Here is a 54862-nt window from a genome sequence, read left to right on the forward strand (position 1 = left end):
CACATGCGCGAGCACGCGGCGATCCTGGCGCCGAAGTTCGCCGCCGTGGACCGCATCCTGACCGAGGAGCTGGGCGACTCGGGCCTGGCGAGCTGGACCCGCCCGGCCGGCGGCTACTTCATCACGCTGACCGCGCCCGAGGGCACCGCCAAGGAGATCGTGCGGCTGGCCAAGGAAGCCGGCGTCGCGCTGACCCCGGCCGGCGCCACCCACCCGTACGGCGACGACCCGGCCGACGCGACGATCCGCATCGCGCCCTCGTTCCCCGAGGTCGCGGAGCTGGAAGAGGCCGTCCGCGGCCTGGTGGTCTGCCTGCGGCTCGCGGTCGCCGAGCGCGCCTGAGCAGGGAATCCGGGCCGCCGCCGTTTCGGTAGGGTCGGCGGCGGCACGGATTTCTCCTCGGGGGGTTGGGTTGATGCGGGTTCTCGTCGCCGGCGGCGGCATCTCGGGCACGGTCACGGCGATGGCCCTGCGCCGCGCGGGCCACGAGGCCGTGGTCTTCGAGGCCTACCCGTCCGGCGGAGCGGACGCGGGCGCGTTCCTCACCGTGATGCACAACGGCATGGACGCCCTGCGCGCGATCGAGGCCGACGGCCCGGTGGTCGACGCGTCGTTCGCCGCCCTGGGCGTCGAAATCGTCGGGCCCGACGGCACAACGGTGAGCACCCGCGACTTCGACGACGTCGGGCTGGCCGGCCCGCGCACGCTCACCCGCGCCACGTTCTACCGTGTGCTGCAAGAGGAAGCGAGCCGCCGCGGCATCTCCGTGACGCACGGGCGCCGGCTGGTCTCGGCCGAAGCCGGCCCGGACGGGGTGGTCGCCACCTTCGACGACGGCACCACCGAATCCGGTGACGTGCTGATCGGCGCGGACGGCCTGCACTCGGTGGTCCGCACCCAGATCGACCCGGACGCCGACCGGCCGCGCTTCACCGGCCTCACCGTCGTCTACGGCTACACCCGCGCCGGCGGTTTTCCCGCCGCCCCGGGCATTTACCGGATGATCCGCGGCAGCCGGGCCGGTTTCGGCTACACCACGGCGCCGGACGGAGCGACCTTCTGGTTCGCCCGCATCGACGACGCCGAGCGGCCCCGCGCCGAGATCACGGCGGTGACCCCGGCGCAGTGGCGCGAGTTCGCGCGCGAGAAGTTCGACGGCGATCCGTTGCCCTGCGCGGACATCATCGCGGCCACCGGCGACGAGGTCTTCGGCGGCCACTCCTACGACGTGCCCACCACCCGGCTCTGGTCCACCGGGCGGATGGTGCTGGTCGGCGACGCGGCCCACGCGGCGTCCCCCTCGGCCGGGCAGGGCGCCTCGATGGCGCTGGAGGACAGCGTGGTGCTCGCGCTCTGCCTGCGGGACCAGCCGGACGCGCCCTCGGCCTTCGCCTCGTACGAGCGATTGCGCCGCACCCGCGTGGAAAAGCTGGTGGCCGCGAGCGCGGGCGAGGACGTCGGCGAGGAGCCCGGCTGGCTGTACCACCACCACATCGACTGGAACGCGCGGATTACCTCGTGATTAGCCGGTGCGGCGGGCGCGCTCTGGCTACGATCCGTCCATGACACAACCCGCGCCCCCACAGCAGTTCCCGATCCTGCTGTCCACTATGAACGATCTGCCCGGCTACCGCGTGGTTCGCGTGTTCGGCGAGGTTTTCGGGCTGACCGTGCGCAGCCGCAACATGTTCTCCAACATCGGCGCCGGCTTCAAGTCGATGGCGGGCGGTGAGCTGAAGGGCCTTTCGAAGCTGCTTTCGGACTCGCGTTACGAGGCGCTGCACCGCCTTTCGCAGGAAGCCATGCAGCACGGCGCGAACGCGGTGCTCGCGCTGCGCTTCGACTGCAACGAGATCGCCCAGACGGCCAGCGAGATCGCCGCGTACGGCACCGCCGTGTACGTCGTCCCCGAAGGCGGGCAGCAGCCCCCGGCCGGCCAGCAGCAGGGTCAGCACCAGCCGGGCCAGCCGCCGCAGCAGCAGCCTCCGCAGCAGGGACAGCCGCAACAGCAGCAGCAGTTCCAGCCGCCGCAGAACTTCCAGCAGGGCTGAGCCCTTAGCGCCCCAATGTGGCGTTCGGTGCGTTCAACGCACCGAACGCCACATTGGGGTGCTTCAAGCGAACCAGGGGGCCATCGGCGTGAAACGGACTACTTCCGGTACAGCGCTTCGATGTCGCCGGCGTAGTTCTTGCTCACCACGTTGCGCTTGAGCTTCATGCTCGGCGTGATCTCGCCGCCCGCCTCGGTGAAGTCCTTGGCCAGCACGGTGAACTTCTTGATCGCCTCGGCGTGCGAGACCTGCCGGTTGGCCTCGTCGACCGCGGCCTGGATCTCCTTGAGCAGGTCCTCGTCCGTGGCCAGGTCGGCGACGGTGGCCTGCGCGGGCTTGCCGTGCTGGGTCTTCCAGGACGGGAAGTACTCCTCGTCCACGGTCACCAGCGCGCCGATGAACGGCCGCTGGTCGCCCACCACCATGGCCTGGCTGATCAGCGGCGAGGCCTTGATCGTGTCCTCCAGCCCGGACGGCGCCACGTTCTTGCCGCCGGCGGTGACGATGATCTCCTTCTTGCGTCCGGTGATCTTCAGGAAGCCGTCGGCGTCCAGCTCGCCGAGGTCGCCGGTGTGGAACCAGCCGTCGGTGAGCGATTCGGCGGAAGCCTCGGCGTTGTTGTGGTACGCGCCGAACACGACCCCGCCCTTGACCAGGATCTCGCCGTCGTCGGCGATGCGGACCGAGTTGCCGGCCACCGGCTTGCCGACGGTGCCGACGCGGAACGCGGTCTTGGTGTTCACGTTCGCCGCCGCCGAGGTCTCGGTCAGGCCGTAGCCCTCGAACACCGGCACGCCGATGCCGCGGAAGAAGTGCGCCAGCCGCGCGCCGAGCGGGGCGCCGCCGGACACCGCCGCGACGCAGCGGCCGCCGAGCGCCGCGCGGAGCTTGCTGTAGACCAGCTTGTCGAACACCAGGTGCTTGGCGCGCAGGCCGAACCCGGCGCCGGCACCGTCCAGGGCCTCGCTGTACGCGACCGCGACGGCCTCCGCCGCGTCGAAGATCTTGCCCTTGCCTTCGCTGTGCGCCTTCTGCTTCGCGGAGTTGTAGACCTTCTCGAACACCCGCGGCACGGCGACCACGAACGTCGGGCGGAAGGTGCCCAGGTCGGGGACCAGGTTCTTGACGTCCGGGGTGTGCCCCAGCGTGACCCGGGCCGAGAGCGCGGTGACGGCGATCGCGCGGGCCAGGATGTGCGCCAGCGGCAGGAAGCACAGCAGCGAGTTGCCCTGCTCCATCAGCTCCGGGAAGGCCTCGATGTCGGCCCGGATCTCGGTCAGCAGGTTGCGGTGCGTCAGCTCGACGCCCTTGGGCCGGCCGGTGGTGCCGGAGGTGTAGACGATCGTGGCCAGCTCGCCCGCGGACACCGCGCGCCGCCGGGAGTGCAGGTCCTCGTCGGAGATCTCGGCGCCCAGCGCGGTCAGCTCGTCGATCGCGGGCGAGCCGCCCTCGACCTGCCAGGTCAGCTCCAGCGCGGTCAGCCGGTCGCGGACCTGGTCGACGGCGCCGCGGTGCTCGTCGGTCTCCACGATCACGGCCTTCGCGGCCGAGTCCGAGAGGATCCACTGCACCTGCTCGGGCGAGGACGTCTCGTAGATCGGGACAGTGACCGCGCCGGCGGCCCAGATCGCGAAGTCGATCAGGGTCCACTCGTAGCGGGTCTTCGACATCAGGGCGACGCGGTCGCCGTGCCCGACGCCGGCCCCGGCGAGGCCCTTCGCGACCGCGGCGACCTGGTCGGCGAAGTCCTTCGCCGTCACGTCGAGCCAGCTGCCGTCGACCTGCCTGCGGAAGCTGACGACGTCGGAGAACCGCTCGGCGTTAGCCCAGACGACATCCGCCAGGTTCTCGTCGTCGGTCACCGGCTTCCCGGCGGGGGCGCTGTATTCGCGCACGTGGACCTCCGTGTTCGACGCGTGCGGTTACCCGCCGGTCAACTTAGCTTGCCGTAGACCTTAAGACCACGCCGCGGCGGCCCGCCGGACGAGGTCATGACATTCTGCGCCTGTGAACCCCGGACCACCTGCACTGGACCTCGTGGACGAGACCTTCATCGTGGTGCCGCCGAGCACCGTCGCCGCGGCGTTCGCCGACCCGGCCGCCTGGCGGCGGTACTGGCCGGACCTCTCGCTCGAGGTCTACACCGACCGCGGCGACAAGGGCCTGCGCTGGACCGTGACCGGCGCGCTCGTCGGTACGATGGAGGTCTGGCTGGAACCCGTGCTCGACGGCACCGTGCTGCACTACTTCCTGCGCGCGACGCCCACCGGCCCCGGCGGCGCGCCGCGCGAGCTGAGCCCGCGCGAGCTGCGCCGTGAGTTCGACCGCCGCGCCCGCGCGGCGAAGGAGCTCACGCTGGGGCTCAAGGACGTCCTCGAGGACGGGCGCGAGCCCGGGATCCCGCCACAGTGGCTGCAGCCCGAGGACTAGGAGGGTCTTGTGCGGGTTCACGTCGTTTCGGACGTGCACGGCAACGCCGACGCGCTGAAGCGGGCCGGTGAAGGGGCGGACGCGCTGGTCGTGCTGGGCGACCTGCTCGACTTCGTCGACTACCGCGAGCACGACAAGGGCATCATGGGCGCCCTGTTCGGCGCGGAGCGGGTCGGCGAGTTCGCGCGGCTGCGCCGGGAGGGCAGCCGGGACGAGACCGTGGCGTACTCCCGCACGCTCTGGGCCACCCTGGACGACCCGGCCGCGGCCGTCGACGAGGCGGTGCGCAGCCAGTACGCCACCCTGTTCGCCTCGATGACCGCGCCCACATACGCCACCCCTGGCAACGTTGACGCACCCGCGCTGTGGCCCGAGTTCACCGGCTCCGGCGTCGAGGTGCTCGACGGTGAGGTGACCACCATCGGCGGCCTGCGGTTCGGCTTCGTCGGCGGCGCGGTGCTGCCCGAGGGCGTGGTGCCGCGGCCCCGCAAGGGCGCGGCCTGGCGGCCCTACCTGCGGGCCCGCGAGGAGTTCGACGAGTCCGTGGCGAAGCTCGAGAACGTCGACGTGCTCTGCACGCACATCCCGCCGGCGGTGGCCGACCTGACCTACGACGTGGTCGCGCGCCGCGCCGAGCTGGGCTCGAAGGCGCTGCTGGAGCTGATCCGCGAGCAGCGGCCGCGGTGGTCGGTGTTCGGCCACGTGCACCAGCCGCTGGCCGCGCGGCGGCGGCTCGGGCACACCGAGTGCCGTAACGTCGGTCACTTCAAGGAGACCGGGCAGCCCTACGTGCTGCGCTGGTGAAGACGCTCTCCGGCTACGCTTCGTCCCATGGCCGAGCAGTCCACGCAGTCCATCGAGGTCGACGCCGAGCCCGCCCGGGTGCTGGCGGTGATCGCCGACTTCCCCGCCTACCCCGAGTGGGCGAAGGCCGTCCGTGAGACCGAGGTGCTGGGCACCGACGAAGCCGGGCGCGCGAAGCAGGTGAAGCTCACCCTGGACGCCGGCCCGATCAAGGACGTCTACACGCTCGAGTACGACTGGGACGCCACCGGCCTCGGCGTCAGCTGGCACCTGGTCAAGGGCCAGATGCAGAAGGCGCAGAACGGCCGGTACGCGCTGGAGGCCTTGGCCGGCGGGCGCACGAAGGTCACGTACACGCTCTCGGTGGAGCTGGCGCTGCCGATGATCGGGCTGCTGCGCCGCAAGGCGGAGAAGATGGTCATGGACACCGCGCTGAAGGAACTCAAGAAGCGGGCCGAAGGCGGGGAATAGGGCGAGCGCATGCGGATCCTGCTGTTCACCGGCAAGGGGGGTGTCGGGAAGACCACGCTCGCCGCGGCCACCGCCACCGCGCTGGCCGGCCGCGGCAGGAAGACGCTCGTCGTCTCCACCGACCCGGCGCACTCGCTCGGCGACGCGTTCGGCCGCCCGCTCGGCGCGGAGCCGTCCGAAGTGGACGTCGCGCCCGGCACCGCCGCGGTGGCGAACCGGCTGTCCGCGGTGCAGGTCGATTCCCGCTCGCTGGCCGACCGGACCTGGGACGACCTGCGCGGGCAGCTGCGCTCGACGCTGGCCGGCGTCGGCCTCGATGCGCTGGACGCCGAGGAGCTGACCGTGCTGCCGGGCGTCGACGAGCTGCTCGCGCTCACTGAGGTGCAGCGGCTCGCCGAGCACGGCCCGTGGGACACGGTGGTGGTCGACTGCGGCCCGACCGCCGAAACGCTGCGGCTGCTCGCGTTGCCCGAAGCCGTTTCGGGGTACCTGAAGCGGATGTACGGCTGGAAGGCGGGCCGGCGCGGCCGCGTGGTGGACTCGGTGGGCCGGCTCGGCGCCCACCTGGAGTCGCTGCGCGCGCTGCTCACCGACCCGGCCGTGACCACGGTGCGGCTGGTGCTCACGCCCGAGCGGGTGGTGGTCGCCGAGGCGCGCCGCACGCTCAGCGCGCTGGCGCTGCGCGGCATCGCCGTGGACGGCCTGATCGCGAACCGGCTGATGCCCGCGCCCGGCTTCTGGCGCGGTTCGGCGGCCGCCTGGCTGCGCACCCGGCGGACCCAGCAGGACGCGGTGCTGGCCGAGCTGGCGGCCGCGGGCTTCGGGCCGCGCGAGCTGGCGCGCGTCGAGCACCGGGCGAGCGAGCCGGTGGGCGCGCGGGCGCTGGCGGAGCTGGCCGAGGAGCTGTACCACGGGCAGGACCCGTTGGCGGGCAACGGAAAGCCCGTCACCCCGTTGCTCCAGGTGAGCCCGTCCGAGGACGGCTTCCGCCTGCGCGTCGCGATCCCGCTGGAGCGGGACGCGGACGTGGACCTCGCCCGCGTCGACGACGACCTGGCGATCACCGTGGACGGCTTCCGCAGGCTGATCGCCCTGCCCGGGCCGCTGCGGCCGTGCCGGATCACCGGCGCGGAATCCGACGCCGACGGCCTGGTGGTCAGCCTGGCCGGGAACCGGGGACCCGGGTGAGCGACGAGGACGAGCACGGCGCCGAAGGCCTGCGGCTGGCCGAGGAGATCCGCCTGCTGACCGAGATGCTGGTGGAGCGGGCCGCGCCGTGGCTGGACGGGGTGATCTCGGCCGGGCACGGCGGTGACGAGTCCCACGAAGCGGGGGCCGAGGGCGGTTCGACGTGCGGCTGGTGCCCGCTGTGTGCCATCGTCGCCGTCGTGCAAGGTGAGCGGCCGGAGTTCGCCGCCCGGGTGCTGGAACAGCTGGCCCAGCTGGTGGCGTTGCTGCGGGCGGTGCTCGCCGACCGGTGGGAGCCGGACGAGGGCGTGCACATGCCGGGCTTCCGGCCCGCGCCGCGGCCGGCGGCGGCGTCCGAGGCGCCCGCGGAGGGATCGCGGGTGCAGCACATCGCCGTCCTCAAGCGGGAAGACTGGCGGCCGGAGCAGGAGAGCTGAGTGCTGACGATAGGGGTGGACGTCGGGGGCACGAGTGTGCGCGCCGGCGTCGTGGACGAGCGGGGTTCGCTGCTGGACACCGCCCGCGTCGGGACGCCGAGCGAGGAGAACGCGCTCGAGGACGCCATCGCGGGCGTCGTCGAGGACCTGCGCAACCGGCACGACGTCGCGGCCGTCGGGCTGGCCGTGGCCGGGTTCGTGACGCGGGACCGCCGTTCGGTGATGTTCGCGCCGCACCTGGCCTGGCGCGACGCGCCGGTGGCCGACCGGATCTCCAAGCGCGTGGGCCTGCCGGTGACGCTGGAGCACGACGTGAACTCGGCCGTCGTCGGCGAGCACCGGTTCGGCGCCGCGCGCGGCGCGCAGGTGGCGGCGCTGGTCGCGCTGGGCACCGGCATCGGCGCCGGCCTGCTGCTCAACGGCGAGATCTACCGCGGCGCGTACGGCGTCGCGCCCGAACTGGGCCACCTGACCATGGTGCCCGGCGGGCGGGCCTGCCCGTGCGGCAAGTACGGCTGCTGGGAGCGCTACTGCAGCGGCACGGCGCTGGCCGCCACGGCCGTCGAGCTGCTCGCGCGCTACCCCGGCCGCTCGACGGTGCTGTCCCGCGAGATCGCCGGCGACCCGGGCTCGGTCACCGGCCGCCGGGTGGCCGGCGCCGCGCGCGACGGCGACCCGATCGCGCTGCGGGCGATGGCCGAGCTGGCCAAGTGGCTCGGCGAGGGCCTGGCGCTGGTGGCGGACGTGTTCGACCCGGAGATCATCGTGATCGGCGGCGGGGTGTCGGAGTCCGCGCCGCTGTTCCTCGACGAGGCCCGCGAGCATTACGCCGGGGCGATCACCGGCGCCCGCTACCGTCCGCTGGCCCGCATCCGCACCGCGCACCTCGGTGACGACACGGCGATCGTCGGCGCCGCGGCGCTGGCCGTCGACGCCGCGAAGGCTCCCGGAGCCGAAGTCGGTGTGACAGGCTGAAGGCGTGACGCCGAGGACCGCCAACCGCTTCGTGCGGTGCACCACCTGCGGCCGGCTGCACTGGGGCGCGTTCGGCGCGGCCGGGCTCCTGCTTTCGGATCCCGCGCGCGGCGTGCTGCTGCAACGACGGGCCTGGTGGGTGCACAACGGCGGCACCTGGGCCCTGCCCGGCGGCGCGCTGGAAGTGGGCGAGACCGTGCGCGACGCGGCCGCCCGCGAGGCGTGGGAAGAGGCGGACGTGGCGAAGTCGGACTTCCGCGCGTTGTCGGCTTCGGTGCTGGACCACGAAGTCTGGCGCTACACCACAGTGCTCGGCGTCGCCCACAGCTCGCTCGACGCGCGCGTGGCGAACCAGGAGAGCGCGGAGGTCCGCTGGGTCGAGCCCGACGCCGTCGCGGATTTGCCGCTGCACAGGGATTTCGCCGGGTCTTGGCCACTGCTGCGCGCACAGATCGGCCGGGAGCTGGTGCTGGTGGTGGACGGCGCGAACGTGGTCGGCTCGCGCCCGGACGGCTGGTGGCGTGACCGCCGCGGCGCGGCCGAGCGGCTGCGCGACCGGCTGGTGAAACCGGCCGAGTCGGGGATCCCGGACGCGGTCGCGGGGATCGGCGCCGGGCCGGAGTGGACGTGGTGGCCGCGGGTGGTGCTCGTCGTCGAGGGGCAGGCCCGCGGCGTCGAGCCGGTGCCCGGCGTGCAGGTCGTCTCCGCCGAGACCGACGGCGACTCGAAGATCGTCGAGGTCACCGCGTCGGCCCGCACCCGCCCGGACGACCACGTGGTGGTGGTGACGGCCGATCGTGAGCTGCGCGGCCGCGTCACGGACCTCGGCGCTTCGGTGATGGGGCCGGGCACGCTGCTGCGCCACCTCGACGGCTGAAGGCTCCGGTAAGGCCTCCTTAACCGCGTTCTACGCCGGTAAGGAGGCCTTAACCGCGTCCTACGCGGGCAAGGAGTCCTTGACGGACTTGCCCGGCTCAGCGGGCGATGCCGTCCCGCATCTCGGCGACCAGCGACGCGACCACTGCCTTGAGCGAGCCGTTGTACTGCTTCGCCACCGCCCGTTGCCGCAGGTAGCTCGGGCCGCAGGCCAGGATCGTCTCGACGTCGCGCAGTTCGGCCGCGCAGTCGAGGCGGCGGGCCACCGGCTCCAGGCGGTCCAGCAGGTCGGCGATGTCGTCGGTGACCAGGCGCTCGCGGCCGGCGGCGTCGAGGATGACGATCGCGTCGATGCCGTAGCGGGCGGCGCGCCACTTGTTCTCCTGGACGTGCCACGGCGGCAGCGTCGGCAGCCGCTCGCCGTTGTCCAGGCGGGTGCTGAAGTCCTCCACCAGGCACTGCGTCAGCGCCGAGATGGCGCCGACCTCCTCCAGTGTCGGCAGGCCGTCGCAGACGCGCATTTCGATCGTGCCGAAGTGCGGCGCCGGGCGGATGTCCCAGCGGATCTCGGAGAAGTGGTCGATCACGCCGGTGGTGAACATGTCGGCCACGTACCGCTCCAGCTCGCTCCATTCGGCGAACTGGAACGGCAGCCCGGCCGTCGGCAGCTGCTGGAACATCAGCGCCCGGTTGGACGCGTACCCGGTGTCCTCCGCGCCCCAGTACGGCGAGGACGCCGAGAGCGCCTGCAGGTGCGGCGCGTAGTTCAGCATCGCGTCGAGCACGGGCAGCGCCTTGTCGCGGTGGTCGAGGCCGACGTGCACGTGGACGCCGTAGATCAGCATCTGCCGGCCCCACCACTGGGTGCGGTCGATCAGCTTGGCGTACCGCTCCTTGTCGGTGACTTTCTGCTGGTACCAGTTGGAGAACGGGTGCGTGCCGGCGGAGAACAGCTCCACGCCCAGCGGGTCGGTCACCTTGTGCACCACGTCGAGCGATTCGGTGAGGTCGGCCTTCAGCTCGGCGACCGTGGTGCAGACGCCGGAGATCACCTCGATGGTGTTGAGCAGCAGCTCCTGTTTGATCTTCGGGTGCTCGGCGGCGCCGTCCGGGCGCACCTGGTCGAGGATCCGCTCGGCGACCGAGGACAGCTCGCCGCTGCGCCGGTCCACCAGCGCCAGTTCCCACTCCGCGCCGATGGTCGAACGGCGTGAAGGGGTGAAGTCGATCCGCATGCCCGCCCGGTCAGACCTGGGCGCCGTTGTGCGGGTCCGCGCCGGGCGGCGGGCCCTGGCGCACGCGCAGCAGCAGGAGCGCGATCGCGGTGGCGAGCGCGAGGATGCCCAGCGGCATGGACAGCGAGGGACTGACGCCGATCAGGTTCGGCACGATCAGCAGCAGCAGCCCCACCACGAAGAACAGCAGGACCACGAACGCGCCCTTGCGCGGGCGGGGCAGGGGCGGCGGCTCCGGCGGGACGAAGTGCTCGTCGTCCTCGGCCGGGTCGTCGGAGAACATGGTGGCGTCCCACGTCGTGCCGCCGCCGCGCCAGCCTTCGCTCGGCTCGGCGGGCTTCTCCTGCTTCGCGGGCGGCGTGCTGGGCGGGCTGGTGTCCGAGGGCCGATCGGCCGCCGTGTCCTCGGCGACCTCCAGCGCGTCCTCGGCGAACACGCCCACCCCCTCCGCGCGCAGGTCCGCCACGATCTCGGCGAACGTCGCGTCGACGTCCTCAGGCCCGTCCGTGCCTTTCCCCCTGCTCATCAGGCACCTACCTGTCCCGCCCGCGTCGCCCGGGCGAAGTCGACACTGCTGCTGAAGATCAGTTCCGCGTCGTTGTCCTGGGTCGCGACGTGAAAACTGTGCTCCAGCACCACTTCGGTGACGTCCGTGCTGGAGATCCCGGCCAGCACGAGCCGTGAGTTCTCGGGCTCGACGACGTGGTCGACCCGCGAGTGCAGCAGCAGCACCGGCTGCGTGACCTTGCCGAGGTCGGCGCGCACCAAGCGCCACAGCTGCGCCAAGCTGGCGGCGGCGCGCACCGGGGTGCGCGGGTAGGCCAGCTCCGTCTCGCCGGGCTTGGCGATGTCGTTCGCGATCGCGGGCACCGAGGGGACGACGTGCGCCAGCAGCGGCAGCAGCTCCGTGTCCCACTTCAGCCGGGTCACCGACGGGTTGACCAGCACCAGGCCGGCGATCCGGTCGCCGAACTCCTCGGCCAGCCGCAGCGTGAGCGTGCCGCCCATGGACAGGCCGCCGACGTACACCGTCTCGCAGGTGGACAGCAGCGCGAGCAGCTCTTCGCGGACGGCGCCGTACCAGTCTTGCCAGGTCGTGCGGTTCAGGTCCTGCCAGCGGGTGCCGTGGCCGGGCAGCAGCGGGCAGCGGACCGCGTACCCGGCTTCGGCCAGGTGGTCGCCCCAGGCCCGCAGCCCCGCCGGCGTGCCGGTGAAGCCGTGGCAGAGCAGGAACCCGGCCCCGGACGAACCGGTGTGGGCGAACGGTTCCGCGCCGGCGAGCACGCCCATGACGAACGCCTTCCGATCGAAGCGGTGTAGGTCTTCCATGCTCTCACGCTCGCGCGGTGTTGTGGGGCCCCGGCCGGTGCCCGTGCTCACCCGCCTGCGCTGTGAGATCGGTCGCTGCCGGGCAGTAGCCCCCGGTCTCGCATTGTGCGCGGACCGCCGGGTTTCGTAGTCTTGACGACTGAGAACTCGGACGTCGGGCCACGGGAAGGACAAGAGCGCGGTGGTGTACTGGCTCATGAAGTTCGTGTTCATCGGTCCGCTGCTCAAGACGCTGTGGCCGACCAAGGTCGTCGGCGCGGAGAACATCCCCGAGACCGGCGGCGTGATCCTGGCCGGCAACCACCTCGCGGTGGCCGACTCGTTTTTCATGCCGCTGCGGGTCAAGCGCAAGGTCACCTTCCCGGCCAAGTCCGAGTACTTCACCGAGCCGGGCCTGAAGGGCCTGCTCAAGAAGTGGTTCTTCACCGGCGTCGGGCAGATCCCGATCGACCGCTCCAGCGGCAACGCGGCGCAGGCCGCCCTCGACACCGCCACCCGCCTGGTCCGCGAGGGCCACCTGCTCGGCATCTACCCCGAGGGCACGCGCTCGCCCGACGGCCGGCTGTACAAGGGCAAGACCGGCGTCGCCCGGATCGCGCTGGAGTCCCGCGGCCTGGTGGTGCCGGTGGCCATGGTCGGCACCGACAAGGTCAACCCGATCGGCTCCAAGATGTGGTGGCCGCGCCGGCTGGAGATCCGCTTCGGCACGCCGCTGGACTTCTCGCGGTACGACGGCCTCTCCGGCGACCGCTTCATCGAGCGGTCGATCACCGACGAGATCATGTACGCGCTGATGGAGCTGTCCGGCCAGGAGTACGTGGACATCTACGCGGCGAAGGCCAAGGAGCTGATCGCCGCCGAGGCCGCGGGCGTCAAGGCGAAGGTGCCGGAGCAGCCCACGGGCCGTGCCGCCGACCGGGTGCCCGAGACCAAGGCGGGCTAGCGGCGCTCCGAAGCGACGCTGATACGTTTTCGCGATGCGTTTTTTCTACGACACCGAGTTCATCGAGGACGGCGTGACGATCGACCTGGTGTCGATCGGTGTCGTTGACGAGCGCGGCCGCGAGTTCTACGCCGTGTCGACCGATTTCGACCCGGGCAAGGCCGGCCCCTGGGTGCGGGACAACGTGCTGCCGAAGCTGCCCTCGCCGGCCGACCCCGCGTGGCGCAGCCGCGAGAAGATCCGCACCGACCTGCTGGAGTTCCTCGGCAAGCCGCCGGGCGGCATCGAGCTGTGGGCCTGGTTCGCGGCCTACGACCACGTCGCGCTGGCCCAGCTGTGGGGCCCGATGCCCGCGTTGCCGCGCCAGCTGCCGCGCTTCACGCGTGACCTGCGCCAGCGCTGGGAGGACGCGGGCAAGCCCAAGCTGCCCGCCGCCCCGACCGACCAGCACGACGCGCTGGCCGACGCCCGGCACAATTACCAGCGCTGGGACGTCATCGAATCGGCCTTCCGCCGCCGCTGACACCGGGGCTTGCCGTGATGGGGGAGCGCGGTGCGTCGTCTGCTTGCTGTTTTCGTGGGGCTGGTGCTTGTCGCGGGACTGGCCGCGTCGGCACCGAGCCCGACTTCGCCGCGGGACTACCTGATCTACGCGCTCAGCCTGCTGCGGGCCCGCTCGATCGACCGGGATTCCCTCGACTGGCCTGAGGTGGAAGCCGGCGCGTTGCACCTGGCGGCGAGCGCGTCCGACCGGGCGGGCACCTACCCGGCGATCCAGAGCGTGATCCGGCAGCTGGGCAACCCGCACACCAGCCTGCTCACCCCCGCGCAGGCCGTGCCCCCGCTGCCGCAGACCATCGAGGTGCCGTCCAACTGGACCTCCGGTGACGTGGCCGTGCTGACCATCCCCGCGTTCACGTTCGACCCGGACGGCGAACGCCGTTACGTCGCCGCCGGGCAGACCGCGGTCGCGAACGCCGATTCGGGCCGTCCGTGCGGCTGGATCGTCGACCTGCGCGGCAACATCGGCGGGGCGATGGCCCCGATGCTCACGGTCCTGGCGCCGCTGCTGGACGAGGGCCTGCTGGGCTCGTTCGAGGGCCCCGACGGCACGAGCACCTGGACCCTGCACGCCGGTCAGGTCCTGCTCGACGGCCGGCCGCAGGCCGCGGAGGTCAACCCGCTGCGCCTGGCCCGCCCGCAACCGCCGGTCGCCGTGCTCACCGACGGCCAGACGGCCAGCTCGGAGAAGCGACACTCGTGGCGTTCCGCGGTCTCTCCCGCACTGCCAGCTTCGGTCAAGCCACTGCTGGTTTCGCCACCGGCAACGAGGCCTACCGGCTCAGCGACGGCGCCGTCCTGCGGGTCACGTCCTCGCGCGACGTCGACCGGGCCGGCCGCGTTTACGACAACATCCCGATCCAGCCGGACCACCCGCTGCCCGCGGCCGCGACCACCGATCAGGAGGTCGCGGCCGCGACGGCCTGGCTGCACACCCAGCCCGGGTGCGCCCGCCACTGAGTCAACGGCGCGCGCGAACGGCCGCCGCGAGCGTGTCGAGCAGGCCGGTGGTCGTGTCCCAGTCGAGGCAGGCGTCGGTGATCGACTGGCCGTAGGTGAGCTCGGAAGCCCGGCCCAGTACCAATTCCTGGCGTCCGGCGGTCAGGAAGCTCTCCATCATCAGCCCGACGATCCCGCGCTCGCCCGCGGCGATCCGCGCGGCCAGCTCGGTCACCACCTCGCCCTGGCGGACGTGGTCCTTGCGGCTGTTGCCGTGGCTGGCGTCGATGATCACGCGCTCCGGCAGGCCCGACTTCTTCAGCCGCCCCAACGTCTCCGTCACCGAGGCGGGGTCGTAGTTGGGGCCGGCCGAGCTGCCGCGCAGGATCACGTGGCAGTCGGGGTTGCCGGAGGTGGTCAGCAGCGCCGCCAGGCCGTCGACGTTGATGCCGGGGAACACGTGCGACGCCGCGGCCGCGCGGGTGGCGTCGACCGCCACCTGGATGTCGCCCTCGGTCGAGTTCTTGATCCCCACCGGCATCGACAGCGCGCTGCACAGCTGCCGGTGCACCTGGCTCGCCGCCGTGCGCGCGCCGATCGAGCCCCAGGTGACGATGTCGGCGATGAACTGCGGCGTGATCGGGTCCAGGAACTCGCACCCCACCGGCAGGCCGAGCGCCGACACGTCGAGCAGCAGCTTGCGGGCCAGCCGAAGGCCCTTGTTCACGGCGAAGGTGCCGTCGAGGTCCGGGTCGTTGATCAGGCCCTTCCAGCCCAGCGTGGTGCGCGGCTTCTCGAAGTACACGCGCATCACGATGTGCAGGTCGCCGCGCAGCTCCTCGGCCTTGGCGGCCAGCTTGCGGGCGTAGTCGAGCGCGGCTTCGGGGTCGTGCACCGAGCACGGGCCGACGACGACGGCGAGCCGGTCGTCGCGCCCGTCGAGGATGTCGACAGTCTCACTGCGGCCGGTTTGCACGACCTTGGCCACGGCGGCGTCCACGGGATGGTCCTCGCGGAGCAGGGCGGGGGAGATCAGCGGGCTGATCGCGGTGGTGCGCTGGTTGTCCAGCGAACCCGCGTCGGCGGGCCCGGCACTCAGCTGGGGGGTGATCACGGCGGGTGGTTCCTTCCTGGAGGACACCGACCCGCGGGCAACTCGCCGAGCCGGTGGAAATCCGGCTCGGGCGGTGGTGGTCAGCGCAGGTTCACGCCGCCGTGCCCACCCGGGGCCGGCTTCGTAAACCAGAAATAGCGCTGCACGAGGCCAAGGTAGCACAAGCGTGACGGTGTACCGATTCGCCAGGTGGTACGGGCTGCACCGATCCAGAGGAAAGCCGCTACCCTGGCGGCGAAATGTGACTGCAATCTCCACGTGACGAAAAGACGGAGGCTCGAGATGCGTGTCGGTGTGCTGACGGGTGGCGGGGACTGCCCGGGCCTGAACGCGGTGATCCGCGCGGTGGTCCGCAAGGGCATCGAGGTGCACGGCTGGGAGCTCGTCGGCTTCCGCAACGGGTGGCAGGGGCCGCTCACCGGCGACAGCAGGCCGCTCGGCCTCGACGACGTCGAAGACATCCTCACCCGCGGCGGCACGATCCTGCGCTCCTCGCGGACGAACCCGTACAAGGTCGACGGCGGGGTCGAGAAGATCAAGTCCGTGCTGGCCGAGCAGCAGGTCGACGCGCTGATCGCGATCGGCGGCGAGGACACCCTCGGCGTCGCGAAGCGGCTGACCGACGACGGCGTCGGCGTGGTCGGCGTGCCCAAGACGATCGACAACGACCTGGGCGCCACCGACTACACGTTCGGCTTCGACACCGCGGTGTCCATCGCGACCGAGGCGATCGACCGGCTGCACACCACCGCGGAGTCGCACCACCGCGCGCTGGTCATCGAGGTCATGGGCCGGCACGCCGGCTGGATCGCGCTGCACTCCGGCGTGGCCGGCGGCGCGAGCGTGATCCTCATGCCGGAGCGCGAGTTCTCCGTCGACCAGGTCGTGGAGTGGGTCGAGCGCCGGTTCGAGCGCGAGTACGCGCCGATCATCGTGGTGGCCGAGGGCGCGCTGCCCGAGGGCGGCCAGGAGAAGCTGCTGACCGGCGAGAAGGACTCCTTCGGGCACGTCCGCCTCGGCGGCATCGGCAACTGGCTCGCCGACGAGATCGCCCACCGCACCGGCAAGGAGTCCCGCGCCGTGGTGCTCGGGCACGTGCAGCGCGGCGGCACGCCGACCGCGTACGACCGCGTGCTCGCCACGCGCTTCGGCCTGCACGCGGTGGACGCGGTGGCCGACGGCGACTTCGGCGTGATGGTGGCGCTGAAGGGCACCGACATCGTCCGCGTGAAGCTGTCGGAGGCGACCGCCGAGCTCAAGACCGTGCCGCTGGAGCGGTACGAAGAGGCCGAGGTCTTCTTCGGCTGAGTCTTTCCCGCGCCGGGTGGGACCAGCCCCACCCGGCGTACGGGGGCGCGCGGGATTCCGGGCGCCCCGGGTGATCATTACCTTCGCTGCCATGCGGATTCTCTTGGCGGGCTTGGCCCTGTTCTCCCTGGCGGCGGTCCCCGGCCCCACAGTGCCCACTGTGTCCACTGTGTCCACTGTGGACGGGATCTGGCAGGCCGATGGCTACGGCCAGTTCGTGGCGGTCTCAGGCGGCCGGCTGACCACGTACGACGTCACTTCGGTCAGCTGCCTGCCGGGCTCGCTCACCGGCACCGGCGACGGCACGACGTTCACCACGAGCGAGGGCACCGTCGCCACGATCCGCCAGGACAAGCTGAGCTTCGACGGCGACCTGGGCGTGCGCTCGCTGCGCCGCCTGCCGGGCGGGCTGCCCCGCGCCTGCCAGGCGGCGCCGGACCGGAGCGCACTGTCCACTTTCGACGTCTTCTGGCACACCTATGCCGAGAACTACCCGTTCTTCGCGGCGAAGGGCGTCGACTGGCGGGCCGAGGGCCAGGCCGCGCGAGCCGAGGTGGCCGCGCACCCGGAACGGCTGTACGACGTCCTCTGCGGACTGATCACCCCGCTGCACGACGCGCACGTCGGCCTGCTGACGCCGGACAAGCGCTGCACGTCGCCGCGGCCCGGCACGCCGGACCCGTCGATCATCCCGCGGGCCGTCGCTGTGACGGACGCCGCGCTCAGCGCCCCGGTACAGCGCTGGGCGGACGGGGCGATCTCGTACGCCGACCTGCCGGGTGGCCTCGGCTACCTGCGGATCACCGGATTCCAGGGCTACACGGACACTTTCGCCGGTGATCGCGAGGTCCTGGACCACGCGCTCGACGCGATCTTCACCGCTTCACGCGTGGGCTCGCTGCGCGGGCTGGTGCTCGACTTGCGGGTGAACGGCGGAGGCGCCGACCCGCTCGGCCTCGCCGTCGCGGCCAGGCTGACCGACGCGCCGCACTTCGCCTACGCCAAGCGCACGCGCAACGACCCGGCCGACCCGTCGCGGTTCACCGCACCGCAGCCGTTCACCGTGCGCCCGGCCGCCGGACCGCGCTACACCGGCCCGCTCGCCGTGCTGGTGGGGAACCTCGACGTGTCGGCGGGGGAGACGTTCACGCAGGCGCTGCTCAACCGCACCCCGCGGCAGGTGCTGATCGGCGAGAACACCCAGGGCGTCTACTCCGACACGATGGACCGGACGCTGCCCGAACCGGGCTGGACCGCCGTCGTGCCCAACGAGGAGTACCTCGACCCGCGCGGGCGCACGTACGACGGCACGGGCATCAGCCCCGACGTCCGCACGCCGGTCTTCACCCCCGTCGAGTTGGCGGCCGGCCGCGACACCGCGCTGGCCACGGCACGCCGTCTGCTGGGCGGCCGCTGACTCTAGGACGCCGGCGCCTGCCACGGCGGCCGGACCCAGTCCCAGTGCGGCACCGGCTCGTCCGTGGCCGGCCCGGCGCCGGGCGCCGAGAACAGCACGGCCAGCCGGCTGCCCCACTCCAGGTAGCCGGCGAACGAGGCGCGGAACTCCGGGTCGGCGGGCAGCCCGGCCTCGTCGGCGGCGTCGAGCAGGAGCGACACCCAGCGTCGCCGCTGCTCCTCGGTGATCCCGCGGCCGAGGTGCCGGCCGATCATGTGCGGGTGCCCGCCGTGGTGCGCGGTGTATTCCGCCGGCCCGCCGAGCACCTCGCCGAGCCAGGTCGCGACGTGCTCGGCGTGGTGCGCGTCCATGGCGCGGAAAACCGGCTCCAGCAACGGGTCCTGGAGCACGTGGCCGTAGAAGACCTCGGTCAGGCGGGTGAGCGCCGGGCCGCCGCCGGCCCACTCGTACAGGGTGGGCGGACGGGCGCCGCCCAGGCCCGTGACGGCCGTCGGCTCGTAGTGGCGCATCTCTTCGAGGTCCCCGACGTAATCGCGGATCGCCGCGAAGAACGCCGGGAAGTGCGGGCCGGTGCGGAAGCCCTTGAGGTGGTCGTCGGCCGAAGTCCACCGGATCGCCAGGACGTAGCGCGTAGGGTCTTCGGCGCAGCGGCTGAGGTCGTAGCCGAGGCATTGGGGTGCCTTCGCGAGCGAGACGGCGGCCTCGGCGTACGCGGCTTCGAACGCCGTCGTCCGATCGGCCGGAATGGTGTAGCGCAGGTATTCCACGATCATGCGGTCAGCAGACCGCACCCGGCGCGGCCGGGCAACCACGTACTTTCCGGTGCGTAGCTTCAGGAGGCCGTGATGACGGGCAGGCGTTACTGGTGCCCGGTCGAGCTCGCCGTCGACGTGATCGGCGGCCGGTGGAAGCCGGTGATCCTGGCGCACCTCAAGGAGGGCGTGCACCGCTACGGCGAGCTGCGCCGCCGCATGCCGGGCATCAGCGAGAAGATGCTCACCCAGCAGCTGCGCGAGCTGACCGCCGACGGGCTCGTCCGCCGCGACAGCCTCGACGGCCGGGTGCCGCACGTCGAGTACCGGCTCACCGAGGAGGGCGAGGCGCTCGGCCCGGCGCTCACCGCGCTCTACGCCTGGGGCGAACGCCGGGCCGCGGCCACCGGGGTCACCTTCGAGACACCGGCCTGACCGCTAGGCCACCTTCAGGGACATAGCTGCCTTGAAGGTGGCGCGGCGACGGGTGGGTCACTCCGGGCGGGTCGCGGCGGGGTCCGTCGCGTCCAGGTGCCGCTCCAGCGCGTCGAGCCGGTCGGACCAGAACCGGCGGTACGGCGCGAGCCAGGCATCGACCTCGGCCAGCGGCTCGGCGCGGAGCTGGTAGCAGCGGCGCTGGGCCGCGACCCGCACCGTGACCAGGCCCGCCTCCCGCAGCACGCGCAGGTGCTTGGACACGGCGGGCTGGCTCAGCGCCAGCTCGTCGACCAGCTCGCCGACGGACCGCTCGCCGTCGCGGAGCAGGTCGAGGATCGAGCGGCGGCGGGGCTCGGCGAGGACGTCGAAAGTCTGCATCACACCAGGGAATGTGCCGCGCCGCGTTCATGCCTGTCAAGGAATGTTCGAATTGCCCGGTGTTGTATCTGGACTAGACCATTGACCTAATGGTCTAGTCCACTTTACGGTGTGACGGTCCCCACCTCGTCCCGTCACCTGGTGTGACTCCCCGAAGGGAGCCCGGCATGGTAGGTCCGCGCAAGAGGAGCTTCTTGTCCCTGATCGGCACGGTGAGCGCCGCGCTCGTCGGCCTCGCCCTCGCCGCCACGGCAGCGCCCGCTGCCCCGGCCTCGGACAGAGAGGCCGCGCCGGCGAGCGCGCAGGCGTCCGTCGGCAAGGTCGTCGGTTACTTCACCGAATGGGGTGTCTACGACCGGAACTACCACGTCAAGAACGTCGAGACCTCCGGCTCGGCGGCGAAGCTGACGCACATCAACTACGCGTTCGGCAACGTGACCAACGGCGGCTGCGCGATCGGCGACGCGTACGCCGACTACCAGAAGACCTACGACGCCGCGGGCAGCGTCGACGGCGTCGCCGACACCTGGGACCAGCCGCTGGCCGGCAGCTTCAACCAGCTGAAGAAGCTCAAGGCCAAGCACCCCGGCCTGAAGGTGCTCTGGTCGTTCGGCGGCTGGACCTGGTCCGGCGGCTTCGGTCAGGCCGCGCAGAACCCGGCCGCGTTCGCCGACTCCTGCTACAACCTGGTCAACGACCCGCGCTGGGCCGGCGTGTTCGACGGCATCGACCTCGACTGGGAGTACCCGAACGCCTGCGGCCTGAGCTGTGACACCAGCGGCGCGGCGGCGTTCAAGAACGTGATGGCGGCGATGCGGGCCAAGTTCGGCTCCTCGAAGCTGGTGACCGCGGCCATCACCGCCGACGGCACGAACGGCGGCAAGATCGACGCCGCCGACTACGCGGGCGCGGCCCAGTACGTCAACTGGTACAACGTGATGACCTACGACTACTTCGGCGCCTTCAACGCGCAGGGCCCGACCGCCCCGCACTCGCCGCTGACCTCCTACAACGGGATCCCGACCGCAGGCTTCTACGCCGACGCGGCCATCCAGAAGCTCAAGAGCAAGGGTGTGCCGGCGTCGAAACTGCTGCTGGGCATCGGGTTCTACGGCCGCGGCTGGACCGGTGTCACACAGGCCACCCCGGGCGGCACCGCCACCGGCCCCGCGGCGGCCAAGTACGAGCCGGGCATCGAGGACTACAAGATCCTCAAGTCCAGCTGCCCGTCCACCGGCACGATCGCGGGCACCGCGTACGCCAAGTGCGGTTCGAACTGGTGGAGCTACGACACCCCGGGCACGATCGCGGGCAAGGTCAGCTACGCCAAGACCCAGGGCCTCGGCGGCGCGATGGTCTGGGAGCTCTCGGGCGACACCACCAACGGCGAGCTGGTCACGGCCGTCGCCAAGTGAAGGCACCAGTGGAATGACTCCCCGGTGTGGCCGGCCGCGCACGAGCGCGCCGGCCGCACTGGGCCCCACGGAACCGAGCCCGCCGGAACCCCTCCGGCGGGCTCGTCCGGTGTCCGGAAGCAGAACTGTCGGTGTCCCGGATTATCGTGCGGGACGTGAAGTTCACGGGATTCGGGGAGTACGCCGTCGATTTCTACGACGGGCTGGAGGCCGACAACTCCAAGTCCTACTGGGACCAGAACGTGGCGGTGTACCAAGGCGACGTGCGGGCGCCGATGGAGGCGCTGCTCAAGGAGCTTTCGCCCGAGTTCGGCCAGGGCTTCGGCGAGGGCAAGGTGTTCCGGCCGTACCGCGACGTGCGGTTCGCCAAGGACAAGACGCCGTACAAGACGCACTGCGGCGGGGTGATCGAGGCCGGCCGCGGCGGCGGCGCGTACTACGTGGAGCTGGGCCCGGCCGGGCTGCGCGTCGGTGGCGGCTGCTTCCACCTGGCGTCGGATCAGCTGGCGCGGTTCCGCACGGCGGTCGACACCGAGCTGCACGGCCCGGTGCTGGAGAAGATCCTGGCCACGCTCCGGCGCGGCGGCTGGGAGATCAACGGCGACCGGCTCAAATCACGCCCGCGCGGCTTCGCCGAGGACCACCCCCGCATCGACCTGCTCCGGTACCGCTCGGTCTACGCCGCGCGCACCTGGGAGCCCGCCGACTTCCTGCACGAGCGCGAGGCGCTGGAGCGCGTCCGCAAGTCGTGGCGGCAGCTGCGGGCGTTCAACGAGTGGGCCCGCGACCACGTCGGGCCGAGCGAGCAGCCCCGGCGCTGACCCCGCCCCGTTCGGAGGAATCCCAGTACGCGCGTACCGGAAAATCGCTGGTCATCGGGCTGCCGGGCCGGCGGATCCGGCTCTGACCAGGGCGAAGGCGAAGGTCGCGGCCGCGGTGAGCCGAACCACCGTCCGGCCGACGGTGGTGAGCGACCCGTCAGGTTTCTGAACAGTTCCTCTGAACTTTCGGTATCGGTACAGACGTGGGCGGGACGAAGGACTACTCTCAACGAACGTGAGCCGACGCGCGAAGATCGTTTGTACCCTGGGCCCTGCCACCTCCACGCCGGAGAAGATGCAGGCACTCGTAGACGCCGGAATGGACGTCGCGAGGATGAACTTCAGCCACGGAAGCCACAGCGACCACAAGCAGGTCTACGACCTGGTCCGGTCCGCCGCGGCCCAGAGCGGCCGCCCGGTCGGCATCCTCGCCGACCTGCAGGGCCCGAAGATCCGGCTCGGCACGTTCGCGAGCGGCTCGGTCGAGTGGCACACCGGCGACATCGTCCGGATCACCGTCGAGGACGTCGCCGGCACCCATGACCGGGTCTCCACCACCTACAAGGGACTGGCCAAGGACGCCAAGCCGGGTGACCGCCTGCTCGTCGACGACGGCAAGGTCGGCCTCGTGGTCAAGGGCGTGGAGGGCCCGGACGTGGTGTGCGAGGTGACCGAGGGCGGTCCCGTCAGCAACAACAAGGGCGTTTCGCTGCCCGGCATGGACGTCTCGGTCCCAGCTATGTCCGAAAAGGACATCGAGGACCTGGAGTTCGCGCTGCAGCTGGGCGTGGACTTCGTCGCGCTGTCCTTCGTGCGCTCGCCGGCCGACATCGACCTGGTCCACCAGGTGATGGACCGCAGCGGCAAGGGCCGGCTGCCGGTCGTGGCCAAGATCGAGAAGCCCGAGGCGGTCTACAACCTCGAGGCGATCGTGCTGGCCTTCGACGCGGTGATGGTCGCCCGCGGCGACCTCGGCGTCGAGCTGCCGCTGGAGCAGGTCCCGCTGGTGCAGAAGCGCGCCATCCAGATCTGCCGCGAGAACGCGAAGCCGGTCATCGTCGCGACGCAGATGCTCGAGTCGATGATCAACAACTCCCGCCCGACCCGCGCCGAGGCCTCCGACGTCGCGAACGCGGTGCTCGACGGCACCGACGCGGTGATGCTGTCCGGTGAGACCAGCGTCGGGCGCTACCCGATCGAGACGGTGCAGACGATGGGCCGGATCGTCGAGGCGGTCGAGACCGACTCGCCGGTCGTGCCGCCGCTGACGCACGTCCCGCGCACCAAGCGCGGCGTGATCTCCTACGCCGCCCGCGACATCGGCGAGCGGCTGAACGCCAAGGCGCTGGTGGCCTTCACCCAGTCCGGCGACACGGTCCGCCGCCTGGCCCGGCTGCACACCCGGCTGCCGCTGCTGGCGTTCACGCCGGAGGAGTGCGTGCGCAGCCAGCTGTCGATGACCTGGGGCACGAACACCCAGATCGTGCCGCGGGTGGACTCCACCGACCAGATGATCCAGCAGGTCGACCACAAGATGCTGGAGATGGGCAAGTACCAGCGCGGCGACCTGGTGGTCATCGTGGCCGGCTCCCCGCCCGGGACCGTGGGCTCGACCAACCTGATCCACGTGCACCGCCTCGGTGAAGACGACCACGCGTAAGGGGCGCCCGCCGGGCCCGCCGTCTAGGGTTCGGGCATGACTGAGATGGCCAGGAAGGCCGCCACCGGGCTGGACGAAGATCCTGGTGGCGGCGGGCAGCCGGTGCTCGACCGGCTGGTCGCCTTGCTCGACCTGGAGAAGCTCGAGGAGAACTACTACCGCGGCGTCTCGCCCGTGCACTCGCCGGTCCGCGTGTTCGGCGGCCAGGTGGCGGGGCAGGCGCTGGTCGCGGCCGGGCGCACGGTGCCCGAGGACCGCCGCGTGCACTCGCTGCACGCGTACTTCATCCGCGGCGGCGACCCGAGCGTGCCGATCGTCTACGAGGTCGACCGCATCCGCGACGGCCGCTCGTTCACCACCCGGCGGGTGGTCGCCGTCCAGCACGGCAAGGCGATCTTCTCGCTGTCCGCCTCGTTCCAGAAGGACGAGGGCGGCATCGAGCACGCCGACGCCATGCCGGACGTGGTGGGCCCGGAGACGCTGCCGACGTTCCCCGAGCGCGTCGAGGGCCTCGGGTTCGCCAAGCACCCGCGCCCGATCGACGTCCGCTACGTCAACGAGCCGCCGTGGATCACCCGCGAGACGGGCGAGCGGCCGGCCGCCAACCGCGTCTGGATGCGGGCCGACGGCAAGCTGCCGGACGATCAGCTGCTGCACGTCTGCGTGCTCGCTTACGCCTCCGACATGACGCTGCTCGACTCGGTCCTCGCGCGCCACGGCGTGTACTGGGACGACCGGAACGTGCTGGGCGCGAGCCTCGACCACGCGCTGTGGTTCCACCGGCCCTTCCGCGCCGACGAGTGGCTGCTCTACGACTGCGTCTCGCCGAGCGCCTCGGGCGCCCGCGGGCTGGCCACCGGACGGTTCTTCGCGCAGGACGGCACCCTCGTCGCGACCGTGGTCCAGGAAGGACTGCTGCGCGTCCTCTGAGGGCTGCCGCGCGCTTGGTGATACCGAGAGTGTTCTTTGCGTCGGCCGACGTGGAATGAGCCACACTTCCGAGTGAGGAAAACGCGCAAAAAGCACCGGCTGAATGGTCTTCGGGGGGATGAAGGTGTCCGGGACCGGTCGGGGGACAGCCCCGGACACCTTCCGCCGGAAACGCCCGCGCACTCTGTTCGGCGCTTCCGGCTGGTCTTCGTCTACGCTGCTCAGGGACTCCGACCAGCCTCGGCCCGGTGATCGGACCGGCGTGGCGGGTGCGCGTCCTGCGTGCACGATGTCAGAGTACAAGCGCAATCTGCAAATTGCAGGCCGGAACCCTGCCCGAAGGTGGGGTATTCGGCAGTGTTAATACCTCACTGACTACGTGGTCGGCTGGTTAGATATGTGGTGCGGGCAAAGGCGCGCGCGACGGGGAAGACGGATCCGGAGGTGCTGTCGTGGCGAGAGGACAGGGACCCACCGTTCGCCGCCGGAGGCTCGCGAGCGAGCTGCGGCGGCTCCGCGAGGCGGCCGACCTCACCATCGACGAGGTGGGCGAGAAGCTCGAGTGCTCCGCTTCGAAGGTGAGCCGCATCGAGACCGGCCACGTCGGCGTCACCCCGCGTGACGCCCGGGACATGCTGGCGCTGTACGGGATCACCGGCGACGAGCAGGAGGCGCTCGTCCAGCTGGCCCGCGAAGCGCGCAAGCGCGGCTGGTGGCACGCCTACAACGAGGTGTTCACCGGCACCTTCGTCGGGCTCGAGGCCGACGCCAGCTCCCTGCGCGCGTTCCAGGCGCTGCTCGTGCCCGGGCTGCTGCAGACCGAGCGGTACGCGCACGCGGTGATCCGGGCGCTGCGGCCGGACGCGGAGGACGCCGAGATCCGGCGCCGCGTGGCCGCGCGGATGGCGCGCCAGGAACTGCTGAGCGACAGCCCGCCGGTGGAGTACTGGGCGGTGGTCGACGAGGCCGTGCTGCACCGCGTGGTGGACGGGCCCGAGGTGATGGCCGAGCAGCTCTACCGGATGGTCGCCGACGCCGAGAAGCCCAATGTCACCGTCCAGGTGGTGCCCTTCGGCGCCGGGGCCCACCCCGGCATGGAGGGCCCGTTCCTCATCATGGGCTTCCCCGAGCAGGCCGACCCGGACGTCGTCTACGTCGACGACAGCACCTCCAGCGGCCTGTACCTGGAGGAACCCCCAGACGTCCGGCGCTACGCGCTGATGTTCGACCATCTGCGCGCAGCCGCGCTGAAACCGGACGACTCGGTCGACTTGATCGCCGAGGCAGCCGGCCGGTTCGCCGAACAGGCGGCCCTGCCGGGGCGCACGACACACCACCTGGAACCGAGGAAAAAGTAAGGAAGTGGGGAAATGACTCCGGACGCAGGCCTTTCTGGGGCTCAGTGGCGCAAGAGCAGCTACAGCGGCGGCGGCAACGACTGCGTCGAAATCGCGTTCGTCGACGGCGGCGCCGCGGTGCGTGACTCCAAGGACCCTGAAGGGGGTGCCTTCCGCCTGCCCGCCTCGGGTTGGCAGGGGCTGCTGGCGGCAGTGCGCGCCGGCGGCCCGGCGCGCGGCTGAAAGGCCTTCGCAGAACGGTCCATCGACGACCCCTTACCCCCGCGACCTGGTCAGCGGTTCGGGTAAGGGGTCGTTTGACGTCCGGGTGTAGGTGATCACCCGATGCCCGCGTCCACCCCTCAGGACGACTCTGAGTGTTGCCACGGAAAGCACTGAAGGCATCTCGGAGACGGGAACGAAACGATGAGTGACCTGCACCTGGACGCGGTACGCGCCGAAGTCGCGTACCGGGTCGGCGAACTACAGAAGGCGCGAGGCAGCGGACGGCCGCGGCCGAGCCGCGCGGTGCGCTGGCTGCGCGCCTACCGGCTGACCAGCGTGGCCGTGCCGGCGCAGGAGCGCCGCGAGGCGGTCCGCACGGCGTCCGACGCCCGCTCCCGCTGAAACCGTTCGAAAGCACTGAGGGGACAAAGACCATGAGCAGTGACCTGTTGTACGACGCGATGCGCGCGGAAGCCGACTACCGGGCCGCCGAACTTCGCAAGGCCGGGCGGAGCGCTCGGCTGCGCCGCCCGGCCCCGCGCCAGGCGGTTCCGGGCCCCGCTGAGCCGCGGACGGCCGGCCGCGGCCGGGCCCGGTGAGACGGGCGTCATGACGCTGACGGCGAAAACCATGGCGAAACTGTCGGTGGGGTAGACCAGAATGCGTCTTGTGCCCCGCCTCGGCTCCGGAATCCCGTTGGTCGCCCGCACTCACGAGATGCGGCGGCTTCGCGCTGCCTTCGCCCGCGCCGAACGGCGCGAGGCGGGCGCCGTGCTGGTCTCGGGCGACGCGGGGGTCGGCAAGACCCGGCTGCTGACCGCGCTGGGCGAGCACGTCACCGCGGCCGGCGGGCTGGTGCTCACCGGCCGGTGCATCGACGTGCGCGACGGCGGCCTGCCGTACCTGCCGTTCGCCGAGGCGCTGGCGCCGCTCGGGTCTTCGGCCGATCCGCTGGTGGCCGCCGCCGTGCGGGCCCGGCCCGCGCTGGCCCGGCTGCTGCCGCAGAGCGGCGAGCCCGAGCCGGACCTGCCGGGGGAGCACGGCCAGGTGGCGGCCAACGAACGTGAGGCGATGCGCCGGCCGCGACCGGAACAGGACCTGGGTCAGCTGCAGTTGTTCGACGCAGTACTGGGGGTGCTGACCGAGGTCGCCGAGTCGCGGCCGGTGGTGATCCTGCTCGAGGACCTCCACTGGGCCGACTCCTCGACGCGGAACCTGCTGTCGTTCCTGCTCAGCCGGCTGCGCGCGCAGCGGCTGCTGGTGGTCGGCAGCTACCGCGAGGAGGACGTGCACCGGCGGCACCCGCTGCGCGGGCTGCTCTCGGAGCTGGTCCGGCTGGCCACGGTGGAGCAGGTCGCGCTCAGCCCGTTCGGGGCGGCCGAGGCGCGGGCGTTCGTCGAGGCACTGGCGGACGAGCCGCTGGCCGCGGACGTGGTGGCCGACATCGTCGCGCGGTCCGAGGGCAATCCGTTTTTCGCAGAGGAGCTGCTGGCGACCCGCGCGGACTGCCGCGACCTGCCGGCCGGGCTCGCAGAGGTGCTGCTCGCCCGGCTGGAGCGTTTCCCGGCCGAGACCCGCCGGGTGCTGCGGGTCGTCTCGGTGGCCAACGAGCCGGTGTCGCACGCGGCGCTGACGGCGGTTTCGGGCATCGGCGAGCTGGAGCTGGACGAGGTGCTGCGCGAAGCCGTGCAGCACCACGTGCTGGTGATCGAGCGCGGCAATTACGCGTTCCGCCACGCATTGCTGCAGGAGGCCGTGTACGGCGATTTGCTGCCGGGGGAGCGCACGCGCATGCATGCGGCGTACGCGGCGCGGATCATGACGGTGCAGCAGGGCCGCGGGCACGACGCGAAGCTGGCGTTCCACAGCCTCGAAAGCCGCGATCTGGTCACCGCGCTGCCCGCGCTGCTGCGCGCCATGGCCGAGGCGGAGAAGCTGGGCGCGCCCGGCGCCGCGCTGCGGCACGCCGAGCAGGCACTGTCCATTTGGGACGCGGTGCCGGTGGACGGCCGCCCCGAGGGCGTCGACGAGCTGAAGCTGCTGCACGAGGCGTCGTACTTCGCCGGCACGTCGGGCGAGCCGGAGCGGGCCGCGGCCTTCGCGCGTTCGGCCACCGAGGCGCTGAAGCCGGAGATGTCCTCGGACCGGGCGGCCAAGGTGTGGCGCCGGCTGGCCGAGGCGCTGCTCGCGCTGGAGGGCACGCTCGACGAGGCGCTGGTCGCCATGGACAAGGCCTGGGCGCTGGTCAAGGACAGCGAGCCCAGCGCCACCCGCGCGTGGGTGCTCGCCACCCGCGCCGGGTTCCAGCGGCTGGTCGACCGGCCGGACGAGGCGCTGGACAACGCGCTGACGGCGGTGGCCGACGCGCGCGCGGCCGGTGCCGTCGGCGCCGAGGCGTCCGCCCTGGTCACCCTCGGCACGCTGGCGGATTCGGCCGGCGACGCCGAGGAGGCGCGGGACCGTCTGCGTCAAGCCATCGCCAAGGCGCACAACGGCAAGGCGCTGAACGTCGAGCTTCGCGGGATGTACTTCCTCGCGTTGAGCTACGACGACCAGGCCGAGATGGCCGAAGCGCTGGCGCACGCGAAGCGCGGCGTCGAGCGGGCCGAGGAAAGCGGGCTCGGCTGGAGTTCGTACGGGCTGGAGTTGCGCGCGCGGCAGCTGTACCTGCGTTACTTGTCGGGCGACTGGCCGGCCGAGGACGCGGCCGGGCGCGCGGGCCGGGGTGTGTCGAGCGCGGTCGCGGCGCGGATCCTGGCCAACTGGGTGCTGTTCCTGGTGGCGCGCGGCCGGTTCGAGGACGCGGCGAAGCTGCTGCCCGGCCTGCGGCAGAACTGGTCGGCGGACATCCAGATCGCGTTGTCGGCGGGCGACGCGGCGATCGAGCTGGCCACCTGGCGCGGCGAGCACGAGGAAGCGGTGCGCGTCACCGAGGAACTGGTCGCCTGGCTGGAGAAGATGGAGCCGTCGCTGCTGGGCGGCATCCGGATCGCCGCGCTGGGGCTGGCTTCGGCGGTCGCGGGGGCGGCCGCCGCACGGGCCCGCGGTGACCAGGCGACGGCGGAGCGGATGACCGACGCCGGCCGACGGCTGCTGGAACACGGCCGCCGGTGCGCGAAAGAGGGCGCGCCGCGTTCGGGCACGCTTGGTCCGGAAGGCCGGGCATGGCTGGCCCGCGTGGAGGCCTGGGGGAGTGCCCTCGAAGGCCCGGCCGACCCGGATCTCTGGACGGCCGCGGCCGAAGCATTCGGCTACGGCGCGGTTTACGAGCAGGCGATCTGCCGTTGGCACCAGGCGGAAGCCCTGTTCGCGGCCGGAGACGCGGCGGCGGCCGTGGCCCCGCTGGAAGCCGCCCACGCGGTCGCCGATCGGCTGGGCGCGTTGCCGTTGCGCGACGCCGTCCGGGACCTCGCGCACCGCGCGCGGGTGGACCTCCCGGGCGTCACCCCGGCGTCACCGCATCCCGTGCCCCGGCCGATGGCCGACCCGCTGACCGACCGCGAGCGCGATGTGCTGGAGCGCGTGGCACTGGGCCGCACCAACCGCCAGGTCGGCGAGGAGCTGTACATCAGCGAGAAGACGGTGAGCGTGCACCTCTCGCGGGTGATGGCCAAGCTGGGCGCGGCCCGTCGCGCCGAGGCGGTCGCGATCGCTTACGACCGGGGGCTGCTCACCGTGCCTGCCGCTCCGGCGCCGAAGGACTGAAGCCGTTGTACTCCAACGGGTTCAGCGCCAGGGCAGGTGGCGCAGCAGCTTCATGCTCGAGGTCATCATCCGCGCCCACACCCCGCCCGGCACCCGGCGCGGCGGGCGCAGCGCCAGGCCGCGCTGCACGGCGATCGACTGGGCCTCGGTGTACTTCAGCAGGCCCTCGGCGCCGTTGCGGCGGCCGGCGCCGGACTCCTTCATGCCGCCCATCGGCACGCCGACGCTGCCGAACGTCGCGGCGTAGCCCTCGTTGACGTTCACCGTGCCGGCCTTCAGCCGGGCTGCGACCTCCCAGCCGGCGCGGCCATTGCGTGACCAGACGCTGGCGTTGAGCCCGAACGGCGTGTCGTTGGCGCGCTCGATGGCCTCGGTGACGTCGGTGTAGCCGTAGACCGAGACCACCGGCCCGAACGTCTCGTCCGCGAACGGCAGCATCCCGGCCGTGACGCCGGTGAGCACCGTCGGCTCGTAGAACAGCGGGCCGAGGTCCGGCCGCGCGCGGCCGCCGGTGAGCACCTCCGCGCCCTTGGCCCGGGCGTCCTCGACATGCGTGGAGACCGTCTTCAGCTGGCTTTCCGAGGTCAGCGAGCCCATCTGCGCGCTGTAGCCGAGGGCGCCGCCGAGCTTCAGCGCGGCCGTGCGGGCGACGAACGCGCGGGTGAACTCCTCGCGGACGCTCTCGTGCACGTAGATCCGCTCCACCGAGACACACAGCTGCCCGGCCGAGGAGAAACACGCGGTCACGGCGCCGGTCGCGGCCTTGGCCACGTCCGCGTCCGGCAGCACGATCATCGGGTTCTTGCCGCCCAGCTCCAGCGAATAGCTGGTGAGCCGCCGGGCGATCTGCCCGGCCAGGTCCTTGCCCGTCGGCGTGGAGCCGGTGAAGCAGAGGTAGTCGCATTCCTCGACCAGCGCGGGGCCGATGGCCGAGCCGCGCCCGAGCACCACCTGCCACAGCCCGGCCGGCAGGCCCGCCTCCTCGGCCAGCTCCTGCAGCCACAGCGCGGAAAGCGCGGTCTGGTTGTCCGGCTTCTGCACCACGGCGTTGCCGGCGGCGAGCGCGGGGAAGACGTCCATCGCGGTCAGCGCCAGCGGGTAGTTCCAGGGCGAGATGATCCCGACGACGCCCTTGGGGTGGTGCAGCTCGCCGGCCTTGGTCAGGCCCGGGATCACCCCCGCGCGGCGCCGCGGGGCGAGGATTTTGGCGCTGTGCTTGCCGTAGTAGGCCGCGACGAGCGCGGAGGCGCTGATCTCGTCGAACGCGTCGATGCGGGCCTTGCCGGCCTCCACCTGCACGAGATCGAGGGCTTCGGCCTGGCGGTCGAGGATCAGGTCGTGCAGCCGGACCAGGAAGCGCTGCCGGTCGGCGGCGGGGCGCGCGGCCCAGTCGCGCTGCGTCTCCCGCGCGGCGGCGAAGGCCGACCGCACCTCGGCGTCCGTGGCCTGGGGGAGTGTGGTGATCGGCAGCCCGGTGAACGGCGCCCGCATCCGGACCGGCGCGGAGTCCTCGCCGCCGGTCACGCGGGCGACGAGCTGGGCGGCGCGGTCCGCGGCAGGGGCGCCGGCGACTCCGCCGATGGTCGCGGGCAGGGCCGCGTCCGCCGCCGCGCCGCTGAGGTTCGCCGGTGTCGTGCTGGTCATGGCGTCTCCGTTCAGACCGGTGTTACCGACGAGTACACCATACCGCCGGTACGCCGGTTGTCCAGCCGGACGTGAATCTGATTCACGTATTGGGCTCGTCGGTGGTCCGGTGGCGGCCGGGACCCTCCTCCTGCGCTGGGAGTTGCTCAGGCAGCGGCATCGGTGCCGAAGACTGCGGCGGGAACGGCTGGGAGACGGGGCCGCCGTAAGCCGGGCCGTGGTACTGCGCCGAGACCGAGTTGCCGTACTCCGGCGCGCCCGGATAACCGAACGGCGGAGCGGCGGCGATCCCGGGCGTCCGCGGGCGGCGGCCGGAGAACAGCGCCAGCCCCAGCGTGATCAGCGCGACGACCCCGCCCGCCAGCAGCACCCAGAACCCGGTCCCGCTGGCGTAGTGGAGCGTCGTGCCGTTGGTCTCCTGGTTGTAGCTCAGCGTCGCGGACAGGTCCATGCCGAGCATCCACACCGCAGCCACCATGCCCGCGCCTCCGGCGACGAGGGTGATGCGGCCGGCGTTGCGAGCGCGCCCGAACACCAGCACCGCGCCGACGATCAGCACCACGGAGACGACGGTCAGCGGGATGCCGTAACGGGCGACGTGGCTGGTGTCGTAGAACGAGCGCTCGGCGGCCGTCGGCTCGATGCCGAACAGCCGCGTCCACCCGGTGACGGTCTGCGAGGCCTGGACCTTGCCGCCCGAGGACTCCTCGTAAGCCCAGAAGGGCAGGAACGACCCGACGATCACCAGCACCGCCGTGAACAGTCCGAGCACTCCGGCGAGCAGCCGCGCCACCGCGCCGGGCTCGGCCGCGGCGGCCGCAGCAGGCGGGAAGGGATACGGCGGAGGCACGCTGCTCATCGAGGCTCCTCGGCCGGGGCGCGGACCGGCTGCTGCCAGTGCATCACGAAAACCCGCTCCGGATAAGGGGCGGTGTCATCTTGCTGCCGGGCTCGCGGTCACGCCGGGTCGGAGTAGAGCAGCACCGCGATGCGCTTCCATTCCGCCAGCAGCTGACGGCGGCGGTGCGGGTCGCCGCCGAGCTCGGCGTCCAGCGCGAGGCCGCGGGTGAGGTTGACGGTGAGCCAGAAGAGCAGTTCGGCGCGGTCCTTCGGCAGGTCGCCGGCGACCTTGCTGATCTGCGCGAGGGTGGAGCGGCCCAGCGCGCGGTCCACCGGGCGGATCGCGGCGCGCAGCTCCGGGTCCGTCCGCGCGGCGACCCACAGCTCGGTGACGGCCGTCGACAGCGTGCCCGAGTAGCCCTTCCACAGCAGGTCGATCGCCGCGGCGATGCCGGACGCGCCGCCGGGCAGCCGGTCGAGCGAGGCCGCCAGCTCGCCCTGCAGCCGGTTCGTCAGGTGCTCGACCGCGGCGGCCATCAGCTCCGCCTTGGTGGCGAAATGGTGCTGCACGGCGCCTTTCGACACCCCGGCGCGGGTGCAGATCTCCTGCACCGACGCCCGCGAGTAGCCGATGTCGACCAGGCACTCGATGGTCGCGTCGAGCAGGGCGGTCCGCGTCTGCTCCCGGCGCTGGGCCTGGGTGCGGTGCGACTTCGCCGCGACCTCGGTCATCAGGTCTCCCCGCTCGGGCACTTTACGTACAGGACTGAACGGATGTACATTCCGGCTAGAACTTACCTTCCCAGCGTCATGTTTTCCAGCCCGTCCCGCAGGAGGCGTCGCCGTGCCGTTGCAGATCCCGAAGAGCTCTTGGACGAACACCGAACTGGAAGACCTCCGCGAGCTCGCCCGGTCCTTCCTGCAGAAGGAGCTGGTGCCGAACCAGGAGCGCTGGGCGGCGGAGAAGAAGATCGACCGCGAGGTCTGGACGAAGGCCGGCGAGATCGGGCTGCTCGCGCTGTCCATCCCCGAGGAGTACGGCGGGGGCGGCGGCACGTTCGCGCACGAGGCCGTGCTGTACGAGGAGCAGGCGCGGGCCGGGGACAGCTCGTGGGGCGTGACCGTCCACAATGGAATCGTCGCGCACTACCTGCTCGCCTACGCCGCCGAGGAGCGCAAGCGCGAGTGGCTGCCGAAGTTCGCCAGCGGCGAGTTCGTCGGCGCCGTCGCGATGACCGAGCCGGGCACGGGCTCGGACCTGCAGAACATCAAGACCCGCGCGGTCCGCGACGGCGACCACTACGTGATCAACGGCGCCAAGACCTTCATCACCAACGGCTACCACGCGGACCTGGTGGTGGTCGCCTGCAAGACCGACCCCGACGCCGGCGCGCAGGGCGTTTCGCTGATCGCGGTCGAGACCGACACCCCGGGATTCCGCCGCGGCCGCGTGCTCGACAAGGTCGGCATGAAGGGCCAGGACACCGCGGAGCTGTTCTTCGACGACGTCCGCGTGCCGGCCGCGAACCTGCTCGGCGACGCCGAGGGCCAGGGCTTTGTCCAGCTGATGCTGCAGCTGCCGCAGGAGCGGCTGATCATCGCCGTCACCGCGGTGGCCGGCATGGAGGCCGCGATCGACCTGACCCTGCAGTACACCAAGGAGCGCACGGCGTTCGGCCGGCCGATCTTCAACTTCCAGAACACCAAGTTCACCCTCGCCGAGGCCGCGACCGAGGCGGCGGTGGCGCGCGCGTTCCTCGACCAGTGCATCGAGCGGCACCTCAAGGGCGAGCTCGACGTGCAGGGCGCGGCGATGGCGAAGCTGTGGACCACCGAGCGGGTCAACAAGGTGATCGACGACTGCCTGCAGCTGTTCGGCGGCTACGGCTACATGACCGAGTACCCGATCGCGCGCGCGTGGGCCGACGTCCGGATCTCCCGGATCTTCGGCGGCACCAGCGAGATCATGAAGGAGATCATCTCCCGCACGCTCTGATTCCCCTTGCCGCGTAAGGAAAGGACGTGCCGAAGTGAAAGCTGGTCCACTGGCCGGGCTGAAGGTGGTGGAGCTGGCCGGGCTCGCGCCCGCGCCGTTCGCCTGCATGGTCCTCGCCGACCTCGGCGCCGAGGTGGTCCGCGTCGACCGCGCGACCCCGGGCGCCGACGTGCTCGGCCTGCCGAACGACCCGCTGGCCCGTGGCCGGCGCACGATCGGCGTCAACACCAAGACCGCCGAGGGCGTCGAGCTGGTGCTGAAGCTGGCCGAGACGGCCGACGTGCTGATCGAGGGCTTCCGGCCCGGGGTGATGGAGCGGATGGGCCTGGGGCCGGAGGCGGTGCACGCGCGCAACCCGCGCCTGGTCTACGGCCGGATGACCGGCTGGGGCCAGGACGGCCCGCTGGCCTCGGCCGCGGGCCACGACATCAACTACATCGGCATCGCCGGCGCGCTCGAGCCGATCGGCCGCGCGGGCGAGCGGCCGGTGCCGCCGCTCAACCTGGTCGGCGACTTCGGCGGCGGCGGGCTGATGCTCGCGATGGGCGTGCTCGCCGCGCTGCACGAGCGCACCTCGTCGGGACGCGGGCAGGTGGTGGACGCGTCGATGGTCGAGGGCGCGGCACTGCTCACCACGAGCCTGCACGGCATGCGCGCGGCCGGCGTCTGGCCGGGGGAGCGCGGGGACAACCTGCTCGACGGCGGCGCGCCGTTCTACGACACGTACGAGACCGCGGACGGCAAGTACGTGGCGATCGGCGCGATCGAGATGCGGTTCTGGGGCGACCTGGTCAAGGTGCTCGGCCTCGACGGTCCCGGCGGTGAGGACCTGCCGGTGCACGTGGACAAGAGCCAGTGGCCGAAGCTGCGCAAGATCGTCGCCGAGGCCGTGCGCCGGTACCCGCGTGCCGAGCTGGTCGCGCGAGCCGAGGGGACGGACGCCTGCCTGACGCCGGTGCTGTCGCCGTGGGAAGCCGCTTCGCACCCGCAGAACGCGGCTCGCGGCACCTTCGTCGACATCGGCGGCACGGTTCAGCCCGCCCCGGCGCCCCGGTTCGGCCGCACCCCGCCCGCGACCCCGGAGGCGCCGCACGAGAAGGGCGCCGACACCGAGGAGGTGCTGGCCGAACTGGGCTTCGACGCGGCCGGCCTGGCGAGCCTGCGCGAGGCGGGCGCGATCGCCTGACTCGGTTGTCCCGCTTCAGGCGGTCGGGAGGGCTGCCGGGTTCGCGAGATCCGAGCGGACGACCGAGTAGAGGACGTTGTCGCGCCACTCGCCGTCGCGGAAGTCGAAGCCGCGCAACACGCCTTCACGGGTGAAGCCCGCCTTCTCCAGCGAGCGCTGCTCGGCGCGGTTGGCGGTTTCGGTGGTGGCCTCGACCCGGTTGAGCTGCGTGTGCGCGAACAGGTACCGCACGAGCAGGCGCTGCGCCTCTGTGCCGTGGCCGTGCCCGCGCGCCTCCGGCAGCAGGACCAGCCCGACGTTCCAGCAGAACGAGCTGGGGCCCGTCCGCGACCGGTGCCACGACACCAGCCCCAGCGCGCGGCCGCCCAGCACCGGGACGAGCATGCCGCGGTCGCTGCCGAGCATGCCGTCCTCGTGCCAGCGGCGCCGGAGGTAACCGGGGTCGTGCCAGCCGAACCACTGGTACTCGCCCGCGGTGTCCGGGTCGTTGGTCAGCGCTTCGAGCATCCCGAGGTCCGATTCGCGGACCGGCCGCAGCGCGACTCTCTCGCCGTCGTCCATCGCCGGAGCGTATCCGGGCGCCGACGGCGCGGCCCGGGCTCACTCGATAGTGAGCGTCGTCACTCACCCGTGATCGGCGGGCCCCGGCGCGGCCCGATCCCGGGTTTTCCGGGCCCGCCGTCATTACAGTAGGGACGACCGCGCGCGGTGCCCGCGGGATCACAGCCGGCGTCCGTCGGGGAGGCCGGGGAATGGGAGCGGACTGAGCCATGTCGAGCGGCTTGAAGAAGATCCTCGTCGTCGGGGTGGTCGTGCTCGTGCTGTTCTTCCTGATCACGCAGCCCACGCAGTCGGCCGACCTGGTGCACCGCGTGCTGGGCTGGCTCCGGAACGGCGCGGAGGCCATCGTGACGTTCTTCAAGACCCTCTTCGCCTGATCACGCTCCGTGTTCTCCGGCCCTTCGTAACGCACTGTCACCGGATCTCGGAATGCGGGCCGGCGCTCGACCATCCGGGTGGATTGACCCCTGAAACGGCCTGGTCGCGGAATTAGTCGAGGCCCGGGTATGGCGGAGAAAGCACCCCCGGCCCTACGGTGCTCACATTGCGTGATCGGCCGGTTCTCCCGTCCCTCGGGAACCGGCCGAAAGCGGGGGTTTTCCCGCTCGATCTCGCGGTTGGGTGCAAGTCGTGCAGCGCAACGGGGCCGGCGGTCAGGGCCGGCCCGTCGGGGACCAATGAGGAGGCAGGGATGACCGGAGATCCCGGAGTGGACGCGTTGATCCGGCAGTGGGCCGCGGAACGCGAGCGGACCCCCGAGGAGCAGGAGGTCGACCGCATCGCGTCCGCCTGGCTGGCCGACGCGCCCCCTGCGCCACCCGGCATCCCCGGCCAGCGGGCCCGGTCCGGCCCCTCGCGCTGGGCCCCGGTCGACGCGGCCGACCCCGGTTATCTCGACGCCATGCGCGTCCGCCTGCCCGAGGTCCCCGAAGAACTGCTCGTGGCCGCCGCCGGCTGGTGGCAGATGGTCGGCGACGTCGCCGAGGCCGAGCTGTGGTGGGACGCCGGCATCAGCCCGCTCGACCAGCGGGCCCTCGACTACCGCGCGGCGGGCCTGGCGCCCTCGGACCTGAGCCGCCGGCTCGGCCCGATGACCGTGCTGCAGCACCTGCGCCGCGGCAGCGCCCCGGCGTGGTGCGTGGCCCGGCTGGCGAGGCAGCAGAAGTCCGCCTGATGGGACGGTCCTGCACGGCCGGGTGAACCGGCGTGGCGGCCCCGATCCGCGGTACCGCGTAACGCTAACCTGCGCGGGCTCGTTGTGTGAGGGACCGACCGCTGCGCTGGAGGACCTGAGTTTCGTGCCGACCACCGGACAGACCGAGGACGAGGCCGTGGCCCCGGCCGCACCGGGCCCGGCCCGCCCCCGACACGGGGTGGCCGTGGCCGTGCGGCTGGCCGTGGTGATCGTGGTGCTGGCCGTGGCCGGCGGGGGAGTCTGGCTGGTCACCCGCGCTTCGGCGCCGGTGGCGAGCCCGACCACCACCGACATCCCGGCGCTGAGCGTCAAAGCGGCCGACGTGAAGCCCGGTTCGATCGCGCCGGTCAGCGCCGTCGCCGCGGGCGGCGCCAGTGAAGGCACCGCACCCCAGTCCGCGCAGCCCTCGGGCGGCGACCCGCTCGACGGGTGGGCGCAGAAGGTCGCCGGGGTCACCGGCATCCCGGCGCGGGCCCTGCACGCGTACGGCAATGCGGAGCTGGCGATGCGCGCGGCCGACCCGGGCTGCCGCATCTCCTGGGCCACGCTGGCCGGCATCGGCCGCATCGAGTCGAACCACGGCCAGTACGGCGGGGCCGTGCTCGGCGCCGACGGCCGCCCGTCCAAGCCGATCATCGGCGTCCCGCTCAACGGCTCGGCCGGAGTGCAGGCCATCGCCGACACCGACGGCGGCCGGATCGACGGCGACCCGGTGACCGACCGCGCCGTCGGCCCGATGCAGTTCATCCCCAGCACCTGGCGCAAGTGGGCGTCCGACGGCAACGGCGACGGCATCGGCGACCCGCAGCAGATCGACGACGCCGCGCTCGCGGCGGGCCGGTACCTCTGCGCGGGCGGGCGCGACATGGCGACGCCGTCCGGCTGGTGGTCGGGCATCCTGTCGTACAACAACTCCACCGAGTACGCGCAGAAGGTGTTCGGCCTAGCCGACGGGTACGCCAAGAGCGCGCAGCAGGTGAAGGCCGGCTGACGAGGGGGGAGTTCCGCCGCGTTCGTCCCCGGCGTCCGGCCGTGGTGTGAAATCCGTGCGAAACCCGTGGTCAGCGGCTGAGCGGCGGGTCACGCCCGGTGCGCCTCCCCATCGGGCGGCGGATTCCCAGTGCTAGCGTCTAGTCCGTGCCAGCGAACTCCGGCCCGGCCCCGTCCCTGCTCGGGCGCCGGCTCATGATCGCCGTGACGTGCCTCGTGAGCCTCGCGCTCTGCTGCGGGCTGGCCTGGTGGCAGTGGGACCGGTTCATGTCCGCCAGCGGCACCTTCCAGAACCTCGGTTACGTGCTGCAGTGGCCGCTGTTCGGCCTCTTCCCGGCGTTCATGTTCTGGCGCATCAAGAAACTGCGCGAGCGCGAGCAGGCCGAGGCGGCGGACCCGGCCGCGCCGCGGGCCGTGCCGGCCGAGGTGACCGTGCCCGCCCCGAGGCGCGCCCTGGTGCGCCAGCCGGCCGTCGTCACCGAGGAAGACGCCGAACTCGCCGCGTACAACAGCTACCTGCGCGAGCTGCACGCCCGCGACCAGCAGTCCTGAAGCCCGCAGAAGTGAGGACCAGCCCATGACCACGAGCACCGAGGGTGCCGCGAAGACCCGCCCGGCGCCGCTGTCCGGCCCGCTGCTGCGCTTCCGCGTCAGCGCGTACGTGACCGGTGTCGGCCTGCTCGCGCTGTGCGCGACGATGGTCATCGAATACGGCTTCGGCAACGCCACCCCGGCGGCCGTCTACTCGCCGATCCACGGCGTGCTCTACATGATCTACCTGGTGCTCACCATCGACCTGGCGATCAAGGCCCGCTGGTCGATCAAGAGCACGGTGCTGGTGCTGCTGGCCGGCTGCGTGCCGTTCGTGTCGTTCCTGGTCGAGCGCCGGGTGACCCACCGCGTTTCGGCCGGGCAGAACATCTTCTGAGCCGCCCGCGCGTGAGGGGCGGCGTCCGGCCACCCCTCACGCGCCGGGTCAGGAGCCGATGCCGGTCAGCGACCGGACCTCCATCTCGGCCTGCTTGGCCGTGTCGGCCTTCGACTTGCCGGCGAAGGTGCCGATCGCCCCGCACAGGAACGAGAACGGGATCGAGACCAGGCCCGGGTTCTTGAGCGGGAACCAGTGGAAGTCGATGCCCGGGAAGATCGAGTCGGGCGCGCCGGAGACCACCGGCGAGAACAGCACCAGCAGCAGGCAGGCGCTCAGCCCGCCGTAGATGCTCCACAGCGTGCCGGTCGTGTTGAACCGCTTCCAGAACAGCGAGTACAGCAGCGTCGAGAGGTTCGCCGACGCCGCCACGGCCAGCGCCAGCGCGACCAGGAACGCGATGTTCTGCCCGTTGACCAGGATGCCGCCGAGGATCGCCAGCACGCCGACCACCAGCGCGGTCAGCCGCGCCACCCGCACCTCGTCGGCGGGCTCGGCCTTGCCGCGCTTGACGATGTTCGCGTAGACGTCGTGCGCGAACGAGGCCGACGCGGTGATCGTCAGGCCCGCGACCACGGCCAGGATGGTGGCGAACGCGACCGCGGAGACGATGCCGAGCAGCAGCGTGCCGCCGATGTGCAGGGCCAGCAGCGGGGCCGCGGAGTTCTCGCCGCCCGGCGCGCTCTTGATCTCGTCCGCGCCCACCAGCGCCGCCGCGCCGAAGCCGATCACCAGCGTGCACAGGTAGAACACGAACATGCACGCGGTGGCCCAGACCACCGAGCGGCGGGCCTCACGGGAGTTCGGCACGGTGTAGAAGCGCATCAGCACGTGCGGCAGCGAGGCGATGCCGAGCACCAGTGCCAGCGACAGCGAGACGAAGTCGAGCTTGGTGGTGCCGCTCTTCCCGTACGAGCCGCCGGGCTCCAGCAGCTCCTTGCCCATCGGGCTGTGGTCGGTCGCCGCGGTGAGCAGGTTGGAGAAGCTGAAGCCGTACTTGCCGAACAGGAACACGGTGATCAGCGTGGCGGCGATCAGCAGGATGCTCGCCTTGATGATCTGCACCCAGGTGGTGCCCTTCATCCCGCCGACCAGCACGTAGACGACCATGACCATGCCGACCACGGCGATCACCAGCGCCTGGCCCAGCTTGGAGTGCACGTCCAGCAGCAGGGCGACCAGGCCGCCGGCGCCGGCCATCTGCGCCAGCATGTAGAAGAAGGAGATGACCAGCGTCGAGGTCGCCGACGCGGCGCGGACCGGGCGCTGGCGCATCCGGAAGCTCAGCACGTCGCCCATGGTGAACCGGCCGGTGTTGCGCAGCAGCTCGGCGATCAGCAGGAGGTCGACCAGCCAGGCCACCAGGAAGCCGATGGAGTAGAGGAAGCCGTCGTAGCCGTGGATCGCGATCGCCCCGGCGATGCCCAGGAACGAGGCGGCCGACAGGAAGTCGCCCGAGAGCGCGACGCCGTTCTGCCGTCCGGTGAAGGCGCTGTCCGCCGCGTAGTAGTCGGCGGTCGAGGTCTTCTGGCCCCGGTTCCCGGCCCGGTAGACCACGTACAGGGTGATCGCCACGAACAGGGCGAAGACCCCGGTGTTCACGAGCGGGTTGCTCCCGGGCGTGCTTTCGGCCAACACGGTCACTGCTGGGTTCCTTCCGTCACGGCGGCGCGTTCCCTGAGCTCGGCGACCCTCGGGTCGATCTGCCGGTTGGCGAACCGGACGTAGAGCAGGGTGATCAGCGCGGTGGTCACGAACTGCGCGAGCCCGAACAGCATGCCCACGTTCACCAGCCCGAACACCGGGGTGCTCATGAAGTCCTCGGCATAGGCGGCCAGCACCACGTAGGTCAGGTACCAGGCGAAGAAGCCGATGCTCATCGGGAAGACGAACCCGCGGAGCCGGCGGCGCAGGGTGCGGAACTCGGGGCTGCGCTGGATCAGGTCGTAATCGGGCCCGTTCGGGGCGGTCGCGGCGGGTGCTTCGCCCTCGCGGGCGAACAGGGCCGGCAGCTGGCCGGTCTCGTCGAGCGAGTTGCTCGTCGCGGGGGGCCGCGTGACGTCGTGCATGGGTGCCTCCGGCAACTTGCGTCCGTGGGCGGGGCCGGGTCGGCGCCCCTCGTTCGAGTGGCACCCGGTCTGCTCTTGCGGACAGGGAGGCGGCCATAGTAACGACGGCCCGGTGTCGCGGAAAAAGCCGGTTCCGCAGACGGGTCCCGGAATTCCTTTAACCGTCGGAAATACGCAAAAACGGTCGCCCGAAGTTTGATCACGAGCAGATCACTCGGAATAGTGGAGGTGTTGTCACCCGGCGTCGCCGCAGCTCGGGAAGGCTGCGGCAAATGGTTGAGTGGCACTCGCCGATGACCAGAATGTGTCACCCCCGGTAGCCAGCAACCGGGGCGTCGGCCCCGCTCCCGCGGTTCCCTCACGGGGGCTGGAAGAGGATTCGCAGGCCGGCAGGGGATCCCGAAAGAAATCACCGGGTCGGGCGGCGAGTTGCTGCTACACCACAACATCGGGTTTATCTTGACACTTGACCAACCCGATGGGGGCACGGAGCGTAGATCTCCAGGGTGCTCTGACTACGCTGCGTGGGCTAATCGGGTGACGGCCGGATGCCGCGACCCCAGTCAACCGGTAACCGGAATTCCCGGTTGAAGCCCAACGAGGCGAATCGGGGCCGCGTGCCCGGAGCGTTAAGGACCTTTTCCCTGGTCAGCCAGTCGAAGTGGAAGAGAATTATCCCGGCCGGGATTGGTGTACGATTCTTTGGCCCAGCTGACCGCAGCGATCGATAGGCACAGACAAGTTGATCTCGACCACCCGCATGCAGTACGCAACTTGCGCCATGCACGTGCAGAGTCCCGGGAACCACAGTTCCGGGCGCCGGGGGGACCGATCGGCTCCATGGTGCCCCTCCGGGGTCGTTCGCGCGGGTCGGCGGAATGCCGACGGCCGCGCCGGGAGCACCGGAGGCCGTCGACGGGCAGCCACGACGCCGGACAGGGAGTCACTTTCGTGACCGTTGCAGGAGAAGGCCAGGTGCCTGTTGGGAAACTGCTCGGCCGCCCGCCCCGGCGGTCGCGCTGGTCGACCGGCTGGCGCGCGGTGCTGGGCTGGCGCGACTGGAGCCTGGCAGTAAAGCTGTCGGCCGTCACGCTGGTCCCCATCGTGCTCGCGGTAGTGCTCGGTGTCACCGCGATCTTCGGCCAGGTCAGCCGTTCCGACGACTACGAGCGGATCGACCGGCTGGTCGGGCTGAGCACTCAGCTGCGGGCGCTCACCGACGGGTTGCAGCACGAGCGCACCCTGACCGCGCAGCAGCTGACCGCCGGCTCGGCCGGGGTGACCCCGGAGCTGAAGGCCGCCCGCGCGGCCACCGACGCCGCGGTCGACCCCTTCACCACGGCCGCGGGCCGGGTCGGCGCCGACGAGTCCAGCGTGTCCGGCGCGGTCAACTCCGCCACCGCGCAGGTCAACGAGATCACCGTGATCCGCCAGCAGGTCGGCGCCGGGCTGCTGGACGCGGCCGAGGCGGTCAGCGACTACAACGCCGTGACCACCGCCTTGATCGCCGCCGACACCGCGGTGGCCGCGGGCGCCAGCGCCGACGCGCTCGGCGGCACCCCGAACGCGCTGCACGACCTCGAGGCCGCCAAGGAGCAGGCCTCGGTCAGCCAGGCGCTGATCGCGTTCGGCATCTCGCGCGGCGGCCTGCCGCCCCAGCAGCTCAGCGACGTGCGCGACGCGGAGCTCCGGTTCGACGACCGGATGGACGACTTCAACGCCGCCGCCACCGCGCCGCAGCGCCAGGACCTCGACAGCACGCTCAAGCCCGACTCCTCCTACGACCGCAAGCGGATGGTCGGCCAGGCGCTGGGCGAGCAGGGCGCGACCAGCGAGGACGCGCTGCGCGGGATGTCGGCCCAGGAGTGGAACACCACCTCCACCGCCGTGGTGAACCAGCTGGGCGACGTCGGCAAGCGGCTCGGCGCCCAGGCGACGAGCGCGTCGGCGGCGCTGGTCGAGGACGCCAGCAGCAGTGCCGGCCTGCTCGCCGTGCTGCTGTTCGCCGCGCTGGTCGTGGCCGCCGCGGTCGTCTTCCTGATCACCCGCCAGCTGCTCCGCTCGCTGTCCACCCTGCGCCGCAGCGCGCTGGACGTCGCGGAGAAGGAGCTGCCGGCCGCGGTCCGGAACATCCAGGAGGGCCGCTCCCAGAGCATCGACGTCGCGCCGGTGCCGGTGCACGCGCACGACGAGGTCGGTGAGGTGGCGCGCGCCTTCGAGAAGGTGCACAGCCAGGCGCTGCGGCTCGCGACGGAGCAGGCCGCGATGCGCGCCGGCTACAGCAGCGTGTTCGTCAACCTGTCGCGGCGCAGCCAGAGCCTCGTGCAGCGGCAGCTGCAGCTGATCGAGCGGCTGGAGCGCGACGAGGAGGACGCCGACCAGCTCGCCACGCTGTTCCAGCTCGACCACCTCGCCACCCGGATGCGGCGCAACAACGAGAACCTGATGGTGCTGTCCGGCGCCGAGCCGGGGCGCCGCTCCGGGCAGCCGGTGAGCGCGCACGACGTGCTGCGCGCCGCCGTCTCGGAGATCGAGCAGTACCAACGGGTTTCGGTGCAGCAGCCGCCCGCGGTGAAGATCGTCGGGTTCGCCGCCAGCGACGTGCAGCGTCTCGTGGCCGAGCTGCTCGACAACGCCACCGCGTTCTCCGCACCGGAGACACAGGTGACGGTCGCGACGCGGCTCGCCGACGACGGCTCGCTCAACATCGACATCCTGGACAAGGGCATCGGGATGAACGAGTACGAGGTGGTGGAGGCCAACAGCCGCCTCACCGAGGCCGGCTCGGTCGACCTCGCCACCTCGCGCCGGATGGGCCTGTTCGTGGTCGGCCGCCTGGCCGGGCGCCACCGCATCGGCGTCTCGCTGCACGGCGGCAAGGACATCGTCGGCGTGCGCGCCACCGTGCTGGTCCCGCCGGAGCTGGTGATGACCGGCGCGGTGGTGGACGGCGCGCCGCACACCGGCCCGATGAAGAGCGTCGCCGCCCCGCCGGTGAGCCCCGGCGGCCTGCCGCGGCGCCAGCGCCCGGTCAACGGCTCGGCCCGCCCCGGCGCGGTGCCGCTGCAGCAGAGCTCCGGCGATGACCAGCTGCGGCCGTCGTTCGGCGACCTCTCCGGGTACGCCAACGGCCAGCAGGCCGCCCCGGGCGTGCGGCCGCCGTCGGACCTCGAGATCTCCGGGACCGCGCTGTTCAGCCCGATCCCGCGCGAGGACGGCCCGCCGCCGCTGCCGCGGGTGCCGCAGATCCTGCAGGTCCCGCCGCCACGGCCCGAGCCCGAACCCGAGCCGCCCGCCGAGGCCGTCGAGACCGCGGAACCCGTCGAGGCGCCCGAGCCTTCGGGTTCGGAGGGACGGCGTCAGGGCGAGCTGCCTTCGGGCAAGGACCTGTTCTCCGCCAACGGAACCACGCTGAGCGACTGGTGGAACCAGGCCGCGCAGAAGGTGCCGGAGGTGCCGCCGCCGTCGGCCGCCGAGACGACCATCGAGACCACGCCGATCTTCGACGAGATGCTCTCGGTCTGGTTCCGCTCGCCGGCCCCGGCGGCCGATCCCAAGGAGGCCGCGGCCTCGCCCGCCGAGCCGGCTGAATCTGCCGAGGCTTCGGAAGCGGGGGTCCAGGACGGCCTCGCCCCGGTCACCACGCCGGAGCAGGACGAGCGGAACTGGGACTTCGCGAGCGACGAGAACTGGCGCACCGTCCAGGCGGTGTCGCAGGCCGAGCCCACCACGTTCACCCCGGCCGGGCTGCCGCGCCGCCGCCGCGGCGAGCAGCTCATGCCGGGCAGCGCGACCTCGGAGCCGTCGGCGGCCGAGGCTTCGGCCAGGCCGGAGCTCCCGGTCCGCGACCCCTCGGACGTCCGCGGCCGGCTGAACAGCTTCCAGCGCGGCGTGACCCGCGGCCGCCAGGAAACCCGCGCCACCACCGAGCCCACGGCTGCTGGTCCCTTCGCCGAACCGGCCGGGACCGGGCAGCCGGTCGAGCCCGGACCGTCGCAGGGACTGGGTGCACAGGCACTCGGACGGCTCGACGGGACTAGCGGCGCCGAGACCCCCGTCGCGGGTCGCCTCGACCAGCCGGACACCGCGCCGGGCAAGGCACCCGGGACGGACGCCCCGGCTCAGAGCCAGGGGCTTGCCGGACCGGTCGCCCCGGCACCCGGCCAGGGCATTGCCGGACCGCTCGCCCCGGCAGCAGGCCACGACTCCGGTGGACCGGTCGCTCCGGCTGCCGGCCACGGCTCTGCCGGATCGTTCGCTCCGGCGCCGGGCCAGGAGCCTGGGGGATCGTTCGCTCCCGCAGCGGGCAACGGTTCTGGTGGACCGGTCGCCCCGGCACCGGGCCAGGGGCTTGGCGGACCGCTTTCCCCGGCGGCTTTCGGCCCGAATGCCGGTCGTGTTCCGCAAGGTCCCTCGGCTGCCGGGCAGGACGTCTTCCAGTCCTACACGGACCGGATGGCCGCGCAGGCACCGTCCACGGCCGACCCGCGGCAGACGGCCGGCCGTGGCGCCGAAGCCTTCACCCCGCGCCCGGACGCCCGGCCGACGTTCGACCCCGAGCAGACCATCCGCCCGGATTCGACCGCACCGCAGGCCATTCGCCCGGACACCGTCGCTCCGCAGAACGGCCGTGCAGACACCGCGCCGCAGACCGCGAGCCCGGAGGCGAGTGCACCGCAGACCGTCCAGCCGGACGCGCAGCACGCCGCGCCGAGCCAGGAAACGGTTCAGCCGGAGGCGCTCGCGCCGCACCCCGAGCCCGGCCGTCCGGACGGGTTGCCGTCCAGGCGTCCGGGGGCGGAAGCGCCTGCGCGTCCGGAGCCGGAGCCGGACGCACCCAGCCGTCCGGACGTCGCTCCCGCGTCGCTGCCCGCGCGTCGTCCGGCGGCTACCGAGGTGCCGCCGGGACCGCCGGCGGACGGGCCGCGGGACCTGCCCACCACGGTGCCCGAAATTCTGGGTGCTTCGTCCGATGCACCCGAGTCCGAGTGGAATTTCGGGCCGGATGACGAGTGGCGACAGGTCGAAGCGGTGTCCCAGTCGACACCCGCTTTGTTCACTTCGGCAGGATTGCCCCGGCGCCGTCGAGGGGAGCAGCTGCTCCCGGGCAGCGCTCCGCCGCCTTCCGGGACGGCGGGTCCCCGTCCGACTCGCGACGCGCATGACGTGCGCGGCCGCCTGAGCAGTTTCCAGCAGGGCATCCAGCGTGGCCGGCACCGCACCGCGCAGGCCGCCGCCGAGACCAACCACGAAACACTGGAGGGTGAATGACCTCGCCGAATACGGCCCAGCCGCAGCAGAACCAGTTCGGCTGGCTGGTGAACGACTTCGCCGAGCGCGTCCCGGGTGTCGCGCACGCGGTGGTGGTGTCCGCGGACGGGCTGCTGCTCACGGCCTCCAACCGGCTGCCGCTCGACCGTGCCGACCAGCTGGCCGCGGTGGCGTCCGGGCTGGTCAGCCTGACCCAGGGCGCGGCCCGCTGCTTCGAGGCGGGCGCGGTCAACGAGACCGTGGTCGAGATGGAGCTCGGCATCATGGTGCTCATGTCGATCAGCGACGGCTCCTGCCTCGCGATCCTCGCGGCGCCGAACTGCGACATCGGCCAGGTCGCCTACGAGATGACGATGCTGGTCGACCGGGTCGGGCAGATCCTCACCCCGGAACTGCGCGCGCAGCTGCAGGGCGCGGGTGGCTCGCTGATCGGCGAACCGGTGGGATGATCTGGCGATGAGCACGGGGTCCGGATCGTTCGGCGAGGAACCGGGAGAGGGTGGCGAGCCTCCGCGCGCGGAGGCCCCTCGTGCTGCCCGCGACGACGGCACGTTCGCCGACGTCCTCAACGGCTTCAGCCTCGATTCCGGCCGCTCCCGCCGCAAGCGGAAGAAGACCGCCAAAGAGCCCAAGGAGTCCCAGTCCCCCGAAACCCCGGCCGCCGGAGCGCACGCGGCCGCGGAACCGCCGGCGGCGCCGCCGCCGGCCGAGATAGGAGATCGTGTGACCTCTCTAGTCTCTCCACCGGGCAGTACCGACGCGGACGGTCCCAGACCAGGCGGGCTCTTCGATCCCGGACCGCCGAGCGGCGAGTTCGTCATGCCGCCCTCGTTCCCCACGCCGGCGCGACCCGATCGGGTGGACCCGGCCGAGGAGACCGCGATCGTCCGGCCGTACGCTCTCACCGGCGGGCGCACGCGGGCGAACTACGCGCTCGAACTGGAGACCCTGGTCTCCACGAAGGACCAGGCCGGCGCGGGGGGCTTCCCCCACGCGGCGGCGGAGCAGATCGAGAGCTTCTCGATCATGGAAGAGTGCCGGACCCCGCGCTCGGTCGCCGAGATCGCGGCGGCCCTGCGGGTGCCACTGGGGGTCGCCAGGGTGTTGATCAGCGACGCGGCCGACGCGGGGCTGGTCACGGTGCACCGGACGATCACGGGCAATGACGGCGCCGAAGCACACTTGATGTTGATGGAAAGGGTTTTGAGTGGACTCCGTCGGCTTTAAGGCACCGCGGGACACCGCGCCCCCGACCATGACATCGGCGAAGATCGTGGTGGCGGGCGGCTTCGGCGCGGGCAAAACGACGTTCGTGGGCTCGGTGTCGGAGATCGTGCCGCTGACCACCGAGGCGATGATGACCGACGCGAGCCGCGGCATCGACAACCTCGACCAGACCCCGAACAAGACGACCACCACGGTCGCCATGGACTTCGGCCGCGTGTCGCTCGACGCCGACCTGATCCTGTACCTGTTCGGCACCCCGGGCCAGCAGCGGTTCTGGTTCATGTGGGACGACCTGGTCCGGGGCGCGATCGGCGCCGTCGTGCTGGCCGACACCCGCCGGCTGGCGGACTCGTTCGCGCCGATCGACTTCTTCGAGGACCGCGGCCTGCCCTACATCGTCGGCGTCAACACCTTCGACGGGGTGCTGGAGCACGACATCAACGACGTGCGCGAGGCGCTGTCGATCGACCCGAACATCCCGATCGTGCGCTGTGACGCCCGGGACCGCGAGTCGACCAAGCAGACGCTGATCACGCTCGTCGAGTACGCCATGCGCCAGTGGATCGCCCTCCGGGCGGCCAAGGCCCGCTGACCGCGGCTGCCGGGTCACCGCTTCGGTGACCCGGCGCGGCCTCAGCCCGCGGACCGCCGGTAGCGCAGCAGTACCGCGCGGCCGTCGAACACCCGGGACTCGACCAGCTCCAGCTCGAGCCGCTCGGCGTCCACGGCGAACGGGCGCTTGTCGCCGCCCAGCACCACGGGGTGGACGAAGACCTGGTACTCGTCGATCAGCCCGAGCCGGCTCAGCTCGGCCGGCAGCCTCGCCCCGCCGATGAGCAGGATGTCCTTCTCGTGGGCGGCTTTGAGCGCCGCCACCTCTTCGGCCAGGTCACCGCTCAGCACCCGCGTGTTCCAGCGCGCCTCGGCCAGGGTGCGGGAGAAGACGACCTTCGGCATCTCCAGCCAGACCGGCGCGAACGCGCGGCCGTGCGGATCGTCCAAGGCCTCGGCCGTCGGCCAGTAGCCGGCCATCATCTGCCACACCCGCCGCCCGTAGGCCAGTACCGCGGAACGCGCGGTGAGCGTTTCGCTGTGGACGGCCAGCTCCGGCCCCATCGGCGCCCAGTCGAACTCCCCGCGCGGCCCCTCGACGCAGCCGTCGAGCGAGACGTGGACCTGGTAGACGAGCTCACCCATGACGTAGACCCTCTTTCACCGGGCGGCGCCTCTCGGGGACGCCGTCACCCACCGGTCGGAGCCGGTCCGGGGGACCGGACACCGGCCGGGGATGTTCCGGCTCAGTATTCGTCGTGCCGGCGCCACCACGAGCCGGGCGCGTCGGAGCCGTGGCCGGATTCCTCCCACGCCTCCTGCCGGCCGAACGGCGTCACGTCCAGGTACCGCAGGGTCGCGATGAGCTGCTCGCCGCCGCGGTCGGTGGTGAAGTACGTGCGGTAGACGTCCGAGCCGTCGCGCAGGAAAACGCTCAGCCCGAAGCTCCTGCCGACGCCGCAGTCGGCGGTGAAGTCGCTGCCCGCGGCGGAAACCCACGGCACCGTCCAGCCCATCCGGTCCCGGTAGGACTCGATCTCGGGCAGGGTCGCGGGCGCGACCACGGTGAGCGTGACGTCGCGGGCGTTCAGGTGCGCCGGGTGGCTCATGTTGTCCACGATCAGCGAGCAGCCGGGGCAGCCCGCGGTGTCGCCCGGGTGCAGCATGAAGTGGTAGACGATCAGCTGGCGGCGGCCCTCGAACAGGTCCAGCAGGCTCTTCGGGCCGTCGGCCGAGGTGAACTCGTACGGCTTGGGGAACGGGACCATCGGCAGCCGGCGCCGCTCGGCGGCCACCCGGTCGGCCGCACGGGTGAGCTCCTTTTCCTTGCGCAGCAAGGCTTCTCGCGCGGTCTGCCACTCTTCGGCGGAAACGACGCGGGGGAGTGCGGTGGTCATCGGGCCTCCTGGCGGATCCGGGTGAGCTGGAGGGCGAGGTCCTCGAAGCTGGACCGCCAGCCGTCGAAGTGGCCGTCGCGTTCGACCTCGTCCGGGAACGGGGCCTGGTGGAAGGTCATCTCGGTCTTGTCGCCGGTGCCCTGGAGGGTGATCGTCACCAGCGTCTCGCCGACCCCGGCGGCCACCAGCCGCACCGGCGGGTCGAGTTCGCGGTAGCTGCCCTCCATCCAGCGTTCGATCCGGTGGTCCGGGCTGCTGATGCACGCGCGCCACCGGCCGCCGGGCCGCGGGTCGGTCGTCACGGACGAGGCGACGGACTCCTGCGGGCCCAGCCAGCTCGCCAGCTGGTCCGGATCGGTCCAGGCGCGGTAGACCAGTTCGGGCGGGGCGTCGAAGGCCCGGGTGATGGTGAGCTCGTGTTCGGTCATCCGTCGTTCTCCCTTGCGGTTGCCTGAATTTCGCGCAGGTGCTCGTCGAGGCGGTCGAAGCCGGCCTCCCAGAACTGCCGGTATTCGCCCACCCAGCCGGCGACGACGGCCAGCGGCCGCGCCTCGAGCCGGCACGGACGCCACTGCCGGGTGCGGCCGCGGCTGACGAGCCCGGCCTGTTCCAGCACTTTCAGGTGCTTCGACACGGCCTGGAGGCTGACCTCGAAAGGCGCGGCCAGTTCGTTGACGGTGGCCTCGCCGTGGGCGAGCCGGGCGAGGATGGCCCGCCGCGTCGGGTCGGCCAGTGCGGCGAAGGTGGTGCTGAGCTGATCAGTGGCCATCGGTTATTCAATCACTAGGTTAATTAACATCGCGGTTGAATATAGCTCCGCACAAGGAGATGTCAACCCGGCCGGACGGCGGGCTGAGACCTGCGTTACGCGGGCCTCGGGTTTCCAATAGTAGGAAGTCCTAGTATTTTGGGGGGATGAGCAGCGACCTGTACCGTCCGGTGAACCCGGTCCGGTTCGTGACCGCGTCCAGCCTGTTCGACGGGCACGACGCCTCGATCAACATCATGCGGCGGATCCTGCAGTCCCAGGGCGCCGAGGTGGTGCACCTCGGGCACAACCGCTCGGTCGACGAGGTGGCCACCGCCGCCATCGCCGAGGACGTGCAGGGCATCGCCATCTCCGCCTACCAGGGCGGGCACGTCGAGTACTTCAGCTACCTGGTGGAGCTGCTGGCCGAGCGCGGCGCCGGGCACATCAAGGTGTTCGGCGGCGGGGGCGGGGTGATCGTCCGCGAGGAGATCGACCTGCTGCACTCGCGGGGCGTGGCGCGGATCTTCTCGCCCGAGGACGGCTACGAGATGGGCCTGCCGGGCATGATCAACTCGATGATCGAGGCCTGCGACGTGGACCTCTCGGCGCAGCCGCCCGCTTCCGTGGACAAGCTGCTCTCCGGTGACGTCCCGGCGCTCGCGCGCGTGATCACCCAGCTGCAGCGCGAAAACCTGCCCGGCGAGTGGCTCAAGGCCATCACCGAAACGGCGAAGAAGCGGCACGTCCCGGTGCTCGGCATCACCGGCACCGGCGGCTCCGGCAAGTCCTCGCTGACCGACGAGCTGATCCGCCGCTTCCGCCTGGACCAGGAGGACAAGCTGCGGATCGCGGTGCTCGCCGTGGACCCGTCGCGGCGCAAGGGCGGCGGCGCGCTGCTCGGCGACCGCATCCGGATGAACTGCCTCGACGGCTCGCCGGTGTACTTCCGCTCGCTGGCCACCCGCACCACCGTCGGCGAGATCCCGGTCGGGCTGCGGGAGTCGATCCTCGCCTGCCAGGCCGCGGGGTACGACCTGGTGATCGTGGAGACGCCGGGCATCGGCCAGGGCGACGCGGGCATCGTCGACTACGTGGACGAGTCGCTGTACGTGATGACGCCGGAGTTCGGCGCCGCGTCGCAGCTGGAGAAGATCGACATGCTCGACTTCGCCGACGTCGTCGCGATCAACAAGTTCGAGCGCCGCGGCGCCGAGGACGCGCGGCGCGACGTCGCCCGCCAGCTGGTGCGCAACCGCGAGGCGTTCTCCTCCGGCCCCGAGGACATGCCGGTCTACGGCACGAGCGCGGCGAAGTTCAACGACGACGGCGTCACCGCGCTGTACCAGCACCTGCGTGACCTGCTGGCGGGACAAGGACTTTCGGTCGCGGCGGGGGTGCTGCCGGCGGTCGAGGGCAAGGTGTCCACCGACGCCAGCACGGTCATCCCGGGCAACCGCGCGCGGTACCTCGCGGAGATCGCCGAGACCCTGCGCGGCTACCACGAGAAGACCGAGCAGCAGGTCGCCGCCGTCCGCAAGCGCGAGCACCTTGCCGCGGCCAAGGCGGCGCTATCCGAAGTGGACGCCTCGACCGACGCGCTCGAGGGCCTGCTGGCCGCCGCCGAGTCCGATGTGGACGGCGAGTCGACAAAGCTCCTCGAGCACTTCGAGGCGCTGGCGCAGGACTACCGCCAGGACGAGCTGGTGGTGAGGATCCGCGACAAGGAGCTGCGCACGCAGCTGTGGCGCGACACGCTTTCGGGCAACCGGATCCCGCGCGTCGCCCTGCCGCGTTACTCCGAGCCCGGCGAGCTGCTGTCGTTCCTGCGCCGTGAGCACCTGCCCGGATACTTCCCTTACACCGCGGGCGTTTTCCCGTTCAAGCGCGAGGGCGAGGACCCGGCGCGCATGTTCGCCGGCGAGGGCGACGCGCACCGCACCAACCGCCGGTTCAAGCTGCTCTCGGCCGACTCCGAGGCCAAGCGGCTGTCCACCGCGTTCGACTCGGTGACCCTCTACGGCCACGACCCCGACACCCGCCCGGACATCTACGGCAAGGTCGGCACGTCCGGCGTCTCCATCGCGACGCTGGAGGACATGAAGGTCCTCTACGACGGCTTCGACCTGACCGCGCCGAACACCTCGGTTTCGATGACGATCAACGGCCCCGCGCCGACGATCCTCGCGTTTTTCCTGAACACGGCGATCGACCAGCGGGTCGAGGTGTTCAAGGCGGAGCACGGGCGCGCGCCGTCCGCGGACGAGCACGCCGAGCTGGCCGAGTGGGCGCTGAAGAACGTGCGAGGCACCGTGCAGGCCGACATCCTCAAGGAGGACCAGGGGCAGAACACCTGCATCTTCTCCACCGAGTTCAGCCTGCGGATGATGGCCGACATCCAGGAGTGGTTCATCGAGCACGCGGTGCGCAACTTCTACTCGGTGTCGATCTCCGGCTACCACATCGCCGAGGCCGGGGCGAACCCGATCTCGCAGCTGGCGTTCACGCTGTCCAACGGCTTCACCTACGTGGAGTCCTACCTCGCGCGCGGCATGAGCATCGACGACTTCGCGCCGAACCTGTCGTTCTTCTTCTCCAACGGCATGGACGCGGAGTACTCGGTGCTCGGCCGGGTGGCGCGGCGGATCTGGGCCGTGGCCATGCGCGAGCGCTACGGCGCGAACGAGCGGTCGCAGAAGCTCAAGTACCACGTGCAGACCTCGGGCCGCTCGCTGCACGCGCAGGAGATGAGCTTCAACGACATCCGCACCACGCTGCAGGCCCTCTGCGCGCTGTACGACAACGCGAACTCCTTGCACACCAACGCGTTCGACGAGGCGGTGACCACGCCGAGCGAGTCCTCGGTGCGCCGCGCGATGGCCATCCAGATGATCATCAACAAGGAATGGGGCCTGTCGAAGAACGAGAACCCGCTGCAGGGCTCGTTCATCATCGACGAGCTGACCGACCTGGTCGAGGAGGCCGTGCTGCTGGAGTTCGACCGGATCTCCGAGCGCGGCGGCGTGCTCGGGGCGATGGAGACCGGCTACCAGCGCGGCAAGATCCAGGACGAGTCGATCCTGTACGAGCGCATGAAGCACGACGGGTCGCTGCCGATCATCGGCGTCAACACCTTCCGCAACCCGCACGCGGGCGAGGAGGACATCGAGGTCGAGCTGGCGCGGGCCACCGAGGACGAGAAGCAGTCGCAGCTCGACCGGCTGGCCGACTTCCAGCACCGCCACCAGGTGGAGGCCCAGGACGCGCTCAAGGCGCTTCGCGAGGCCGCCACCCGGGGCGGCAACCTGTTCGGGGTGCTGATGGACGCCGCGCGGGTGTGCTCGCTCGGCCAGATCACCGACGCGTTCTTCGAGGTCGGCGGTCAGTACCGGCGCAACGTCTGACGCCTCTGACGAGGCGATCGGGTTACGCGCGTTCGGCGGCGAGCTGCCAGACCGGCGCGCGGACCCGTCCGTTTTCGTCCACTGGCAACGAGCCGAGCATCGCGGCGTCGAAGCTCTGCCCCGGCATGAACGCCTCGACGGTGGTCTTCATCTCCGCCGGCGTCACCGCCGTGGTGTACAGCGCCGGCGCCAGGCTGGTGATCCGCCAGCCGCCCTCGCCGACGGTCTCCCGCAGGTTCCGCTCGCTGATCCGGAACGGCGTGGGGAAGCCTTCGGGCAGCGCGTCGGAGAAGCAGAAGATGTGCAGGCGCGCGCCGGGACGCGTGGCCCGGATCAGCGCGGCGACGTAACTGTGCCGCTGTTCTTCGTCCAGGCAGTGGTAAAGCGCGCTGTCGAGGACGGTGTCGAAGCGGTTCTCGAGCCCGTCCAGCCGGGTGGCGTCGGCGACCTCGAAGCCGACTTCCAGCCCCTTGGCGGCCGCGCGCTCCTGGGCCCGCCGCACGGCCGTCGGGGAGCCGTCGACGCCGGTCACGCGGTAGCCGCGGGAGGCGAGGAACGCGGCGTTCTCGCCCAGGCCGCTGCCCACGTCGAGCACCTCGCCGCGGAAGCCGCCGGATTCCTCCAGCGCGACCAGCACCGGCTGCGGGGCGCCGATGTCCCAGGGCATCGCGCCGCCCATCGGGCTCTGCCCCTGGTACAGCTGCTCGAAATCGAGGTCCGGCAGGCTCATGCGAGACTCCTTTTCAACGGTTGATGATTTCCACTTTGCAGCCCATCCGGTGAGGTGTCAACCGCGCGGGAATACCCCGGCCGGACGGCGGGTAGAACGAGTCATGGACTTCGGGATCTCCACGTTCGTGACCGACGACGGCATCCGGCCCGACGTGCTGGGCGAGGCACTGGAGGAGCGCGGCTTCGACTCGCTCTTCATCGCCGAGCACTCGCACATCCCGGCGAGCCGCGAGACGCCGTACCCGGGCGGCGGTGACTTGCCGCGGGTCTACTACCGCTCGCTCGACCCGTTCGTGGCGTTGACCGCGGCCGCCGCGCGCACCTCGGACCTGGTGCTCGGCACCGGCATCGCCCTGCTGATCCAGCGCGGCGTGATCCACACC

The 54862-nt window shown here is 71.7% G+C and carries 56 protein-coding genes and 1 pseudogene (2 of these 57 cut by a window edge); 39 read left to right on the top strand and 18 right to left on the bottom strand.

Features of this window, described 5'->3' with window-relative positions; all coding sequences use genetic code 11:
• The 3 genes from OG371_RS29555 to OG371_RS29565 form a co-directional block, all read left to right on the top strand.
• Positions 1-342 carry the final stretch of an aminotransferase class I/II-fold pyridoxal phosphate-dependent enzyme gene (locus OG371_RS29555; RefSeq protein WP_329058598.1) on the top strand. The gene continues 906 nt to the left of window position 1, outside the view, so the window shows 342 of its 1248 coding nt (coding positions 907-1248); its start codon lies beyond the left edge, outside the window; its stop codon occupies positions 340-342.
• Positions 343-415: 73 nt separating this feature from the next.
• The gene (locus OG371_RS29560; protein WP_329058600.1) at positions 416-1522 is read left to right on the top strand and encodes an FAD-dependent oxidoreductase; all 1107 of its coding nucleotides are present in this window, start codon (positions 416-418) and stop codon (positions 1520-1522) included.
• A gap of 40 nt (positions 1523-1562) precedes the next feature.
• Entirely contained in the window at positions 1563-2051 is a 489-nt protein-coding gene (locus tag OG371_RS29565) for a YbjQ family protein (RefSeq protein WP_329058602.1), read from the top strand.
• Positions 2052-2149: 98 nt separating this feature from the next.
• On the opposite strand, the gene OG371_RS29570 is transcribed toward OG371_RS29565, so the two are convergent.
• Positions 2150-3946, bottom strand: coding sequence for an AMP-dependent synthetase/ligase (locus OG371_RS29570; RefSeq protein WP_329058604.1), 1797 nt, complete (start codon positions 3944-3946; stop codon positions 2150-2152).
• Between the two features lie 112 nt (positions 3947-4058).
• Between OG371_RS29570 and OG371_RS29575 the strand changes: the two genes are divergently transcribed.
• Genes OG371_RS29575 through OG371_RS29605 form a run of 7 tightly spaced genes read left to right on the top strand, consistent with a single transcriptional unit; the run spans position 4059 to position 9233 of the window.
• Positions 4059-4481, top strand: coding sequence for a polyketide cyclase / dehydrase and lipid transport (locus OG371_RS29575; RefSeq protein WP_329058606.1), 423 nt, complete (start codon positions 4059-4061; stop codon positions 4479-4481).
• Positions 4482-4490: 9 nt separating this feature from the next.
• Positions 4491-5285, top strand: coding sequence for a metallophosphoesterase family protein (locus tag OG371_RS29580; protein ID WP_329058608.1), 795 nt, complete (start codon positions 4491-4493; stop codon positions 5283-5285).
• A gap of 27 nt (positions 5286-5312) precedes the next feature.
• The gene (locus OG371_RS29585) at positions 5313-5756 is read left to right on the top strand and encodes an SRPBCC family protein (protein ID WP_329058610.1); all 444 of its coding nucleotides are present in this window, start codon (positions 5313-5315) and stop codon (positions 5754-5756) included.
• A gap of 9 nt (positions 5757-5765) precedes the next feature.
• A complete protein-coding gene (locus tag OG371_RS29590; protein WP_329058612.1) occupies positions 5766-6944 on the top strand; it encodes an ArsA family ATPase in 1179 nt (392 codons plus the stop codon).
• On the top strand, positions 6941-7381 hold the full coding sequence (locus tag OG371_RS29595) for a hypothetical protein (protein ID WP_329058614.1): 441 nt from the start codon (positions 6941-6943) through the stop codon (positions 7379-7381). The genes OG371_RS29590 and OG371_RS29595 overlap by 4 nt, the downstream gene beginning before the upstream one ends.
• 15 nt (positions 7382-7396) lie before the next feature.
• Entirely contained in the window at positions 7397-8356 is a 960-nt protein-coding gene (locus tag OG371_RS29600) for an ROK family protein (RefSeq protein ID WP_329073297.1), read from the top strand.
• Positions 8357-8360: 4 nt separating this feature from the next.
• On the top strand, positions 8361-9233 hold the full coding sequence (locus OG371_RS29605; RefSeq protein ID WP_329058616.1) for an NUDIX domain-containing protein: 873 nt from the start codon (positions 8361-8363) through the stop codon (positions 9231-9233).
• A gap of 97 nt (positions 9234-9330) precedes the next feature.
• Here OG371_RS29605 and OG371_RS29610 read toward each other — a convergent pair whose 3' ends face one another.
• From OG371_RS29610 to OG371_RS29620, 3 genes are read right to left on the bottom strand one after another with little or no spacing between them, the layout of a single operon-like run.
• Entirely contained in the window at positions 9331-10467 is a 1137-nt protein-coding gene (locus tag OG371_RS29610; RefSeq protein WP_329058618.1) for a glutamate--cysteine ligase, read from the bottom strand.
• A gap of 10 nt (positions 10468-10477) precedes the next feature.
• The gene (locus OG371_RS29615) at positions 10478-10993 is read right to left on the bottom strand and encodes a hypothetical protein (protein ID WP_329058619.1); all 516 of its coding nucleotides are present in this window, start codon (positions 10991-10993) and stop codon (positions 10478-10480) included.
• Complete coding sequence (locus tag OG371_RS29620; protein WP_329073298.1) at positions 10993-11757, bottom strand: alpha/beta hydrolase; 765 nt, start codon at positions 11755-11757, stop codon at positions 10993-10995. Before OG371_RS29620 ends, OG371_RS29615 begins: the two co-directional genes overlap by 1 nt.
• 220 nt (positions 11758-11977) lie before the next feature.
• Here OG371_RS29620 and OG371_RS29625 point away from each other — a divergent pair, with 220 nt between their 5' ends.
• The 4 genes and pseudogenes from OG371_RS29625 (at position 11978) to OG371_RS29635 (ending at position 14260) form a co-directional block, all read left to right on the top strand.
• Positions 11978-12739, top strand: a complete 762-nt coding sequence (locus tag OG371_RS29625) for a lysophospholipid acyltransferase family protein (RefSeq protein WP_329058621.1) — start codon at positions 11978-11980, stop codon at positions 12737-12739.
• Between the two features lie 34 nt (positions 12740-12773).
• A complete protein-coding gene (locus tag OG371_RS29630) occupies positions 12774-13262 on the top strand; it encodes a polyadenylate-specific 3'-exoribonuclease AS (RefSeq protein WP_329058623.1) in 489 nt (162 codons plus the stop codon).
• Positions 13263-13634: 372 nt separating this feature from the next.
• Positions 13635-13973: pseudogene (locus OG371_RS47535) on the top strand (S41 family peptidase); the annotation flags it as partial.
• A gap of 26 nt (positions 13974-13999) precedes the next feature.
• Positions 14000-14260, top strand: a complete 261-nt coding sequence (locus OG371_RS29635) for a S41 family peptidase (RefSeq protein ID WP_329058625.1) — start codon at positions 14000-14002, stop codon at positions 14258-14260.
• A gap of 1 nt (position 14261) precedes the next feature.
• Here OG371_RS29635 and OG371_RS29640 read toward each other — a convergent pair whose 3' ends face one another.
• A complete protein-coding gene (locus OG371_RS29640; RefSeq protein ID WP_329073299.1) occupies positions 14262-15350 on the bottom strand; it encodes a 3-deoxy-7-phosphoheptulonate synthase in 1089 nt (362 codons plus the stop codon).
• 285 nt (positions 15351-15635) lie between these two features.
• Between OG371_RS29640 and OG371_RS29645 the strand changes: the two genes are divergently transcribed.
• Positions 15636-16661, top strand: coding sequence for a 6-phosphofructokinase (locus tag OG371_RS29645; RefSeq protein WP_329058626.1), 1026 nt, complete (start codon positions 15636-15638; stop codon positions 16659-16661).
• Between the two features lie 91 nt (positions 16662-16752).
• Positions 16753-18078, top strand: coding sequence for a S41 family peptidase (locus OG371_RS29650; RefSeq protein ID WP_329058628.1), 1326 nt, complete (start codon positions 16753-16755; stop codon positions 18076-18078).
• Positions 18079-18080: 2 nt separating this feature from the next.
• Here the strand turns inward: OG371_RS29650 and OG371_RS29655 are convergent, their stop codons facing one another.
• Positions 18081-18851: a group II truncated hemoglobin gene (locus OG371_RS29655; protein WP_329058630.1), complete on the bottom strand. Its 771-nt coding sequence runs from the start codon at positions 18849-18851 to the stop codon at positions 18081-18083.
• A gap of 72 nt (positions 18852-18923) precedes the next feature.
• On the opposite strand from OG371_RS29655, the gene OG371_RS29660 reads away from it, so the two are divergent.
• Positions 18924-19265, top strand: a complete 342-nt coding sequence (locus tag OG371_RS29660; RefSeq protein WP_329058633.1) for a winged helix-turn-helix transcriptional regulator — start codon at positions 18924-18926, stop codon at positions 19263-19265.
• Between the two features lie 57 nt (positions 19266-19322).
• Here OG371_RS29660 and OG371_RS29665 read toward each other — a convergent pair whose 3' ends face one another.
• Positions 19323-19646, bottom strand: a complete 324-nt coding sequence (locus tag OG371_RS29665; protein WP_329058634.1) for an ArsR/SmtB family transcription factor — start codon at positions 19644-19646, stop codon at positions 19323-19325.
• Between the two features lie 167 nt (positions 19647-19813).
• On the opposite strand from OG371_RS29665, the gene OG371_RS29670 reads away from it, so the two are divergent.
• The 9 genes from OG371_RS29670 to OG371_RS29710 all read left to right on the top strand — a co-directional run bounded on the left by OG371_RS29670 (position 19814) and on the right by OG371_RS29710 (position 29739).
• Complete coding sequence (locus OG371_RS29670) at positions 19814-21061, top strand: glycoside hydrolase family 18 protein (protein ID WP_329058636.1); 1248 nt, start codon at positions 19814-19816, stop codon at positions 21059-21061.
• Positions 21062-21216: 155 nt separating this feature from the next.
• Entirely contained in the window at positions 21217-21882 is a 666-nt protein-coding gene (locus OG371_RS29675) for a DUF2461 domain-containing protein (protein WP_329058638.1), read from the top strand.
• A gap of 235 nt (positions 21883-22117) precedes the next feature.
• A complete protein-coding gene (gene pyk, locus OG371_RS29680) occupies positions 22118-23542 on the top strand; it encodes a pyruvate kinase (RefSeq protein ID WP_329058640.1) in 1425 nt (474 codons plus the stop codon).
• Positions 23543-23578: 36 nt separating this feature from the next.
• Complete coding sequence (gene tesB / locus OG371_RS29685; protein WP_329058642.1) at positions 23579-24472, top strand: acyl-CoA thioesterase II; 894 nt, start codon at positions 23579-23581, stop codon at positions 24470-24472.
• 452 nt (positions 24473-24924) lie between these two features.
• Positions 24925-25830, top strand: coding sequence for a helix-turn-helix domain-containing protein (locus OG371_RS29690; RefSeq protein WP_329058644.1), 906 nt, complete (start codon positions 24925-24927; stop codon positions 25828-25830).
• Between the two features lie 12 nt (positions 25831-25842).
• Positions 25843-26052 carry a DUF397 domain-containing protein gene (locus tag OG371_RS29695; RefSeq protein WP_091617749.1) on the top strand — a complete coding sequence of 70 codons (210 nt, stop codon included), beginning with the start codon at positions 25843-25845 and terminating at the stop codon, positions 26050-26052.
• A gap of 183 nt (positions 26053-26235) precedes the next feature.
• Positions 26236-26436, top strand: coding sequence for a hypothetical protein (locus OG371_RS29700; RefSeq protein WP_329058648.1), 201 nt, complete (start codon positions 26236-26238; stop codon positions 26434-26436).
• A 32-nt stretch (positions 26437-26468) separates the two neighbouring features.
• Positions 26469-26633 (top strand): hypothetical protein, encoded by a 165-nt coding sequence (locus tag OG371_RS29705; protein ID WP_329058650.1) that lies wholly within the window; start codon positions 26469-26471, stop codon positions 26631-26633.
• Positions 26634-26694: 61 nt separating this feature from the next.
• Entirely contained in the window at positions 26695-29739 is a 3045-nt protein-coding gene (locus tag OG371_RS29710) for a helix-turn-helix transcriptional regulator (protein ID WP_329058652.1), read from the top strand.
• Between the two features lie 21 nt (positions 29740-29760).
• Here OG371_RS29710 and OG371_RS29715 read toward each other — a convergent pair whose 3' ends face one another.
• The 3 genes from OG371_RS29715 to OG371_RS29725 form a co-directional block, all read right to left on the bottom strand.
• Positions 29761-31383, bottom strand: coding sequence for a succinic semialdehyde dehydrogenase (locus OG371_RS29715; RefSeq protein WP_329058653.1), 1623 nt, complete (start codon positions 31381-31383; stop codon positions 29761-29763).
• A gap of 82 nt (positions 31384-31465) precedes the next feature.
• Positions 31466-32242, bottom strand: a complete 777-nt coding sequence (locus tag OG371_RS29720) for a hypothetical protein (protein WP_329058654.1) — start codon at positions 32240-32242, stop codon at positions 31466-31468.
• Between the two features lie 98 nt (positions 32243-32340).
• A complete protein-coding gene (locus OG371_RS29725; protein ID WP_329058656.1) occupies positions 32341-32955 on the bottom strand; it encodes a TetR/AcrR family transcriptional regulator in 615 nt (204 codons plus the stop codon).
• 112 nt (positions 32956-33067) lie between these two features.
• On the opposite strand from OG371_RS29725, the gene OG371_RS29730 reads away from it, so the two are divergent.
• Both OG371_RS29730 and OG371_RS29735 read left to right on the top strand, forming a co-directional pair.
• On the top strand, positions 33068-34219 hold the full coding sequence (locus OG371_RS29730; RefSeq protein ID WP_329058658.1) for an acyl-CoA dehydrogenase family protein: 1152 nt from the start codon (positions 33068-33070) through the stop codon (positions 34217-34219).
• Positions 34220-34253: 34 nt separating this feature from the next.
• Positions 34254-35405: a CaiB/BaiF CoA transferase family protein gene (locus OG371_RS29735; RefSeq protein ID WP_329058660.1), complete on the top strand. Its 1152-nt coding sequence runs from the start codon at positions 34254-34256 to the stop codon at positions 35403-35405.
• A gap of 15 nt (positions 35406-35420) precedes the next feature.
• Here OG371_RS29735 and OG371_RS29740 read toward each other — a convergent pair whose 3' ends face one another.
• Entirely contained in the window at positions 35421-35966 is a 546-nt protein-coding gene (locus OG371_RS29740; RefSeq protein ID WP_329058662.1) for a GNAT family N-acetyltransferase, read from the bottom strand.
• Between the two features lie 209 nt (positions 35967-36175).
• On the opposite strand from OG371_RS29740, the gene OG371_RS29745 reads away from it, so the two are divergent.
• From OG371_RS29745 to OG371_RS29765, 5 genes are all read left to right on the top strand, one after another.
• Positions 36176-36343 (top strand): hypothetical protein, encoded by a 168-nt coding sequence (locus OG371_RS29745; RefSeq protein WP_329058664.1) that lies wholly within the window; start codon positions 36176-36178, stop codon positions 36341-36343.
• A gap of 314 nt (positions 36344-36657) precedes the next feature.
• Complete coding sequence (locus tag OG371_RS29750; RefSeq protein WP_329058666.1) at positions 36658-37140, top strand: helix-turn-helix transcriptional regulator; 483 nt, start codon at positions 36658-36660, stop codon at positions 37138-37140.
• 124 nt (positions 37141-37264) lie between these two features.
• Positions 37265-38152, top strand: coding sequence for a lytic transglycosylase domain-containing protein (locus OG371_RS29755; RefSeq protein ID WP_442876003.1), 888 nt, complete (start codon positions 37265-37267; stop codon positions 38150-38152).
• A 194-nt stretch (positions 38153-38346) separates the two neighbouring features.
• Positions 38347-38703: a hypothetical protein gene (locus OG371_RS29760; protein WP_329073301.1), complete on the top strand. Its 357-nt coding sequence runs from the start codon at positions 38347-38349 to the stop codon at positions 38701-38703.
• 25 nt (positions 38704-38728) lie between these two features.
• Positions 38729-39079 carry a DUF3817 domain-containing protein gene (locus OG371_RS29765; protein ID WP_329058667.1) on the top strand — a complete coding sequence of 117 codons (351 nt, stop codon included), beginning with the start codon at positions 38729-38731 and terminating at the stop codon, positions 39077-39079.
• Between the two features lie 48 nt (positions 39080-39127).
• Here OG371_RS29765 and OG371_RS29770 read toward each other — a convergent pair whose 3' ends face one another.
• Positions 39128-40723 carry a solute symporter family protein gene (locus tag OG371_RS29770; RefSeq protein ID WP_329058669.1) on the bottom strand — a complete coding sequence of 532 codons (1596 nt, stop codon included), beginning with the start codon at positions 40721-40723 and terminating at the stop codon, positions 39128-39130.
• Positions 40720-41148, bottom strand: a complete 429-nt coding sequence (locus OG371_RS29775; protein WP_329058671.1) for a DUF485 domain-containing protein — start codon at positions 41146-41148, stop codon at positions 40720-40722. The genes OG371_RS29770 and OG371_RS29775 overlap by 4 nt, the downstream gene beginning before the upstream one ends.
• A 975-nt stretch (positions 41149-42123) precedes the next feature.
• On the opposite strand from OG371_RS29775, the gene OG371_RS29780 reads away from it, so the two are divergent.
• From OG371_RS29780 to OG371_RS29795, 4 genes are read left to right on the top strand one after another with little or no spacing between them, the layout of a single operon-like run.
• Complete coding sequence (locus OG371_RS29780; protein ID WP_329058673.1) at positions 42124-46419, top strand: sensor histidine kinase; 4296 nt, start codon at positions 42124-42126, stop codon at positions 46417-46419.
• On the top strand, positions 46416-46868 hold the full coding sequence (locus tag OG371_RS29785; RefSeq protein ID WP_091617763.1) for a roadblock/LC7 domain-containing protein: 453 nt from the start codon (positions 46416-46418) through the stop codon (positions 46866-46868). The genes OG371_RS29780 and OG371_RS29785 overlap by 4 nt, the downstream gene beginning before the upstream one ends.
• 7 nt (positions 46869-46875) lie before the next feature.
• The gene (locus OG371_RS29790) at positions 46876-47646 is read left to right on the top strand and encodes a DUF742 domain-containing protein (protein WP_329058675.1); all 771 of its coding nucleotides are present in this window, start codon (positions 46876-46878) and stop codon (positions 47644-47646) included.
• Positions 47647-47674: 28 nt separating this feature from the next.
• Complete coding sequence (locus OG371_RS29795; RefSeq protein ID WP_091617765.1) at positions 47675-48238, top strand: GTP-binding protein; 564 nt, start codon at positions 47675-47677, stop codon at positions 48236-48238.
• Positions 48239-48279: 41 nt separating this feature from the next.
• Here OG371_RS29795 and OG371_RS29800 read toward each other — a convergent pair whose 3' ends face one another.
• The 4 genes from OG371_RS29800 to OG371_RS29815 form a co-directional block, all read right to left on the bottom strand.
• Positions 48280-48843, bottom strand: a complete 564-nt coding sequence (locus OG371_RS29800; protein WP_329058677.1) for a dihydrofolate reductase family protein — start codon at positions 48841-48843, stop codon at positions 48280-48282.
• 101 nt (positions 48844-48944) lie between these two features.
• Positions 48945-49595: a DUF899 domain-containing protein gene (locus OG371_RS29805; RefSeq protein ID WP_329058679.1), complete on the bottom strand. Its 651-nt coding sequence runs from the start codon at positions 49593-49595 to the stop codon at positions 48945-48947.
• On the bottom strand, positions 49592-50023 hold the full coding sequence (locus OG371_RS29810) for an SRPBCC family protein (protein WP_329058681.1): 432 nt from the start codon (positions 50021-50023) through the stop codon (positions 49592-49594). The genes OG371_RS29805 and OG371_RS29810 overlap by 4 nt, the downstream gene beginning before the upstream one ends.
• A complete protein-coding gene (locus OG371_RS29815) occupies positions 50020-50364 on the bottom strand; it encodes an ArsR/SmtB family transcription factor (protein WP_329058683.1) in 345 nt (114 codons plus the stop codon). Before OG371_RS29815 ends, OG371_RS29810 begins: the two co-directional genes overlap by 4 nt.
• 146 nt (positions 50365-50510) lie before the next feature.
• Here OG371_RS29815 and icmF point away from each other — a divergent pair, with 146 nt between their 5' ends.
• Complete coding sequence (gene icmF, locus OG371_RS29820; protein WP_329058685.1) at positions 50511-53747, top strand: fused isobutyryl-CoA mutase/GTPase IcmF; 3237 nt, start codon at positions 50511-50513, stop codon at positions 53745-53747.
• Positions 53748-53769: 22 nt separating this feature from the next.
• Here icmF and OG371_RS29825 read toward each other — a convergent pair whose 3' ends face one another.
• Complete coding sequence (locus OG371_RS29825) at positions 53770-54477, bottom strand: class I SAM-dependent methyltransferase (RefSeq protein WP_329058686.1); 708 nt, start codon at positions 54475-54477, stop codon at positions 53770-53772.
• A 103-nt stretch (positions 54478-54580) separates the two neighbouring features.
• On the opposite strand from OG371_RS29825, the gene OG371_RS29830 reads away from it, so the two are divergent.
• Positions 54581-54862: the 5' portion of an LLM class F420-dependent oxidoreductase gene (locus tag OG371_RS29830; protein WP_329058687.1), read on the top strand. It continues 549 nt past the right edge of the window; only the first 282 of its 831 coding nucleotides appear in the window; the start codon lies at positions 54581-54583; its stop codon lies beyond the right edge, outside the window.

The sequence above is a fragment of the Amycolatopsis sp. NBC_01480 genome, from assembly GCF_036227205.1.
In the GTDB taxonomy this organism is placed as follows: Bacteria; Actinomycetota; Actinomycetes; order Mycobacteriales; family Pseudonocardiaceae; genus Amycolatopsis.

Excerpts from the sequence above, each read along its gene's own strand:
- OG371_RS29740 (WP_329058662.1), bottom strand. The coding sequence starts at position 35,966 with ATGGACGACGGCGAGAGAGTCGCGCTGCGGCCGGTCCGCGAATCGGAC.
- OG371_RS29710 (WP_329058652.1), top strand. The coding sequence starts at position 26,695 with ATGCGTCTTGTGCCCCGCCTCGGCTCCGGAATCCCGTTGGTCGCCCGC.
- OG371_RS29670 (WP_329058636.1), top strand. The coding sequence starts at position 19,814 with ATGGTAGGTCCGCGCAAGAGGAGCTTCTTGTCCCTGATCGGCACGGTG.
- OG371_RS29590 (WP_329058612.1), top strand. The coding sequence starts at position 5,766 with ATGCGGATCCTGCTGTTCACCGGCAAGGGGGGTGTCGGGAAGACCACG.
- OG371_RS29715 (WP_329058653.1), bottom strand. The coding sequence starts at position 31,383 with ATGACCAGCACGACACCGGCGAACCTCAGCGGCGCGGCGGCGGACGCG.
- OG371_RS29805 (WP_329058679.1), bottom strand. The coding sequence starts at position 49,595 with ATGACCACCGCACTCCCCCGCGTCGTTTCCGCCGAAGAGTGGCAGACC.
- OG371_RS29585 (WP_329058610.1), top strand. The coding sequence starts at position 5,313 with ATGGCCGAGCAGTCCACGCAGTCCATCGAGGTCGACGCCGAGCCCGCC.
- OG371_RS29775 (WP_329058671.1), bottom strand. The coding sequence starts at position 41,148 with ATGCACGACGTCACGCGGCCCCCCGCGACGAGCAACTCGCTCGACGAG.
- OG371_RS29620 (WP_329073298.1), bottom strand. The coding sequence starts at position 11,757 with ATGGGCGTGCTCGCCGGCGCGGAACCGTTCGCCCACACCGGTTCGTCC.
- tesB (WP_329058642.1), top strand. The coding sequence starts at position 23,579 with ATGACTGAGATGGCCAGGAAGGCCGCCACCGGGCTGGACGAAGATCCT.
- OG371_RS29695 (WP_091617749.1), top strand. The coding sequence starts at position 25,843 with ATGACTCCGGACGCAGGCCTTTCTGGGGCTCAGTGGCGCAAGAGCAGC.
- OG371_RS29700 (WP_329058648.1), top strand. The coding sequence starts at position 26,236 with ATGAGTGACCTGCACCTGGACGCGGTACGCGCCGAAGTCGCGTACCGG.
- icmF (WP_329058685.1), top strand. The coding sequence starts at position 50,511 with ATGAGCAGCGACCTGTACCGTCCGGTGAACCCGGTCCGGTTCGTGACC.
- OG371_RS29790 (WP_329058675.1), top strand. The coding sequence starts at position 46,876 with ATGAGCACGGGGTCCGGATCGTTCGGCGAGGAACCGGGAGAGGGTGGC.
- OG371_RS29610 (WP_329058618.1), bottom strand. The coding sequence starts at position 10,467 with ATGCGGATCGACTTCACCCCTTCACGCCGTTCGACCATCGGCGCGGAG.
- OG371_RS29665 (WP_329058634.1), bottom strand. The coding sequence starts at position 19,646 with ATGCAGACTTTCGACGTCCTCGCCGAGCCCCGCCGCCGCTCGATCCTC.
- OG371_RS29795 (WP_091617765.1), top strand. The coding sequence starts at position 47,675 with ATGACATCGGCGAAGATCGTGGTGGCGGGCGGCTTCGGCGCGGGCAAA.
- OG371_RS29720 (WP_329058654.1), bottom strand. The coding sequence starts at position 32,242 with ATGAGCAGCGTGCCTCCGCCGTATCCCTTCCCGCCTGCTGCGGCCGCC.
- OG371_RS29750 (WP_329058666.1), top strand. The coding sequence starts at position 36,658 with ATGACCGGAGATCCCGGAGTGGACGCGTTGATCCGGCAGTGGGCCGCG.
- OG371_RS29745 (WP_329058664.1), top strand. The coding sequence starts at position 36,176 with ATGTCGAGCGGCTTGAAGAAGATCCTCGTCGTCGGGGTGGTCGTGCTC.
- OG371_RS29645 (WP_329058626.1), top strand. The coding sequence starts at position 15,636 with ATGCGTGTCGGTGTGCTGACGGGTGGCGGGGACTGCCCGGGCCTGAAC.
- OG371_RS29810 (WP_329058681.1), bottom strand. The coding sequence starts at position 50,023 with ATGACCGAACACGAGCTCACCATCACCCGGGCCTTCGACGCCCCGCCC.
- OG371_RS29815 (WP_329058683.1), bottom strand. The coding sequence starts at position 50,364 with ATGGCCACTGATCAGCTCAGCACCACCTTCGCCGCACTGGCCGACCCG.
- OG371_RS29565 (WP_329058602.1), top strand. The coding sequence starts at position 1,563 with ATGACACAACCCGCGCCCCCACAGCAGTTCCCGATCCTGCTGTCCACT.
- OG371_RS29760 (WP_329073301.1), top strand. The coding sequence starts at position 38,347 with ATGATCGCCGTGACGTGCCTCGTGAGCCTCGCGCTCTGCTGCGGGCTG.
- OG371_RS29765 (WP_329058667.1), top strand. The coding sequence starts at position 38,729 with ATGACCACGAGCACCGAGGGTGCCGCGAAGACCCGCCCGGCGCCGCTG.
- OG371_RS29725 (WP_329058656.1), bottom strand. The coding sequence starts at position 32,955 with ATGACCGAGGTCGCGGCGAAGTCGCACCGCACCCAGGCCCAGCGCCGG.
- OG371_RS29785 (WP_091617763.1), top strand. The coding sequence starts at position 46,416 with ATGACCTCGCCGAATACGGCCCAGCCGCAGCAGAACCAGTTCGGCTGG.
- OG371_RS29560 (WP_329058600.1), top strand. The coding sequence starts at position 416 with ATGCGGGTTCTCGTCGCCGGCGGCGGCATCTCGGGCACGGTCACGGCG.
- OG371_RS29800 (WP_329058677.1), bottom strand. The coding sequence starts at position 48,843 with ATGGGTGAGCTCGTCTACCAGGTCCACGTCTCGCTCGACGGCTGCGTC.
- OG371_RS29660 (WP_329058633.1), top strand. The coding sequence starts at position 18,924 with ATGACGGGCAGGCGTTACTGGTGCCCGGTCGAGCTCGCCGTCGACGTG.
- OG371_RS29655 (WP_329058630.1), bottom strand. The coding sequence starts at position 18,851 with ATGATCGTGGAATACCTGCGCTACACCATTCCGGCCGATCGGACGACG.
- OG371_RS29615 (WP_329058619.1), bottom strand. The coding sequence starts at position 10,993 with ATGAGCAGGGGGAAAGGCACGGACGGGCCTGAGGACGTCGACGCGACG.
- OG371_RS29630 (WP_329058623.1), top strand. The coding sequence starts at position 12,774 with ATGCGTTTTTTCTACGACACCGAGTTCATCGAGGACGGCGTGACGATC.
- OG371_RS29705 (WP_329058650.1), top strand. The coding sequence starts at position 26,469 with ATGAGCAGTGACCTGTTGTACGACGCGATGCGCGCGGAAGCCGACTAC.
- OG371_RS29650 (WP_329058628.1), top strand. The coding sequence starts at position 16,753 with ATGCGGATTCTCTTGGCGGGCTTGGCCCTGTTCTCCCTGGCGGCGGTC.
- OG371_RS29825 (WP_329058686.1), bottom strand. The coding sequence starts at position 54,477 with ATGAGCCTGCCGGACCTCGATTTCGAGCAGCTGTACCAGGGGCAGAGC.